We start from the raw sequence: 55,203 nt of genomic DNA, 5'->3' as shown, positions 1-55,203 counted from the left end.
ATCCAGCCGGCGTGGGCGAGGGCGTCGGACCGGGCACTGGCGTATTCGTCGCCGAGCAGGTCGGCGGCGATCTGGGGGAGCAGGCCGGCCGGCACGAACTCGGTGAGGCCGATCGCGACCGCGCCGAGGGCCAGCGCGAGCAGCGCCGGCCAGCGTTTCTGGTTCATGCGGCGGACTTTAGCAACGCTGTTTCGTTAGTAGTAGTGTGAGCCTGTGCACCTGGCTTTCCTGCGGGACTACCACGAGGCGCTGGTCATCGAGCTGGCCCGGAGCGCGCCGACGATCGAGCGCGGCACGGTCGCCGAGGCGACCGGGCTGACGCCGCAGGCGGTGTCCAAGGTGCTGGCCCGGCTGCTCGGCGAGGGCGTGATCGAGGCTGCCGGGGTGCGGCGGCCGGCGCTCGGCAAACCGGCCGCGGTCTATCGGCTGGTGCCGGGGAGCCGGTGGGCGGTCGGGGCGCACGTGAGCCGGCGGGCGCTGCGGCTGGTCCTGGTCGACCTGGCCGGTGCGGTGCACGCGTCGGCGGTGACCGCGCTGCCGGGGGACTTCACGCCCGCACAGTTGCTGCGGGAGCTGACCGCGGGGGTGGCCGAGCTGTCCGCCGGGCACCCGCTGACCGGGGTGGGGATCGGGATGATCGGGCCGCTCGACCAGGCTCGGGGGACGGTTCGGGACGCGCATCGGCTGCGGCACTGGCACGACGTGCCGCTGGCCTCGCTGGCGGAGGAGGCGCTCGGGCTGCCGGTCGTGGTGGACAAGGACGTGACGGCCGGGGTGACGGCGGAGGCGTGGCGGCGAGGTGCGTCGTTCCGGGACGCGGCGTTGATCATGGTGGAGAGCGGGCTCGGTGCCGGGTTGTGGCTCGGCGGGGCGGTCCATCGGGGGACGCATACCAACGCCGGGGAGTTCGGGCACACGGTGGTGCAGCTCGGCGGGCCGCTGTGCGTGTGCGGGCGGCGCGGCTGCCTGGAGGCGGTGCACGATCGGGCCACGGATCCGGCGGCGGCCGCGGCGGTGCTCGGCACCGGGGTGGTGAATCTGTTGCAGACCCTGGATCTGGGGCATGTCGTGCTGGCCGGGGCGGATCTGCTGCGGCACGGGGAGATCTATCGGGCGGCGGTCGCGGAGGCGGTGCGGACCCAGGTGCCGCGAGCCGACTGGCTGACCGTCGAGGTGAGTCTGACCGGGCTGGGCACCGACGCGATCGCGGCGGGGGCGGCCATGCAGGTGCTGAACGCGCGGTACGGGCTTCCGGCCCCGTCCGTAAGGTGACGGGATGCGACTGGTCAAATTCACCCATGCCTGTGTCCGGATCGAGGACGGGGACCGGCGGCTGCTGATCGATCCGGGAGTCTGGACCGAGCCGGAGGCGTTCGACGGGGTCACCGACATCCTGGTCACCCACGAGCACGACGACCACGTCGACGTGGCGCGGATCGCCCAGGTGGCGGCCGGTCGGCCGGTCCGGCTGTTCGCGCCGGAGCCGGTCCGTCAGCTCGCGGAGAAGGCCGGGCTGGCGATCACCGTGGTCGCGACGGGCGACGAGTTCAGCGCCGGTGGGTTCTCGGTGGCGGCGGTCGGCGGCCGGCATGCGGAGATCATCGACGGGCTGCCGGGCTGTGCCAATCTCGGGTACGTGATCGAGGGGATCTATCACCCCGGTGACTCGTACTTCGTGCCCGACCGGCGGGTGACGACCCTGCTCGTGCCGGCCGCGGCGCCGTGGGGACGGCACCGCGAGGCCATCGAGATGACCCGGGCGATCGCGCCGGAGCGGACCTTCCCGATCCACGACCGGGCACTGTCGACGGATGTCGGGTTCGCCAACTTCGACGGCTGGATGGCGGACGAGGACACCGAGTACGCCCGGATCCCCCTCGGCGAGGCCGTCACCTTCTGATCTCGGCGGAGTGAGAATTCGTCCCTCTGGAATGTCTCGGTTCGGCTGGTTACCTTCCGGTAACCGCGGAGACTCATCGATGGCGGTGAGTGGCAACGCGCGCTGAATCGCTGGAGGACGGACATGTCCGTACGGAAGAGGATTGCTGTTGCGATAATTGCCGCGACCATTGTCGGCGTTGGTTTCGGCGGGCCGGCGGCGCAGGCCGCCGCCTCGCGTGGGGTGACGATTCCCGCATTCTACGACCCGCCGGCGGCGCTGCCGGCGGACAATGGCGCACTGATTCGCAGCGAGCCGTTACCGCTGGCATTGTCGCTGCCCGGCATCGATTCTCCGCTGCCGGGCCGGGCGACCCGGATCATGTATCGGTCCACCGACTCGACCGGCGCGCCGGTCGCGGTGACCGGCGCCTACCTGGAGCCGGCCGCGCCCTGGCTCGGGCTCGGCCCGCGGCCGCTGGTGGTCCTCGCGCCCGGCACGATGGGGCAGGGCGACCAGTGCTCCACCTCGCTCGCCCTGCAACGCGGCCTGATCCTCGGGGCGGACGACGGGCAGACCACGGTGTCGATCGGCTACGAGATCCTGGCCATCTACCGGATGCTCGTCAAGGGCATCGCGGTCGTGCAGACCGACTATCCGGGACTGGGCGCGACGGATCGGCTGCACACCTACGTCAACCGGGTGGACGAGGGGCACGCGGTGCTGGACGCGGCGCGGGCCGCCAAGGCGCTGCCGGACACCTCGCTCACCGCGAGATCCGCGGTCGGATTCTACGGATACAGCCAGGGCGGCGGCGCGGTCGCCTCGGCGGCGGAATTGCAGGCGGAATACGCGCCGGACGTGCGGTTGAAAGCTACCTACGCCGGTGCTCCGCCGGCTGACCTGGCCGATGTCACCGCGTCGATCGACGGGACGGAATTGGTCGGCGCGCTGGGCTGGTCGGTGAGCGGATTCATGCAGTCGGAGCCGAGCCTGAAAACGGTCGCGGACAAATACCTGAGCGATTCCGGACGCGCAGCGCTCGCCGATCTTTCGACGATGTGTGTGGGTGACGCGATTGTCGGATACGCCGGCAAACACAGTTCCTCGTGGACGACCACCGGACAATCTCTCGCGGCCGTCATCAAGGCCGAACCGGCCCTGCGTTCCTTCATCGACGCGCAGCGGATCGGCGCCCGGAAACCCGCCGGGATCGTCCGGGTGGCCACCGGGGTGAACGACAACCTGGTCGCGCACGGGCAGGCCCGGACGATGGCCGCGGACTGGTGCAAGCTCGGCGGCGACGTGGTCTACGCCCCGATCAACCTGCCCGCCACCGGCAGCCCGCTGGTCAACCACCTGGCGCCGCTGCTGACCGACCAGGGCGACGCGATCGACTGGCTCGGCTACCGGCTGGCCGGCCTGCCCGCGCTCTCCACCTGCGCGATCCTGCCGATGCAGCAGTAGCCCGCCGATCATCCCGGCCGGCCTGGGACATTTCTCCCGGGCCGGCCGGGACATCGTCTCGGGACGCCCGGGACATCGGGCCGGAATCCTGACGTCAATCATGCGAGACGGAGGGAGAAAGCCATGACAACGATCGACCGGCTGATCCGGGCCGGCGGCGTCGCGCTGTGCGCCGGGGGTGTGCTCAGCGCATTCGCCACCGTGGGTCACGACTTCGTGGACCAGAAGACGGTCAACCCGGCACTGACCGCGATCGGGACCGTCGGCATCGCCGGTGGTCTGCTTCTGCTGCTCGGGCTCCCGGCGTGGTACGCCGTGCAGGCCCGGGCCGCCGGCCGGTTCGGCGCGGTGTCGTTCGTGCTGCTCTACCTGGGTGTCGCCGGTCTGCAGGTAGCGTCGCAGCCGGTCTACGACTACCTGGCCCCGGCGCTCTACGGCCGGCCCGGCAATGCCGCCCTGGCCGCCGACGGCGCCCTCGAGGAGGTCGCCACCGCGTACCTGGTCTATGTGCTGGTCATGCTGGTCGCGCTCAATCTCGGGTTCCTGCTGTTCGGCATCGCGATGGCCCGCGCCCGGGTCTTTCCCCGGACGCTGTCCTGGACGATCGCGGTGGCGCCTCTCGCGATCCTGTTCCTGTCCACGGTGGAGTCCTGGATGATCGCGCTGCTGCTGACCGTGGTCGCCGGCTGCGGACTGCTGATGGCCACCGGGCGGGTGCACCTCGGCGCGGACGAGCAACCGGCGACGATCGGTGGTGCCGTGCACACGCCGGAAGCCGCACACTGAGGACAGCGACCCGCTCGGGAGCGGAACAGGAGGGTCGCGATGCGGATCGTCCCCGCCCGGACGGCGTTGCTCACGCTGGCGGCCCTCGGCCTCGCCGCCTACACCGCCGCGCTGCCCTCGGCCTACCGCCGGGCCGGCTCGCTGGATCCGTCGCTGGTGGACAACCCGGCGGCGATGCGGGCCGGCCTGGCCGCGTGGGGCCTGACGACCAGCGCCTACGCGACCGCCTGGGTCGGTGGGCTCACCGTCGTCGCGGCGGTTTTCCTCGGCGTCGGCGTCCTGATCGTGCTGCGCCGCCCGGGCGACCGGACTGCGCTGCTGGTCGCCGGAGTGCTGATCGCCTTCGGGACGATCTGGCCGAACACCGTGCCGGCCCCGGACTGGCCACCGGTGCCGGCCGCGGCCGGGGAGGCACTGGACATCGTGGCCTTCGTCGGCTTCTTCGGCCTGCTCTTCTACTTCCCGGACGGGCGGTTCGTGCCGCGCTGGACCGGCTGGCTGTTCGCCGTGCTGGCCGCGCACGTGGTGGTGAGCGAGACCCTGCTGGCCTTCGGCATCCGCATCCCGGAGGTCGTCGACCTGCTGCTCGTACTCGCCTGGGTGGCCGGTGGGGTCGGCGCGCAGGTGTACCGGTACCGGCGGGTCTCCACCCGGGCGCAGCGGCAGCAGACGAAGTGGGTGGCCGCCGCCCTCGCCGTGGCGATCGGCGGTTTCGCGGTCGTGGCGCTGCTCGGGCACCTCGCGGTCCTCCGGTCGCCGCGCGGGACGGTGCTCTACGCGGCGCTCACCATGTTCACCCTCGGGGCGCTCTTCTGCCTGGTTCCGCTCGCCCTCGCCCGGGCGGTGCTGCGGCACCGGCTGTGGGATCTCGACCCGGTGCTGAACCGGGCGATCGTCTACGGCGGGCTGACCGTGGTGCTGACCGCCGTCTACGCGGGCGTGGTGGCGTGGACCGGGCGGACGGTGGACGTGCTCGGCGCGGTGGTGGTGGCGGTCCTGGTCGAACCGGTGCGGCGCCGGTTGCAGGCCGGGGCCAACCGGATCGTCTACGGGCAGCGTGACGATCCGTACGTGGCGCTGACCGTGCTCGCCCGGCGGCTGGCGGACAACGCCGAGCCCGAGGAGGTGCTGCCGCTGCTGGCCCGCTCGGCGCGGGTGGCGATCCGGTCGCCGTACGTCGCGATCGTCGCCCCCGGCGGTGCGACCCTGGCGTCGAGCGGCACCCCGGCGCCGGACCCGGTCACCCTGCCGCTCACCCACGGCGGTGAGCGGCTCGGCGCACTCCTGGTCGCGCCGCGGGCGCCGGGCGAGACGTTCGACGCCCGCGATCGCCGGCTGCTGGACGACCTGGCCCGGCAGGCCGCCGCGGCGATGCAGACGGTCCGGTTGCGCCGCCGGGCCGAGGACCTCGCCGCCCAGTTGCAGACCTCCCGGGAGCGGTTGGTGGCCGCCCGCGAGGAGGAGCGCCGCCGGGTGCGCAGGGAGCTGCACGACGGGCTGGGCCCGGCCCTGGCCGCCCAGGCGTTGCAGGTGGAGGCCGCGCACGATCTGGTGCGCCGCCGGCCGGAGCAGGCCGAGTCGCTGCTGGCCGAGGTGCTCGCCCGCGGCGCCGACGCGGTGGCCGAGGTGCGGCGCATCGCCCGCGGCCTGCGGCCACCGGCGCTGGACGAGCTCGGGCTGGCCGGCGCGGTCCGGCAGGCCGCGGCCGACCTGGCGCCTTCGGTACGCGTCGCCGTCGTCACCACCGACGTGCCGGTCCTGCCCGCCGCGGTCGAGGTGGCCGCCTACGCGATCGTCCGCGAGGCCCTCACCAACGTCGTACGCCATGCCGCCGCCCGCCACGCCGAGGTGCACCTGACCACCGCCGGCCCGCTGCTCATGGTCGAGATCCTCGACGACGGCCGTGGCCTGACCGGCGCCCCGCCCGGCGTCGGCCGCACGTCGATGCGCGAGCGGGCGCAGGAGCTCGGCGGCCGGTGCACGGTCACGACCCGCCCCGGGGGCGGCGTCCACGTGGCGGTCTGCCTGCCACTGATCCCGGAGGCTGCCGATGGACCCGATTAGCGTCCTGGTCGCCGACGACCACGAGCCGTTCCGAGCCGGCCTGCGCGCCGTGTTCGCGCTGGCCGACGACATCGTCCTGGTCGGCGAGGCGCCGGACGGGCGCGGCGCGGTCGAGGCGGCGCTGCGGCTGCAACCCGATGTGGTGCTGATGGACCTGAAGATGCCGGGCCTGGACGGCATCGAGGCCACCCGGCAGATCACCACGGCCGCCCCGCACATCGGCGTCGTGGTCCTGACCATGCTGGAGGACGACGACTCGGTCTTCGCCGCGCTGCGGGCCGGTGCCCGCGGTTACGTGCTCAAGGGCGCGCTGCGGGCGCAGCTGGTCCGTGCGATCCGGGCGGCCGCCGACGGCGAGGCGCTCTTCGGCCCGGCCGTCGCCCGCCGGATCGCCGACTACTTCGCCCGCGAGCCGGCCCGGCCGCTCGCCGCGTTTCCCCAGCTGACCCAGCGGGAGCGGGACGTGCTGGCGCTGGTCGCCCAGCACCGGACCAACGTGGAGATCGCCCGGCAGCTCGACCTGTCGCCGAAGACGGTCGGCAACCACGTCTCCACCATCTTCGCCAAGCTCCAGGTGGCCGGCCGCGCCGAGGCGATCATTCAGGCGCGCGAGGCGGGCCTGGGGAGGTGACTACTCTCGGGGCATGGCGACCTTCGTCCTGATTCATGGCGCCGGCGACGTCGGGTGGTATTGGCACCTGGTGGAGGCCGAGTTGCGGGCGCACGGCCACCGGACGGTGGCGCCGGACCTGCCCTGCGACGACGACACGGCGGGCCTGGCGGATTATGCGGATGCGGTGGTCGCGGCAGCCGGCGACCACCGGGACCTGATCGTTGTCGGACAGTCGCTCGGCGGGTTCGTCGCGCCGCTGGTCGCCGCCCGGCTGCCGGTCGATCAGCTCGTCCTGGTCGCCCCGATGATCCCGGCGCCGGGCGAGGCGCCCGCCGACCACTGGACGAACACGGGGTACGAGCCGGCCGGCGAGTTCGACGACCTGTTCTATCAGGACGTCGCGCCGGACCTGGTCGCGGAGGCGACGAAGCGCGGCCGCCGCCAGTCCGAGACCCGGCTGGGCGAGCCGTCCCCGCTGCGCGCCTGGCCGGACGTACCCACCCGGGTCCTGCTCTGCCGCGACGACCGGCTGCTGCCGCCGGACTTCGTGCGCCGGGTCGCCCGGGAGCGGCTCGGCGTCACGCCCGACGAGATCGATGGCGGTCACACGCCGGCGCTGAGCCACCCGCGCGAGCTGGCCGCCTACCTGATGTCATAGGACTCCCCGGGTCGCGGCGCGGCCGGATGGAGCGCGGAGACGATCTGCCGGAGTGCGTCGAGGGCAGCCGCGAAAGAGTGTTCCGGCGGCGTCGCGTAACCCACCACCAGACCGTCGCGAGTCGGCATCGCGCTCTCCGGATGCCGATAGGGTGACAGCCCGTCGACCGCCAGACCGAGACCGCGGGCCGCGGCCAAGGCCCGCTTCTCCTCACCGTCCGCCATTTCCAGTACGGCATGCAGCCCCGCCGCGATCCCGGTCACCCGCACCCCCGGTTCGACCGCCGCCACCAGCTGGTCCCGCCGCCGCCGATAGCTCTGCCGCATCCGGCGCACGTGCCGGTCATAGGCCCCGCAGGCCAGGAAGTCGGCGAGGGTCAGCTGATCGAGGGCACTCGACCAGAACTCCCGCGGCCCCTTCACCGCCAGCACCGGGTCGACCAGCCGGCCGGGCAGCACCATCCAGCCCAGCCGCAGCGCCGGGGATAGGCTCTTGCTCGCCGATCCGAGGTAGACCACCCGCTCCGGGTCGAGGGCTTGCAGCGCGCCGATCGGCTGCCGGTCATAACGGAACTCGCCGTCGTAGTCGTCCTCCAGGATCAGCCCGCCGGTGTCCCGGGCCCAGTCGACGACCGCGGCCCGCCGCGACGCGTGCAACGGCCCGCCGGTCGGGAACTGATGGGCCGGCGTGAGCAGCACCGCCCCGGCCCCGCCCAGGTCGGCGACCCGCGCGCCGTGCTCGTCGAGGTCCAGCGCAACGGTCCGTTTGCCGGCCCCGGCGAGCAGCTCGCGGTGGAACGGCAGGCCGTACGACTCCACCGCGACGGTCTCCGGCAGCACCGCGCTGAGCAGCCGCAACGCGTGCGCGAACCCGGCGCAGACCACGATGTGGCCCGGATCGGCGCGTACCGCCCGGGCGCGGCTCAGGTAATCCGCGAGCGCCTGGCGCAACTCCACCCGCCCGCGCGGGTCGCCGACCCCGAACGCCTCGCTGGGCGCCGCGGTCAGCGCCCGCCGCGCCGAGGCCAGCCACGCCGTGCGCGGGAACGCGGACGCGTCCGGTGTGCTCGGTTTCAGGTCGTGCACCGGGCGGCGCTCCGAGCGCGCCGCGGGCCGGTCCGCCACCGGCGCCGCCGCGGTCCGCGCCGCGACCCGTGTTCCGGAGCCCTGCCGGGCGGTCAGCCACCCCTCCGCGACCAGCTCGGCATAGGACTCGGCCACCGTGTTGCGGGCGACGCCGAGGTCGGCGGCGAGCACCCGGTAGGACGGCAGGCGGGTGCCGGGCGCCAGCCGCCCGGACCGGATCGCCTCCCGCAGCGCCCGGATCAGCCGGGCCCGCCGACCACCGGCGCCGGTCAGCTCCAGGTGCAGATCGTCACCGGAATTGACCCATGATTCCGTCACGGAATTGAACCCTACAGCGGGTCATTCGCGCTCCTAGCGTGGAGGCATGACAGCACAGCGCATGAACTTCTTCGCCGCCGCCCCCACGATCTTCAAGGCCGTCCTGGCCCTGGACACCGCGGCCAAGCAGGGCCTCGACCCGGCCCTGGTGGAGCTCGTCCAGATCCGCGCCTCGCAGATCAACCGGTGCGCCTACTGCCTGGAGTACCACACCACCGACGCCCGCAAGGCCGGCGAGGACGAGCAGCGGATCCACCAGCTCAGCGCCTGGGAGGAGTCGCTGCTCTACAGCGCCGCGGAGCGGGCCGCGCTGGCCCTGACCGAGGCGGTCACCCTGCTGCCCGGTGGCGTCTCGGACGAGATCTTCGACGAGGCGGCCCGGCACTTCGACGAGGAGCAGCTCGCCCACCTGCTCGCGGTGATCTTCACGGTCAACACCTGGAACCGGATGAACGTCACCACCCGCAAGACCCCCGGCACCCGATGACCGGGGTCCGGGGCTGGGCAGCGGTTCTCGCGGTCACCCTGGGCGTGTTCGCCCTGATGACCTCGGAGCTGCTGCCCGTCGGGCTGCTCACCCCGGTGGCGTCGGCGCTGCACGTCGGCGAGGGCGCCGCCGGCCTGATGGTGACCGTTCCCGGGCTGGTCGCCGGGATCTCCGCGCCGCTGATCACCGTCGCTCTCGGCCGGATCGACCGCCGGATCGTCCTGGCGGTGCTGGTCGGCCTGGTCGGCGTGGCGAACCTGGCCGCCGCGTCCGCCACCGGCCTCGGCACCGTGCTGGTCGCCCGGTTCCTGATCGGTGTCGCCGTCGGCGGTTTCTGGTCGCTCGCCGCGGGGATCGCCATGCGGCTGGTGCCGGCCCGCCACGTCGCCCGGGCCACCGCGGTGATCTTCGCCGGCACCGAGGCGGCCACCGTGTTCGGCGTGCCGACCGGCACGCTTCTCGGTGACCTGGCCGGGTGGCGGAGCGCGTTCGCGGCCGTCGGCGTGCTCGGATTGGTCGCGCTGGGCTGCATCGTCGTGCTGATCCCGCCGCTGCCGGCCGAGGGTTCGATCGGCCTGGCCGTGCTGCCCGGCGTGCTACGGGGCAGCGCGGGGTTGCGGGCCGGGCTGGCCATCACGTTCCTGATCATCACCGGGCACTTCGTGGCGTACACGTTCGTCCGGCCGATCCTGGTGGAGCGGGGTGTCGGCGGAGATGCCGTCGGTCCTCTGCTGCTGCTCTTCGGCGTGGCCGGGCTGGCCGGCAATTTCCTGGCCGGCGCTCTGGTCACCCGGTGGCCGCGGGGCACGGTGCTGGGCATCGCGGGTGGGCTGACGGCCGCGATGATCGGGGCGACCGGCCCGGTGCCGGCGCCCGCGCTGCTGATCCTCTGGGGGCTGGCGTACGGCGCGGTTCCGGTCACCTTGCAGACCTGGATCCTGCGGTCCGCACCGGATGCCGCCGACGCGGCCGGCTCGCTGTTCGTGGCGGTGTTCAACCTGTCGATCGCGGTCGGCGCGTTGCTCGGCGGCCTCGCCGTGGAGGCGGTGGCGACCAGCGCGGTGTTGTGGATCGGCGGTGGTCTCACGGCCCTCACCGGCGTGGTCCTGGCCGGCCGGCGGCCGGTCGGCGCCCCGGTGCCGAGTTCGGTGTGACGGCCGGGCCCTGATGCTGAGGCGATGGCGAGCGCGACCTCGGTGGCCGCAGCCCCGCGATCAGCGCACAGCAGGCGGGTCCAGCTGGCTCCGGGCAGGTTCGACCCGGAGCATCCGCACGCGGCCTACGCCTGCGCCACCAGTTCCTGCCCGGCAGCCGGACGCTGCGGCTGACCGGCGAGACCGACCTCGCCAACGGCCCGGGCAGCACGAGCTGCTCGACCTGGTCCGCGTCGCCGGGTCACCGGATCGGCGGGGCGTCATCCCGCCAGGCGCCGGGACAGCCCGGACAGGACACCGGCCGGGACGAGAGCCGGCCCGGTGGTCACGCCTGCGGGAGATGGAACAGGCTGTCGAGGTTGCAGATGGTCAGGACCTGGCGGACGTTGCGATGCGCGTGGCTGATCTCCAGGCGGCTGCCCCGGTGCTCGGCGGTGGTGCGGCACTGGAGCAGCGCCAGCAGACCGGCGGAGCCCAGGAACGTGACGCCGCTCAGGTCCAGCACGACGCGGTGGCCGCCGTCGCGCGGGACCAGTTTGGACACCTCGCGTACGAACTCGTCGGAGTTCTCCATGTCGACCTCACCGGCCACGGCGACGACCGTGGTCATCTCGGTCTGCCCCTGGAGCTGGACGACCAGCCCGGGCATCGATTCGACAGCGTCGATGGTCATCAGTGCCTCCCCAGCCTGATCGCTTCGTCTGACCCGCCTGCGGCTGCGGGGCGAGTGCCGAGAAGACGACCGTGATGGCCGGGGACCCGACGTGGTGCAACAGGCCCACGCTACTCCGGTGCCCGGACGGATCCCAGGCCTCCGTTCGAGCGCCGGCGCCAGCGCCAGGGTTCCAGCAGGAGCAGGCCGATCAGGAACGCGCCGGTGAAGCCGGCGAAGAAGGCCGCCGACGTCCGCCACGTCCGGACATCGTCGACCGGATAGATCTGGGTCCGGCTGCCGGTGTCGCGGGCGGCGAGCGTGTCACCCACCGCGGCTCCCGGCGGCAGCCCGTCGGCCAGCTCCATGTCCCGCCGGACGGTCCTGCCGTCATCGCCGCGGAAGTCGCCGAACCAGCCGCACCGCTGCCGCGGCGGCTCCCGGCGATCGCAGCTCATCGGCTCGGTCAGCGTGAACGTGCCGGTGACGCCGCCCCCGTGCGCGGCCCGCCAGTCCGGCGCCAGCATCGTGGCCGTGCCGACCGACCCGATGGCGCCGATCACCACGAAGGCGATCGCCGCGATCCGCAGGCGAGTCCGTGCGGACATCATCGGCTCAACGCTCCCGCCAGCTGATCCAGCCCCAGCGACCCGATCTCCATCGCCCGGCGGTGGAACGCCCGCCGGTCCGGCGTACGACCTGCCAGCCACACCCGCTCACCGACCTTGTAGGTCAGCGCCTGCCCCGGCCGGCCCAGGTAACGGGCGAGCTCCCCGGCCGCGTACGGACCCTGGTGACAGCGGTCGCGCAGCAGCCGCAGAGCCGCGTCCGGGGTCCACGTCGGGTGCAGGTGCAGGCCGATGTCGAGGACGACCCGCGCGGCCCGCAGCAGCTGCGAGGTCAGGTATCCGAACCGGGCGCCCGGCCGGTCGTAGAGCCCGAGTTCGTCCATGAACCGCTCGGCGTACAGCGCCCATCCCTCCTGGCAGCCGGAGAGCCCGCCGAGCAGGTTGAGCCGCTGCCCGAGCCCGCCTCGGCAGGCCTCGGAGCCGATCTGGAGGTGGTGGCCGGGAACGCCCTCGTGGTAGGCGATGCTGTAGGCGTACCAGGTGGGGAAGCTGGTCTGCCCCTCCGGCAGCAGCCACCAGACGCGGCCGGGCCGGGTCAGATCCCGTGACGGTCCGGTGTACGCGGTGCCGCCCGACACGGTCACCCGGGACTCGATGCGCCGCAGCGGCGCGGGGATGTCGAAGTGCACGCCGTCCAGCCGCTCGGTGGTGGCCTCCAGCAGCTCCTGGAGCCACGCGCCGAACGCGTCCCGGCTGTGCAGGGTGCCCGGCGCGTCCGGGCGGTCGAGCCGCTCGCGTACCTCGGGCACGGTCCCGCCCAGCGCTTTCGCCTCCGCGACCAGCTCCGCCTCGATCGCGGTGAACTCGTCCCAGCCCCAGTCGTAGAGCTCGCGCAGATCCGGCTCGCTGCCGAGGAAGGTGCGCACCCAGAGCGCGTACCGTTCCGGCCCGAAAGCCTCGTCGTCACGGGTCCGCGGCGCCAGGTCCGCGGTCAGCGTCGCGGCGAATTGACGGTACGCCTCCCGCGCGCCCGCGGCCGCCGCCAGCAACGAGCCCCGCTGCCGCCCGTCGCCATAGCGCTCCACCAGCGCGAGATCGTCGTCGCCCCAGTTGCGGCAGCGCTCGACAACGAGCTCGACCTGGCGCCGCGTCGGCAGGTGACCACGCGACGCCGCCAGCCGGAGACTCTCCGCGTACCCCGCCAGGGCGGCCGGGATCGCCGCCTGGCGTGCCGCGACCCGGGCCCAGCCCGCCTCGTCCACCGCGTCCCGGCCGGGCACCGCGGCCTGGACCGCCTGCCGGATGAGCTGGAGCGGCCCGGTGGCCGCCGCGTGCAGCTCCCGCAGATCCTCCCCGGCCTCGTGGAGGTCGAGCCGGGTCCGCAGCCGCTCGGTGAGGTGGGCGTGCAACGGATCCGTCGCGGGCCGGGCCGACAGCTCCCGCAGCGCCCGGGCGGCGAGATCGGCGCGGGCCCGGTGGCCGTCCGGGCTGTAGTCGGTGAGCCCCTCGACGTCCTGCTCGCCGCCCTCCACGATGGCGATGCACGGGTCGAGCCGGGCGACGTCGCGCAGCAGCCCGTCGGCGAAGTCCTCGATCGTCACAGCGTCGCCGCCAGCTTCCGCAGCTCGGCGGAGGCGTTCGCGAGCAGCGGGTTGCCGTGACCGGGAAGGATCGCCCTGATGTCCATCGCCGCCAGCTTCTTCACCGACTTGGCGGCCAGTGGCGCGTCGGTCGTGTACTGCGGGTCGGAGCCGGTGAGCGCACCGCCGGTGGTCCGCAGCGCGTCGCCGGAGACGAGCACCCCGGTCGACGGGTCGAACACCGAGATGTGCCCGGGCGTGTGCCCCGGCGTGTCGATGATCTGGAGGCCGAACACCTCGTCGCCCTGCTTCACGCCCTTGACCGTCGTGGCCGTCCCGATCGCGTCCAGGTCCAGCAGGCCGGCGTAGAAGGACGCTTTCACCAGCTTGGACACCGCGGCCAGGCCGCCCACGTGGTCGTCGTGCCGGTGGGTGAGGATCACGTGCTTGACGGCCGCCCAGCTCTGCTCGGCGGCCTTGAGCCCGTCCTCGATGGACGCCTCGAAACCGGGCGTGCCGAGGTCGACGACGGCCACCTCCCGGTCGCGGACCAGCAGGTAGGCGGAGACGTAGGACATGTCGACCTGTTTCCAGCCACCGATGCCGGCGGGGCTGGGCGGCGGGATCGACGGCGCGGCGGGGGACGCGGCCCCGGACGGGGAACCGGGCGGGTCGCCGGCACAGCCGGCCACCGTGCTCAGCACGGCCACCCCGAGCACGCCGGCGCCGGCCGAGAAGAACAGTCCACGCCGGGTCAGTCTGCCATCGATCACGCCGCATTCTCGCAGGGCGCGGGCGCCGGCGGGGGACGCGCTCAGGGCAGGCCGGCGGGACGGGCCAGGTGGAAGCCCTGCCCGTTGGCGACCCCGAGGTCGCGGAGCCGGGCCAGCTCGGCGGGCGACTCGATGCCCTCGGCGATCAGGGCGGCCCCGATCTGGGCGGCGAAGTCGTTGAGGCATCGGGCCAGGGCCGCCTTGACCAGATCGGTGTCGATGTCCCGGACCAGGCTGATGTCCAGTTTGATCAGGTCGGGGCGAAGGCGCAGGATGTGCTGGAGGCTGGCGAACCCGGCGCCGGCGTCGTCGACGCTGAGCCGGATGCCGGTCCGGCGCAGCACGTCCAGCGCGTCGGTCAGCAGGTCGTAGTCGCCGACCTGGGCGTGCTCGGTGACCTCGACGGTCAGCCCGGGGCCGGCGTGGGCGAGCAGGGCGTCCAGGATCTCGCCGTCGAGCAGCGCCTCGGGGGAGAGGTTGACGGCCAGGAAGGTTCCGGGCGGCAGGTCGGTCAGCCGGCCGAGGGACTGCCGCAGGGTCAGGAGCTCCAGCTCGACGCCGAGACCGCACAGCGCGGCGGCGGCGAACGCGCGATCCGGGGCCGGGAACAGGCCCGGGTCGAACCGGGCGAGCGCCTCGTAGCCGATCGTCGCGCCGTCCCGCAGCCGGACGATCGGCTGGAAGACGGTCCGGGCCGCGCGGCGATCCAGCACCGACCGGACCGCGGCGCGTGCCGTGGCGACGCTGTGCCGCCGGACAGCGAGCGGGCCGCTCATGTTCTCGCTGATCAGGTCGGCGATCAGGCCGAGATAGCGGACCGCCTGCTGATCCAGGGACGGGTCCGGGTGCCGGCTGGCGCAGCAGAGCATGCCGGCGGTGGTGCCGTCCGGGGAGCGCCACGGCACGCTCGCGTAGGAGCCGATGCCGAGGTCCCGGGTCCCGTCCAGGTCCCGGGTGACCGGGTGGCGGCGGACGTCCTGGACGATCTCCGGCAGCGTGCCCGCCAGCACCCGGACGCAGAACGAGCCGAGCAGGTCGCTGCCCGGGCCGAGCGGGACGCTCCGCGTGCCGATCGTGCCGGTCGCGGCCCAGATGGTCAGCTCGCCCGAGCCGAAGGCCGACACCCACGCCGCCTCGACACCGAGGTGTTCTCGCACCTTGTCGAGCAGCCGGTCGACCTCGGCCAGCTCACCGGTCGCATCCGCGGAGACTGCCTGCATGGCTGTGACCGTCGGCAGACCGATCGGTGACCTGAGGGAAACCTCAGACCGCCGTGCTCGCCGGCGAGTCCCCTCGCCGGCGAGACACGGCGGCCGGTCAGTCGGTCAAGATGCCGTCGCCCGTGGCGACCGGGATCGGGTCGCTGAAGTCGGCGGGATAGACCAGCACCTGCCACCGGACATGCTCGTCGCCCTCGGCCAGGCTGTCGGCGACGGTCGGGATCACGACGTCCAGCGACGTGGTGCCCGACGCGATCTCCATGAAGCCCTCCAGGCCGGTGCCGGACAGCGGCCGGGACGGCTCCGGGTCCTGGCCGCTCATCCCGGTGAACCACTCCGGGTCGACGTCGGTCGTGGACAGCTCCGGCTCACTCGCCGGTTTCTGCGGCCTGAGCAGCAGGTAAAGGGTGCTGTCGGCGGGCGCGGACAGGTGCAGCGTCCAGGCCAGCGGCGAGCCCTCCCGGGCGGTGGCGACCGCCGGGGTGACCGTGAAGTCCGGCATCGGGTCGTCGTTGACGGCCAGCACCCCGCCCACGTAGTCGCCGACCACCGTGTTGCCGATCGCCTTCGCGGTCACCGGGTAACGCCGGTCCTCGCCGTACGTGGTGTTGCCGGTCACCGAGATCGGCACCTCGATCGTGGTGCGGCCCGGCTTCAGGCCGACCACCCAGGACTTGGTCGCCGCCGCCGGGTCGCCCAGGAACAGCCGCACCTTGGCCGCGCGCGGCCCGTGCGAGCGCACCTGGATCCGGTAGGTCCTGGTCCCCGAGTCACCCTCGTCCACGGTCAGGTCGCTGACGTCCACCCGGTCGAGCGCGGCCGGTCGCGGCGCCGGGGTGCCGGGCCGCCAGCCCCAGGCGTCGATCAGCCAGGCCGGTCCGTCCCCACCCGGCGTGATTTCAAGAGCTCTTACGGTACGCACACCGCGCGGCAGTGGCAGCCGCACCTCCTGACCCCAGTACGAGGACGTCCACGCGCTCCCCGGCACGCCGGTGACGGTGGCCGTGCCCAGCTCGGCCCGGCGGCCGTGGTCGTCGGTGACCGCGACCCGGAACGGCGTGGCGGGCGCGTTCGGCGGCACGACCAGCCGCAGCGCCAGCGACTCGGCGCCGGTCACCGGCACCGGCTTGGCCGGGCGCAGCGTGGCGGTCGCGCCGCCGTCGAGCTTGACCGCCTGCCGGTCCGGCTCGGGACCGCTGAACCGGACGAAGTGCGGGGACGGTCCCCAGAACGAGTCGGTGGTCAGGCAGACCTTCGCCGGATCGTCGGAGACCTGGTCACAGAGCTGCGCGTGGGAGACCGACAGTCCCGGGCCGGGGATCACCACGGGCGTGCGGTTGGCGCCGATGGCGTGGGTGAGCACCCGGGCCGGTCCGGCCGACGGCGCCCGGACGCCGGAGCCGTCCAGCAGCGGGCGGGCCCGGTCGTCACCGGCGACGAACAGCCGGGCCGCGGTGGCGATGTAGGTGGCTCCGGCGTCCTGCTGCTGGTTCGGGGTGAGGCGGGTGGGCGCCGCTTCGGGCGTACACAAAGGGTCTGGCTCTTCGCTCCAGAAATCGTCGAACGCCGGGCCGGAAGCCTGCCCCGGGGTCCACTCGGTGTTGAAGTAGTTGTGGTTGGCGCCGACCACGTAGAGCGCGCTGTGCAGCGCCCGGCCGGAGCTGACCTGGCGGGTCGCGTCCACGTATTGCTGACCCTGGAGGTCGCCGACGTCACCGTCGCAGCCGGGCAGGATCGTCGCCGACGGCACGTCGGGCTGCGGGTTCTGGCCGAAGATGGTCGGCCCGATCAGCAGCAGCCCGCGGATCGTCCAGCGCACCGCGCCGCGGTAGTCGTCGGCGGACGGTGGGGTGAGGCTGTCCAGCGCGGCCCGGCTGACGCCCTCGCCGCCACGGGAGTGGCCCATCAGGAACACCCTCGACAGGTCGGCGCGCGGCACGGCCCGGACGATCGCCGGCGCGGTGGCGCGTTTGCCGCCGGACCAGTCGGCCCAGTGCGCGAGGTGCATCCGGACCAGCGTCGAGCGGGCCTGCGCGCCGTAGTCGGGCACCGCGTTGTCCTGGGCGCTGATCGCGTTCGCCGAGATCGACACGGTGACGTAGCCCTGCGAGGCGAGCAGCTCCTGGGCCTGCCGGTAACCGCGGTAGCTGGGCACCGCCTCGGAGCCGGCCGGACAGGGCCACTCGGCGCTGATCGAGCCGAAGTCGTCGCCGGAGAAGCAGGTCCAGTGCCGCCCGTGCAGGAACAGCGCGAGCGGGCGCTTGCCGGGCGCGTTCGTCGGCCCGACCACCACGGCCTGCATCTCGATCGGCGTCGGGTAACCGGTCAGGTGGACACCCGGCAGCGTGTACTCGCCGCTCGTGGTCGAGTAGGGCCCCTTGACGCCGGGGTCGATCGGGTTGGCCGGCGCGGCCGGCAGCGTGGCCGGGGTGCGGGGTGCCAGGCGTTTCGTGCGCTGGGGCGCCGCGGCGTCGACCCGCCGGCCGCCGATGCGGACCTGGAGGTCGCTCAGCGCGCCCGGTGCGCCGTCGAGGGTGAACGTGTGCAGGTCGGCGCCGCTCGTGGCGCGGCCGAGCAGGCGGTCCCCGGACCAGAACTCGACGGCGGCGTCACCCGGCGGGATCGGCCGGTCGCTGGTCCAGGTCAGGCCCTGCTTGCCGAGCGACCAGCCGGGCGGGAGCGAGCGGACCGCGGGGGCCGGTGGGTCCGCGGAAGCGGGTGTCGCGGAGACTCCGAGCAGCAGCGTGCTCGCCGCCAGCGCGGCGGCCATGATTCTTCGCATGCGGCCCGTTCTACTCGACGCGTGCAAATGCCTCGATCGAGCGGAACGGGCCGCCGTGCGCGGATCAGCAGGTGGGCTCGCCGGACTGGGCCGGCAGGCTGACCGCGTTCCACGCGGCCTTGACCGCGTTGAAATTGGTGCAGCTGCCCGGGTACAGGTTCTTGGCCGCCTGCAGCGTCCAGACCCGGTACTTCGCGTACGACGAGCTGGACGTCTTCAGCAGCATGGCGTTGTACATGATCTTGATAGCGGTCTGCACGCCCACACCGGTCACCGACGAGCCGTTGCAGGTCGGGCTGGACGGCTGGCCGTTGCCGCTGCTGCCCTGCGCCAGCAGGTAGAACCAGTGGTTGCCGGGCCCGGCCGCGGCGTGCACCTCCTGGCTCGGCGTGCTGCTGGAGTAGCAGTTGCTGTCACCGGCGAGCGACGGGTTGTACATGTACCGGATCGGCCCGCTGCCGACCAGGTTGACCTCCTCGCCGACCTGGTAGTCGGCCGGGTCGTTCGGGTTCGCCGCGTACGCCTCGGTCGCCGCGCCGAACGTGTCCGCGACGAACTCCTGGGTGCCGCCGCGCGAGATGCCGCCCGGCGTCCGGTCGTCGATGCCGTGGCCCAGCTCGTGCCCGACGACGTCCAGCGACGAGATCCACTTACCCGCGGTGTTCTTGCCGATCTGCACCTGGGTGCCGTCGTAGTAGGCGTTCTGCTGGTTCAGCCCGACCCGGATCGGCCACGCGCCGCCGGAGCCGTTCTGGGCGTTGCGGCCCAGCCACGCCGACAGCATCGACACCTGCCGCTGTGCCACGTAGAGCGCGTCCACGCAGCCGGTCTCCCGGTTGGTGCCGACACCGTTGCCCCACACGTTGTCCGAGCCGGTGAAGGTCCTCCGGCCGGACGCGTCCTGGCAGCTCAGGTTGGTGACCGAGGGGTCCTTCATCGAGTACGTCGAGCCGGACAGCGTGGTGTTCAGCGACACCGTGCCGTTGATCCAGCCGGTCCCGGTGCCGGTCACCTCGGTGACGTGCTCCTCGGTGGACAGCACCTTGCCGCTGACCGCGTCCACGTCCACGGTCAGCCGGCTGGCGCCCTTCGCCCCGGTGCCGTTGACCGTCGTCTCGTAGGCCAGCGCCGGCGCCCGTCCCTCGGTCGCGACGACGATCAACCGCGTCGCTTCGACGCCGGACACGCTCTTGAGCTGCTGCTTCGCGGTCGCGACCGCGGACTTTTCAGAGATTTTCGGTACGGTGGACAGCTCGCCGATCGGGCTGCTCTGCGCCACCGACGTGTACCGGGTCTGCCCGGCATTGTCGGTGACCACCACGAGGTCGCCGCCCTTGACCTGAAGTCCCTTGTACGTCCGGTCGTAGGCGGCGTAGGTGAGGCCCTGCGACCGGATGACCTGGCTGCGCCGGAAGGCGTCGTGGCTGCCGGCCTGGAGCGCGGCCGGGCGGGCGGCGACCACCGCGTCGGCCTGCGCGACCGGGTCCACCGTGGGGGTGGGCGCCTGTGCGGCCGCGGGGCCGGAGACCGCGACCAGGGCGGTGGCCGCGGCGGTGCCGGCGGCCAGCGCTATACCGAGGGGGATTCGTGACATCTGCGCACTCCCTTCCCGCCCGGGGGTGTCGGGCGGGCTCGAGTTCCGGTGCGGCGGGGTGGCCGCGACCGGTGAGACAGGAGTGACGCTATTCACAGATATCGATTTACGGAAGGGGGGAACCCCTCGCCGTCGTCATGAGCCGCGAGAAACGACCCCGCCTGACAGCCGGAGGCCGACCCGGTAGAACGAGCGGATGAGACCTGAAGAGACCTCCGCGGCGGTGAAGCCGGCCGTCGTCGCCATGGGGGCGGCGTTCGGCGACGACCCGTCGTTCGCGGCATGTGCCGAGCGGTTCGGGTTCGGCACTGACCGGTGGCCGCTCTATTTCGGCGGACGAGCCGGGGTGCTCGGGGCGGTGCCGGCCGAGGTGGTGGGGGCCGCCTGCGGCTTCTTCGGTCCGGAGCTGGTCGGTCCGGCCTGGGCCGCCGCGTCCCGAACGGGCCGGCTGGGTGAGCTGGTCCAGGCCGATGTCGGCCTCTGCGCGCGGTGGGCGGAGCGACATCTCACGGGACTCGACCGGGCGGCGGACCTGACCACCCGGGTGGTGGAGGCGGCGGACGCGTCGGGGCGGGTGCTCTTCGCCGCCTGGCGGGCGCAGCCCGAGCCGGACGACCGTCCGTCCACCCGGCTGGCACTGAACCTGCTCCGGTTGCGGGAGCACCGTGGGTCCTCGCACCTCGGTGCCGTGATCGCGGAAGGGCTCACCCCGGTGGCCGCGATCCTCGCCGGCCCCGGTGCACGCAAGGCGCGGGCCAACGGCTGGCGTGGGCCCTATCCGGAGCCGTCGCCGGAGGACGTGGCCCGGCTGGCCGCGGCTGAGCGTCGTACCGAACTGCTCGCCGGGCAGGCCTATGCGGTGCTCGACCGCGAGCAGCGGGTCGAGCTGGTGACGCTGCTCGACGGCGCGTACCGGCGATGGCGGGGATCGGGCTCGGCGTGAACGGACCCTGCCGCCCGGTTACCTTGGTGCGATGGCGTGGTGGGACCGGATGTTCGGGCGGCAACGCGCCACCCCTGGCTTCTACGGCGTGTGCGGCGAGTGCCGGCACGATTGGCGCGAGCACCATCCCGTCCAGGGCTGCGGTGAGTGCGGATACGAGCGCGAACACGACGAGCCCGGCGCTCCCGGCGCGGTGTGTGCCGCTCGCGCGCCCGGGCCCACCTTCCCGTGACGGTGCGGCGAGGTGAACCCACCGCGGATCACTACGTCAGGCTGGTGAGCACGTCCTTCATGACTGCCGTCAACGCCGGCAGCTGTTGTTGCAGCGGGTGCAGTTTGTCGAACGTCCGGGCGGCTTCCACGCCGGGCCTGAATCCGACGGAGACGCAGGCGTTGCCGGAGCGTGCGGTGAGGTACAGCACCGGCTCCCGATAGAGAGCGACCGCTCCATCCGCGAGGTCCGGGATCTCGGCGTTGTCGACTCCACCACCCAGTTGGCCGGCCGCCTGCTTCTCCGACTCGAACCAGGCCGTTGCCTCCGCCGTGCCGGCCTCCCCGCCGAAAATCTTGAGGTCGGCCGAGATGCCCGGGAGCGGCTGGCTGGCGACGGCGTATTCGCATGTCGCCTGTTCGAACGACGCGCCCGGAATCACCTTGTCGAGCATCGCTCGCTCCCCGGGTGCGACACGGCTGGCAACCCGTGTGCCCGTCGGTGCCGCCCCATAGGGAGGAGCTGTCAGCTCGCGGCAACCCGGCAGAAATCCCTGCCAACGTCGAGCCGGCTCCTGGCTGACGGCCGATGAATCCGCCGCACCTGCCTCGTTCGAGCAGCCGGCCACCACCATGATCAGCAGGCTCGCGACCCCTGCCCAGCGTGATCCCGAACGCCCGTGCGTCTCCATCCATCGACAGCATGCGAACCCTACGGCACTCGATCTTGAACTGGTGCCGGGGCCCGGGCTCGGTCGGGCAGACTGGCGACATGGCCGACGGTGGTGTTGTGCGTGAATTCCACGCGGACGAGGGCTGGGGAGTCATCGATGGACCGGCCGTTCCGGGCGGGTGCTGGGTGCATTTCTCGGCAATCGCGACAGGTGGCTTCAGGCAGCTCGCAGCGGGCCGGCACGTATGGTTCCGGGCCGAGGCCGCCGAGCAGGACGGGTTCGGCTTCCGGGCGGTGAAGGTCTGGACGGAGGACGTCGAGCCGGCTGGTCCGCCGAGCTTGAGGCCCTCGCCCGGAGGTGCCTACCGGAGTCGATTGACTCTCGCGTTCGACGAGCCGGAAGAGGCCGGTGACTGAACGGCAACCGATCCCCATGGTGGAGGAACGGGCCGTGAGCGGTTCTCGGCCGGTCGGTGGGTATAGACCGATCACGACGGACGGCTTCAGGGAGCGTGATCATGGCCGATACGGCGATCGTGACCGGCGGCGGTGCGGGGTTGGGGCGAGAGATCGCGCTGGGGCTGGCCCGCGGCGGCTACGGCGTTGTGGTGGCCGACATCGACGAGCAGGCCGCGCGGGCATGTGCGAACGTGGTCGAGGCGCACGGGGTGCCCGCTCGTGCGTTGCGTGCCAACGTGCGGGAGCGTCATGACATGGACCGCATCGTGGCGGCCGCGCAGGCGCTCGGCGGCCCCCACGTGCTCGTCAACAACGCCGGTGGCTGGACCCCGCGGCGGCAGTATCCGGAGGCGACGGCTTCCGAGTGGGCCGCGACGATCGACCTGAACCTCGTCGCGCCGATGATGCTCAGCCAGCTCGTTCTCGATCCCATGCGGGCACAGGGCCGGGGCGCGATAGTCAACATCTCCTCGAGTGGTGGAGTCGGTTTCCAGTCCTACGGTTCGCCCGAGTACGGTGCGGCCAAGGCCGGCCTGATCCGATTCACCTCCACGTTGGGCGGCTTGGCGGGCACCGACGGGATCCGGGTGATGTGCGTGGCACCGGACTGGATCGGGCTGAGCCGGGCGCACGACCAATGGCAGCGCATGGGCGCCGCCGAACGCGCGGCCTCTCGCCCACTGATTCCCCCGGCTGAGGTGGTCGCCGTCGTGCTGGACCTCGTTCAGCGGGGAACCGGCGGAACGGTGGTGGAGATGCCGGGTGGCGATCGGCCGCGCCGGCTACCCGGCGAACCGGACGAGGCCCAGGCTCAGGACGCTTCGGGCGTACCGTAAATCGGCGGTCGAAAGCCGAGCGACCCGGTCGCGGACGTCGAGTGTCGCCATCGCGCGGGTTGCGGTGAGCTCTCCGGCCGTGGCGGCCCTGGGTTATCCGGGGTGTCCTGGGGACGGCGCGCAGGGCGAGGTCGACGGTGGCGTGCAGGTCGCCCTCGTCGACGGCCCGGGTGAGCCGGCCGACGAACCGCTTCATGACCGGCGCGGAGATCTACGTGGACGGCGGCGCCAGCCAGATCTGAGGCGGTCCGCCGGTGACGCGGAAGGCCGGATCGTGGGGAGGTCAACGTTGACTCGATGACCGGTCGTGCCCATCAGCACGCCGCCGGCGGCCACAACGGCGGTCACCTGCAGAAGGAGCCGCCCGGCGGCGAGCGCGAGGCGGGACCTCAGGACTTCCGCAGTTCTTCCAGCGAGGCGCCGCTCAGGACCCGTGCCACGTTGGCCGCGTGGTCGTCGGCCACGAGTTTGCGCGCCAGGTCCTCCAGGCCGGCGAACTCACCGAAGCGGCTCTGCAGGAAAAGTGTCATCGAACGGACCAGCCCCTCCTCGCAGCCCTCTTGCCGGCCTTCTTGTCGGCCCTCTTCGCGGCCGAGGTTCAGGTTCTCCTCGGCGATCTCGCGGCCGACCTCGGTTTCCGCCAGGTTGAATCGCATGCCTCTACTCCTCAGTGCTGTGACGATGTGACGGGCGATGTCCTCTGCTGCGAGCAGGCTCATCTCGGTCTGGACCAGGCGTTGCTCCGGGTCGGTCTGCGCGGCGATCCGGTCGGCCACCCGCTCGACGACGTCGGGCGGGCGCCTGGTCGACCACAGGGCGAGCGGGGCCAGCGGGGTCCGCAGCACTTCCTCCGGGTCGAGGTCCTCCGGGACGTTGACCACCCGGTAGTCCAGGCTCAGGCAATCGCGCTGGAAGGAGCCCGGGTAGCCGCCACCGTCGGGCCAGATCACGGTCTGGTGGATCCGGTGTTTCGACTCGTCGTACTTGTCGGCCAGCCCGACCCAGTAGCCGACCATCCGGACCTGGAAGTCGGCGGTGCGCTGGACCTGGACCTCGATGTGGTGAATGTCGACGATGCCGTCCGTTGCCAGAGCGGCGAACACCTTGTCCATGTGCATGCTGCGTTTGCGGTTTATTTCGGTCGGGCCGTCGACGATCACGACCGCCTCGTCGACCTCGACTCCGCACAGCAGGCGCAACGTGTCTTTCGGATTGGCTTCCAGCAAGGCCTTGAACAGGCCGTCGTAGTCCCGGACGGCTTCGCGTGGTCGCGGCACGCGTGAGGTGCCGGACCGTTTCCCCGTTTTCCGCCCGCTTCCGGCGGTGGTAGGTGGCATGCGACAACTGTACGCGGAGCAGGTGACTAGCGACAAGGGGCCGTAAGGGGTACGAGGCGCGTCTTTGCCCGCACACAAGGAACGCGGGTTGATCAGGGACTCTGATCAACCCGCGTTGAGGATCGGTCGCCTAGATGTCGACCAGGTTGGCGAGGGTGCCGGTGAGCTGCTCGCGGAGGCGTTGGAGCTGGGCGATGGAACTGTCCACCTCCAGGATCTGACCGCGCAGCCGCTCCCGGGCGGTCGGGCACGCGGTCAGCTCGCCGTCCTCGGTGAAGCACGGGAGGACCTGCGCCGCGGCTTGCAGAGTGAGTCCGATGTCGAGGAGGAGCCGGATGCGGCGCACCTCCTCGACGGCGCAGTCGGTGAAGTCGCGGTAACCGTTGTCGAGGCGGCGCGAGGACAGCAGGCCCAGCCGGTCGTAGTGGCGCAGCGCCCGGGCACTCACGCCGCTGCGGTGAGACAGCTCATTGATCAGCATGATCCACCCTTGACCTTGACACTTATGTCAGACCTTAGCGTTCCGGCCATGCCGATGAACATCTTGGTGCGGGCGCCCGACGACCCGCGGCAGCGGTTGATGGCCCTGTCCACCCTGGTCAACACGGTCGGGATGGGTCTCTTCCTCTCCGCCGGAACGATCTTCCTGATCCGCTCGGCCGGGCTGACCCCGGCCGAGGCGGGCGCCGGGCTGACCGCCGGCTCGCTGATCGGCTTCGGCGCCGGCGTGGTCGTCGGCGACCAGGCGGACCGGCGCGGCGCGCGGGAGGTCGTCATCGCCGCCATGCTGGTGGAGGCGGTGGCCAGCGTCGGACTGCTGCTCGTGCACTCCGTGTGGGCGCTGGTGCTGGTGGCGGCGGTCGCCGCGGTCGGCCGGGCCGGGTCGGGGAGCGCCCGCGGGGCGATGATCGGGGTGCTGGCCGAGGAGGGCCGGGGTGCCGCCCTGCGCACCTACCTGAGGGCGGTCACCAACGTCGGCCTCGCCATCGGCATGCTCGGCGCGGCCGCGGTCCTGGCCATCGACAGCCGCGCGGCGTACGTCGGCCTGATCCTCACCGACGCGGTGACGTTCCTGCTCGCCGCGGCCGTGCTCACCCGGCTGCCGCACCTCCCGCCGACCCGGTCCGCCGCGGCCGCGCCGGACGAGCGGCGCTGGCTGGCACTGCGGGACCGGCGCTATCTGGGTTTCGTCGCGGCGTCGTCGGTCGCCAGCCTCCAGTACTGGGTGCTGGTCCAGGCGCTTCCGGTGTGGATCGTGCTGCGGACCGCGGCGCCCCGGTCGACGGCCGCGCTCGTCCTGTTCGTCGCCGCGGTCACCGTGGCGCTCACCCAGATTCCGGCGACCCGGTCGATCGACGGCCCACGGACGGCGGCCCGGTTGCTGGCCCGGTCCGGGCCGCTGTTCCTGGTGGCGTGGGTCCTGATGGCGGCGGCGTCGGCGCCACCCGCGTGGGCCGCCGTGGCGCTGCTGCTGGTGGCGGTGCTGGTGCACTCGCTGGCCGAGGTGTGGCAGGCGGCCGGGACGTTCGAGCTGTCGTTCGCGCTCGCCCGGCCGGAGGCGCAGGGCCAGTATCAGGGAGTGATCGGACTCGGTCACGGCTTCGTCGAGGCGATCGCGCCGGTCATCGTCATCGCGCTGTGCGTCGACGGCGGCGCCCCCGGCTGGATCGCGCTCGCGCTGGTCGTGACCGTGGCGGGTTACCTGTGCACGCTCATCGAGCGGGGTGCGGTCCGGCGGTTCGTGCCGCCCAGCCGGGCGCCGAGTCCGAACCGGTAGCGGATCCGGCGAGTTGACCTGGCTCCGCCCGGCGCCGAGCTGACCAGTCCACGCCGTGAGCACGCCCGGGATCGGACGGGGGGCGTGCTCACGGCGTACCGAAAACGGCTCTTGATCTCCGGTCGCCTAGCATGGCCCGGGTGACTGAACCCGAAGCGGGACCCGCTCTGGCTCGGGCCGAGGCTGCCCTGCGGCTGCTGTCCGGAGAGCCGGTCGCCGTGGACGTCGCCGTCAAACGGCTGGGCCGGGGCGGCGGTGTCTATGCGTGGTGGGCCGCTCCGTCGGTCTTTCCGGACCTGCCGGGCATGGTGAACGAGCACGTCCCGTCGCTGCGGCTGCTGTATCTCGGCCGGGCGACCACCCTGCGGGGCCGGATCCTGCGCAACCATCTGCGGCGGTCGGGCAACTCGACGCTGCGCCGCACGCTGGCCGGGCTGCTGGTGTCCGAGGGCTACCGGACGACCTGGACCGATCGGGTCGTGCTGCTGCCCGAGGACGAGGGCCGGCTGACCGCCTGGATGCACGCGAATCTGAGGCTGACCTGGGCCCAGGACGCGGAGCCGGCCTCGGTCGAAGCGACCCTCGTCCGGCGCCTGCACCCACCGCTGAACGTCAGCGGCGTCGACCCGGAACACGTCCAGCCGGCCGTGGTCGCCGCCAAGAACCGCTACAACGCCTCGGCCGGCCCGGACACGATCTGACGCCCCTGGGGGACCGGTCAGTCCGGCGTGATCGGCGGGCAAGTGGGCAGCTCGGTCGCGGTGACGCTGGTCCCCGGGCCGAACGGCCGGGTGATGTCGTAGCTGAAGCACACCGGGGCCTCGCCGCCGTCGAGCTCGGTCCGCACGGTCCAGCGATCGGGCATCCGTCGCACGTCCCAGACCGGGCCGCCGACCGCGTCATGGATCTCGTCGTCGGTCAGCGACCCGTCGGCGGCGGCCCGGGTCAGCGCAGCCTGCGCCTCGATGCCCCGGGTGCGAGCCATGTCCCGTTCCACCTCGGCGGTCTTGCGGGCATGCGCCGGGAGAGCGACTGCGAACAGCCAGACGACCCCGCCGGCGAACAGGAGAACGCCCAGCACGGCGAGCGCGGCAACCGCGCCGAGTGCCCAGCCGCCGAGGCGGAGCAGCCGGCGCCCGGAACGAGTCGACTCCGTCACACGACCTTCTTAGCCGGCGGTCGGCGGAGCAGGCGTTCGTGGAGGGCGGCCGGGGGAAGCGGGCTCAACGACCGGGCGGCGAGCCAGGCGGCGCCGGCGGCCGGATCCCGGCTGGTGCTCGGGTGCTCGCCGCGGGAGCGCAAGGTGGCGACCACGCCGTCGCGGACCGGGGTGTCGCAGGCCAGCAGGCCGCCGCCGAGGACGACCGGGCCCGCGGCGCCGAGCTCGTCGAGGGTGCGGACCAGGTGGGTGACAGCCTCGTCGACGATCGCGGCGGCGTGCGGGTCACCGGCCCGGGCCGCGGCGCAGACCAGGGGGGCGAGCGCGCCGATCTGCTCCCACGGCAGCGCCTGCGCCCAATAGACCATGTCGTCGGCGGTGGCGACCCCGGCGCGGGCGGCGATCTGCCCGGCCAGCGGGGACGTCCAGTCGCGGACCGCGACCCGGACCGCCTGGAGGCCGAGCCACCGGCCGGAGCCCTCGTCGCCGAGCAGCCAGCCCAGGCCGTCGGCGGTACGCACCACGGCATCCGCCCGCACCGCCGCGGCGATCGCCCCGGTCCCGGCGATCAGCACGGCCCCGGCCTCGGCGGGGCTGCCGGCCGCGAACGCGGTCACCACGTCCCCGACCACGGTGACCGGCCCGGTCACCCCGAGCGCGGCCAGCGCCGGGGCGAACTGGGTGGCGGTCGCGGGCCCGGCGATGCCGAGCGTCGCCGCGCCGACCAGCGCGGGGGAGTGCTCGCCCAGCGCCTCCCGGACGGCGGCCGCGACGGCCGCGGCGGCGTTGCCGGCGCCGGCGGTCAGCGGGTTGCCGGGGCCGGAACGCCCCCGTCCGACGATCCGGCCGCCGGTCGTCGCGACCACGGCGGTCGACGCGGTGCCGCCCGCGTCCACGCCCACCACCAGTTTCATGCCGGAGATCGAAACATAGGAAAGGGTTGTTGACTAGAGCGCTCGGCGGTCGTAATTTTCATCAACAACAGCAGGCGATGAAAAGGATGACCAACGTGACGGGTGAAAGCGGCGGACTGCTCGGCCGGCTCCGGATCGAGGGGCCGGGCATGCCGGAGGCCCTGGCGCGGATTGCCGAGACGATCCTCGACGATCCGGAGACGGCGGCGCACGCCAGCATCATCGACCTGGCCGAGCGCTCCGGCACGTCGACCGCGACGGTGACCCGGTTCAGCCGCACCCTGGGTTTCAAGGGGTATGCGAACCTGCGGGTCGCGATCGCCACCGAGACCGGCCGCGCCGAGCAGGCCCGCTGGGAGACCGACATCAGCGGCGACATCGCCCCGGGCGACCCGCTCACCAACGTGCTCAGCGTGGTCACCGCGGCCGACACCCGCGCCATCCAGGACACCGCGGCCGGGCTCGACATGGCCTCCGTGGAGCGGGTCGCCGCCGCGATCGCCGGCGCCGGCCGGGTGGAGATCTTCGGGCTGGGCAGCAGCGGGACGAGCGCCCGGGAGATGGCGTTCCGCCTGGAGCGGATCCGGGTGCCGATCTGGCACCGGGCCGACTCGCACACCGCGCTGACCAACGCCGCGCTGCTGCTGCCCGGTGACGTGGCGATCGGCCTGTCGCACTCCGGCCGCACCCGCGAGGTGATCGAGACCCTGGCCGAGGCCGCCGACCACGGCGCGCTGACCGTCGCGCTGACCAGCCACAGCCGGTCGCCGCTGGCCGAGGTCGCCGACGTCGTCTTCACCACGTCGGTGCAGGAGACCACGTTCCGCCTGGCCGCCCTCTCCGCCCTGCACTCCCAGCTGCTGATCCTCGACATGATCTATGTCGCGGTCGCCCAGCGCACCTACGAACGGACCGCCGAGGCGTTCGAGGTGACCGGTCGCGCCGTCGACGCCCACCGGCTTCCCGAGAAGAGCCCGACCCGCAACCGGGGCCGGGCGAAGAACTGAATGTCGCCACACCCCTTCCTGAGGAGAATTTTGATGCGCAGACGTCGGTACATCGGAACAGTTGCACTCTGTACCGCGACGCTTTTGACCCTGGCCGCCTGCGGTGGCGGCGGCACCTCGTCGGGCGGTGACGACGGCTCGCCCAAGACGGTTCCGAACACCCGGGGCGAGGGCAAGACGCTCACCGTCTGGATCATGGACGGCGACTACACCGAGGCCACCGTCAAGGCCATCAACGACCAGTTCACCCAGGCCACCGGCGCGCAGGTGGACGTGCAGATCCAGCAGTGGGAGGGGATCACCACCAAGATTAGTACGGCGCTCTCCACCTCCGGGACCCCGGACGTGCTGGACCTGGGCAACACCCAGGTGCCGGGCTTCGCCGCCAACGGCGGGCTGCTCGACCTCACGCCGTACAGGGACGATCTGAGGCAGGGCCGCAACTGGCTCGCCGGCCTCGAGGAGCCGGCCACCGTCGACAAGGCGCTGTACGCGGTGCCCGGGTTCGCCGGCGCCCGCGCGGTCATCTACAACAAGAAGACCTGGGCCGCCGCCGGGGTCACCACGGCGCCCACCACGTACGCCGAGCTGACCGCCGCCCTGGACAAGGTCAAGGCGAAGAACTCGGCCGCCGACTTCTCCCCGTTCTACATGCCGGGGCAGTACTGGTTCGCCGGCCTGCAGTTCATGTGGGACGCCGGCGGCGACATCGCCACCAGCGAGGGCGGCACCTGGAAGGGCGGCTTCTCCACCCCGGCCGGGCAGAAGGGCCTGAACGACTTCAAGACGTTCCAGAACACGTACTCCAGCAAGGCGTCGCAGGCGATCGACACCATCACCCCGGACCAGAACCAGGTGTTCGCCGACGGCAAGACCTCGGCCATCCTGTCGACGACCGGCTCGCTGGGCCTGATCCAGAAGGCCAACCCCAAGATCAAACCCGAGGACCTGGGTACGTTCCCCCTGCCCGGCCTGTCCGGCAAGGCGCAGCCCGTGATGCTCGGCGGTTCCGACTGGGGCATCGCCACCAAGAGTGACACCCAGGAACTGGCCCTGCAGTGGGTGAAGATCGCCGCCAGCCCGGCCGTGCAGGACAAGAACGTCTTCGGCAACGACGGCTGGATCCCGAACAGCACCGAGGGCATCCAGGCCGCCCAGCCCAGCCTCGACGAGCAGAAGAAGGGCTTCTTCACCGCCGCCCTGAACTCCAAGGCCACCCCGGCCGCCGCGCAGTGGCCCACCCTGGAGGGCGACAAGAGCATCAACCAGGTGTTCTCCGCGATCGCCTCCGGCGCCAAGTCGCCCGCCGACGCCGGCAAGGAGTTCGACTCGCACCTGGAGACCACCCTCAACGGCGGCAAGTGACCGTCGTGCCCGTCACCACCACGGTTCGTGATGCGGCCGGCGCCCCGCCGGCCGCATCGGCCCCGCCCGGCCCGGGGTCCCGCCGCCGGCGCACCCGCGCGCCGCTGTGGCTGCTGAGCCCCGCGGGCCTGGTGCTCGCCGTCGTGACGCTCGCGCCGATCGGCTTCCTGCTGTTCACCTCGTTCACCGACTACAACCAGCGGACGCTGTTCACCGGCACGTACCACTACGTCGGCATCGACCAGTACACCGAGCTGCTGGCCGACAGCGCGTTCTGGATGTCGCTGGTCCGCACGGTGCTGTTCACCGCGGCCATGGTGGCCGGCAGCGTGCTGATCGGGATGGGCGTCTCGCACCTGCTCACCCGGCTCGGCCGGGCGATGCGGTACGCGGTCACCGTGGTGCTCATCGTGGCCTGGGCGATGCCGAACGTGGCCTCGTCCCTGGTCTGGAACTGGCTCTTCCAGCCCGGGTACGGCGTGGTCAACTGGTTCCTCGACCAGCTCCGCGTCTTCGGGGACACCACCGACCTGAACTGGGCACAGGACCCGGCTCGTGCGTACGCGAGCATCTGGCTCCTGATCGTCTGGCAGGCGGTGCCGTTCATCGCGCTGACCGTGAACGCCGCTGAGACGCAGGTGCCGCAGGAGTACAAGGAGGCGGCGCGGCTCGACGGCGCCACCGAGCTCGCGGTCTACCGGATCGTCACGCTCAACCACATCCGGCCGACCCTGCTGCTGGTCACCATCCTGTCGGTGATCTGGGACTACAACGTCTTCAACCAGATCTGGCTGATCTCCCGGGGCGGTCCCGGCGACGCCACCTCGACGCTCGGCGTCTACACCTACAAGACGGCGTTCGTCGGCTTCCACATCGGACAGGGCGCGGCCATCTCGGTCGTCACCACGCTGCTGCTGCTCGGGCTGACCGCCGTCTACATCCGCCGCCTGCTGCGATCGGGGGAGGACCTCTGATGCCACGCCGACGCCGGCTGGTCAACACCATCGCGGTGCTCTTCTGCCTCGTGTGGATCTTCCCGGTCTACTGGATGGTCAACACGGCGTTCAAGCCGCGCCCCGAAGTCATGACCGCCACCCCGCACTTCGTGCCTGAACACCCGACCCTGAGCAACTTCGTCACCGCGGTCACCCAGGACCAGTTCCTCGTCAACCTGCGCAACAGCGTGATCGTGGTGGCCTGCACCGTGGCCTTCTCGATCGTGCTGGGCATCTTCGCGGCCGCGGCGCTGTCCCGGTTCCGGTTCGGCGGCCGGCGCACCATCATGGTCGTCATCCTGGCCGTGCAGATGCTGCCCGGCACCGCGCTGCTGATCCCGATGTTCGTCATGTTCAACGGCCTCGACCTGCTCGGGACGTACCTGGCGCTGGTCCTGGCCTACGTCGCGACGGTGCTGCCGTTCTCGATCTGGGTGATGCGCGGGTTCTTCGTGGCCATCCCGGTGGAGATCGAGGAGGCCGCGCACATCGACGGGGCCACCACCTGGGGCGTGCTCACCCGGGTGCTGTTCCCGCTGGTCGCCCCGGGCGTCATCGCGACCGGCATCTTCTCGTTCATCGCCGCCTGGAACGACTACCTGTTCGCCTACACGTTCATGCAGGACCAGAGCCGCTACACGCTGCCGGTGTGGCTGGCCTCGTTCACCAACCCGTACACCGGCACCGACTTCGGCGGGCAGATGGCCGCCTCGGTCCTGTTCTCCCTGCCGGTCATCGTCTTCTTCCTGATCATCCAGCGCAACCTCGTCGCCGGGATGTCCGCCGGCGCCGTGAAGGGCTAGGTTCCACCTTGTTGATCCCGCGCCCGCTCTCCATCGAGGCATGCGACGGAGAGCTAGTCCTGGACCACGACACCACCGTTTCCGCTCCTGACCAGCTCGGCGGCGTCCTCGCCTGGCTGCAGCAGGCGCTGCGCCCCGCTACGGGCCTACCGCTATGTGCTGATAAATCGGGCAACGTACTTCTTTATCTGTCCGACGATCTTGGCCCCGAGGCCTACCGGCTGCAAGTCACCGCGAACCAGGTGACCATCGAAGGGGGGACCGCGGCCGGCGTCTTCTACGGCTGCCAGGCCCTGCTCCAGCTGCTGCCACCGGAGATCTACCGGCGCTCGCACGTGGCCGGGCAGCGCTGGGCGATTCCGGCCGTGCGGATCGTGGACGAGCCGCGGTTCGGCTGGCGGGGGGCGATGCTCGACGTCGCCCGGCACTTCATGCCCAAGCACGACGTGCTGCGCTTCATCGACCTGATGGCGCTGCACCGGCTCAACACGCTGCACTGGCACCTGACCGACGACCAGGGCTGGCGGCTGGAGATCAAGCGGTATCCGCGGCTCACCGAGGTCGGCGCGTGGCGACGGGAGAGCCAGGTCGGTGCGGTGCGTACCGCGCCCGGCGACGGCCGGCCGCACGGCGGGTTCTACACCCAGGAGGACGTCCGGGAGATCGTCGCCTACGCGGCGGAGCGCTTCATCACCGTGGTGCCGGAGATCGAGAGTCCGGGGCACGTGCGGGCCGCCCTGGCCGCTTACCCGGAGCTGGGGGTGACCGGACGGCCCGTCGAGGTCTGGACGCGCTGGGGCATCAGCACCGACGTGCTCAACGCCGAGGAGTCCACGGTCGACTTCTTCACCGGCGTGCTGGACGAGGTCATGGAGCTGTTCCCGTCCCGCTGGATCGGCGTCGGCGGCGACGAGTGCCCGCGCGACCAGTGGCGGGCCGACGAGCGTACCGGCCGGCGGATGGCCGAGCTCGGCCTGACCGGCGCGGAGCAGCTTCAGTCCTGGTTCATCGGGCGGCTCGACGCCCACCTGACCGCGGCCGGCCGGCGGCTGTTCGGCTGGGACGAGATCCTCGAGGGCGACCTCGGGCCGTCCGCCACCGTCGCGTCCTGGCGCGGCATGACCGGCGCGGTCGCCGCCGCCCGCCGCGGTCACGACGTGGTCGCCTGCCCCGACGACCTGGTCTACCTCGATTACCGCCAGTCCGAGTCGCCGGACGAGCCGATCCCGGTCGCCATCCCGCTGACCCTGCGCGACGTCTACGCGTTCGAGCCGGTCCCCGCCCAGCTCACCCCGGAGCAGGCCCGGCACGTGCTCGGCGGCCAGGCCAACATCTGGACCGAGCACGCCGACTCGCCGCGCGCCGTCGACTACCTCGCCTTCCCGCGCCTGTGCGCGGTGGCCGAGGTGCTCTGGACCACCGGCGAGCGGGACTTCGCCGAGTTCGAGGCCCGCCTTGACCGGCACCTGGCCCGCCTCGACGCGCTCGGGGTCGAGTACCGCCGCGCCGACGGACCGCTGCCCTGGCAGAAGCGGCCCGGCGTACCCGGCCGCCCGCAGACCCGCCAGCAGCGCACCGTGCACATCGCCCACCTCGTCGCGAACATCAGCCAGACGTGAGGACCCCATGTCGCAGCAAGCCTTCGCTCGTGACCGGCGGGCACTGCTCGTCGGCGCCTCCAGCGCCTTCACCGCGTTCCTGACCGGCGCGATGCTGCCCAGCCCGAGCTGGGCGGCGTCACCGGCCTGGATGCGCGGCGCGAGCACCACCGCCGTCCGCAAGGCCTTCGACTTCCTCGACACCAAGTTCGACGAGTACGGCGCCGGTGACGCGTTGCGGGTTCCGCGCAGTTACACCGGTGGCTTCTTCGAGACCTTCATCAGTTCTTTTCTGTACGACGACGCACTGATCATCATGGCCTGGCTGGCGCGGGGGACCGCCGAGGACGTCCGGCGCGCCACCGTGCTCGGTGACACGCTGCTCCACGTCCAGCGGCACGACCCGATCGGGGACGGGCGTACCCGGGCCTCCTACCAGGCGGACAGTCTGGAGATCGGCTCACCGGCGGCGTACACCGGCAACCAGGCCTGGGTGGGTATGGCGCTCGTCCACCTGTACGCGCACACCGGGAAGCGCCGGTTCCTGACCGGGGCCCTGCGGGAGGCGGCCTGGATCCAGGAACACACCTGGGACGGCGTCCGCGCGCCGTACGGCTACACCGGTGGCCGGTCCGCCGCCGACCAGCCGCTCACCTTCAAGGCGACCGAGCACAACATCGACGTCGGCGCGTTCTTCGCGATGCTCGCCCGGCTCACCGGCGACCGCGTGTGGCGGGCCCGGGCCCGGGCGGCGTTCGGCTTCGTCGCCGCCATGCGGGACCGGGCGGGCGGCCACCTGTGGACCGGCACCGACCCGGACGGTGTCACCACCAACCGCAACCCGATCCCGGAGGACGTGCAGACCTGGGCGTACCTGGCCACGCTGGACGATCGGTACCGCCGGTCGGTGACGTGGGTGCTGGACCAGCTGGCCGCGCGGGACGCGGGGATCTCCGGGGTGAGCTTCAGCAACACCGACGTCAGCAAGGTGTGGCTGGAGGGCACGGCGCACACGGCGCTGGCCCTGCGGGTCCGGGAGGCCAAGGGCGACGATCTGCTCGCGCGGCGGCAACTATGGAACATCCAGCAGGCGCAGGCCACCACGCCGGTGGGAGACGGGCGTGGCATCCCGGCGGCGTCCAGCGACGGCCTCGACACCGGGTTCGGCGACCTCTATTACGCCAGCCCGCACACCGGCGCCACGGCCTGGTTCCTGCTCGCCGCCCTCACCAGCAATCCGTTCCGGCTGTAGTGAGGGGAACGGTCCTATCGCAGTTCGAGCTGGACGCCTTCGTGGCGGAGGTAACCGACCAGATCGTCGAAGGTGACGGCGGGGCGTAAGGTCATCCGGTCGTAACCCGGCACCAGATGGGTGCGAGCGACCTCGGCGTCGTGCCAGATCAGCCGGAAACCGGGGGTGGCGCCGCCGTCCCCGGTGGCCGCGTTCTCGTGCAGCCAGAACAGATCGCCGCCGAACGAGCCGCCCGGCCCGTTGATCGCCTCGCCGAGCGCGCAGTAGAAGGCGTCGACATCGGTGATGTGCCGGCCGTCCAGGTGGTAGACGGTCCCCGCGGGCTTGTCCGGAGTGCGGATGCGGTGCATCGCGGCGGCGTTGATCCACAGCCGGCGGTCGCCGCGGCCGAGCGCGGCCCACCGGTTGCGCTCGGCCGGACCACCGGCCCGCCACATGTCGAAGATCGGGCGGTCACCGGCGGCCAGCGGCTCGGGGATCCGCGCGTCGAGCTCGACGTCGACCAGGCCGTCGCCGAGCGTGGACGGGCGGGTGGACAGGACGGTGCCGAACACCCGATGCTCCCAGGACATCTCGTGCACCGTGCCGTCGACCCGGACGTGCGCCAACTCGGCCCTGATCAGCCCGCTGAGCCCGGGACGGCAGCCCCGCAGGGTGACCGGCGGACCCGGCGGCCAGACCGCCGGCCGCTCGTGGAACAGCCCGACGATGTCCCGGCACCCGCCGACCGGCGCATCGCCGCTGTGCAAGCGATAACCCGTGACAGCGGGTGCGACGGTGCCGTTCTGGTTGTTCTCGTCGTCGTGCCGATGGCCGTCGAGCTCGACGTCGACGAGACCGGATCCGTCCGCGGCCGGCCGGTGCCCGACGACACGGACGTCGAGCAGCTCCTCCATCGTGTAGGCGCACTCCCGGCACACGGGCGGGCAGGGATCGTGGACGCCGTCGACGATCACGGTGCCCAGCCAGTCCGGCCCGGTGCCGTCGATCGCGGCACGCAGGGCTCCGGACGGGGTGCAGCTCACCAGGGTGTATCGCTCGTAGAGCGGCTCGGCGGGAAAGACGCGATCGGTGAAGAGACCGTCGATCTCGATGCAGTCGGTGAGGGTGGCACCGGACGACTCGTCGAACAGGCGCCACCGCGGCGGGATGGGCACGCGCCGACCTTAACCGACCGGTCACCCCGCCGCCGCTCGCGCCGCGGTCGCCGGTCGTACGGTGAGGAAAGTGATCAGGACGCACAGCAGGTAGAGGCCGACCGCGATCGCGAAGCCGGCGAGGTAGCCGGTGGTCAGCGCCTCCCGCATGGTGTGTCCGCCGGCGGCGGCGTGCCGGGTCGTGGTGGCCGCCACGGTGGCCAGCACGGCCAGCCCGAGCGCGCCGCCGACCTGCCCACCGGCGGTCAGCATCGCCGACCCGATGCCCGCCTCGGAACTGTCGATGCCGCGCACGCCGATGCTGGTGGCGGTGGTGGCGACGATCCCGATCCCGGCGCCGGTGACCACCGACGCCGGGATCAGCACGGTGAAGATGCTGGAGTCCGGTGTGAGCAGGCACAGCCACCCGGTGCCGGCCGCCGCGACCAGCAGGCCGGCCGACAGCGCGGCACGTTCCGGGAGGCGGCTCAGCAGACGGGGGCCGATGCCGCCCGCCCCGAGGCCGGAGCCGACGGCGAACGGCAGATACATCAGGCCGGTCCGCAGTGCCGAATACCCCAGGACGTCCTGCATGTAGAGGGTCAGGAAGAAGTACGTGGTGAACATGCCGGCGGACTGGATGAAGGTGACGACGTTCGCACCGACCCGGCCGGGGTCGGTGAGCACCTCGCGCGGGATCATCGGCGCCGGGCTGGTCCGCTGCGCGATCACGAACAGGATCAGCAGGACGACCGCACCGGCGAGGCACGCGGTCACGATGGCGTCACTCCAGCCGTGCTCACCGACCCGGTTCACGCCGAAGATCAGCGCGCCGACCCCGAGCGTGCCGGCGAGCGCGCCCGGGATGTCGATCCGGATCCGTTCCAGCGCGGGCTCCACCAGCCGGCCGACGCCCAGCAGGATGGCGAGCACGATCGGGACGTTGACGAACAGCACCCAGCGCCAGCCGACGTAGGTGGTCAGCACCCCGCCGGCGAGCAGGCCCAGCACCGCCGCGAGCGCGGTCGCGGCGCCGTACAGGCCGAGCGCCTTGGACCGCGCCCTGCCCTCGGGGAACGTGCTGACCAGCAGCGACAGCGCGCCGGGCGTGGCCAGTGCGGCGCCGATGCCCTGCACGGCACGGCAGGCGATCAGCGTGGCGCCGTCGGTGGCGAGCCCGCCGGCCAGCGAGGCCGCGCCGAAGAGCACCAGCCCCACCCGGAACACGCTCTTGCGGCCGTAACGGTCGCCGGCGCGCCCGGCGACGAGCATCAGTCCACCGAAGGTCAGCGCGTAGGAATTGATCACCCAGTTCAGGTTCGAGAGGGTGATGTGCAGCGAGTTCTGGATGCTCGGCAGGGCGACGATCATGATCGTGCCGTCCAGCACGACGATGAACCGGGCCAGGGCGATGACGAAGGTGGCGACGCCGAGCCCGCGGCCGGCGACGTCGTGCGACTGCTCCTGCTGGTACATGGGGCGCTTCCCTTCGGAGATGTTGGCGACACCAACAAACTGGTAGGGTGTGCGGATGCCGATCGACCATCCGCCGAGCCGCAGTCCCGCCCGCATCGAGGACCGTCCGACCTGGCTGGTCAGCCGGCTCTACGCGCGGTCGTCCGCACTGCTCGCCGCGGGGTTCGAGGCGCACGGCGAGGGCCTGCGCAGCTATCACTACCGGCTGCTGGCCGCGCTGGAGGAGTGGGGCCCGGCGAGCCAGGCCGACCTGGGCCGGGCGGCCGGGATCGACCGCAGCGACGTCACGGCGGCGCTGTCCGAGCTCGAGTCACGCCGGCTCGTCGAGCGGTCGGCCGACCCCGGCCACGGACGTCGCAAGATCGTCACCATCACCCCGGCCGGGGTGGCGCGGCTCCTGGAGCTCGACGGCGTCATCGACGAGGTGCAGGAGCGGGTGCTGCGGCCCCTCACGGCCGCCCAGCGCCGCCAGTTCGTCGCCCTGATGGCGAGACTTCTCGCCGGTGGGGACGAGCGGGCGGGCTGATCCGGCACGAGGGGTCAGGTGCTGTGCGTCGTCACCGGGCGGACGGGTGGGAGCGCGGAGGGCCGGTCCGGGTCGCCGGTGGGGACCAGGCGGGTCACCGCGGCCGGCATGGCGCCCACCGTGAAGGCGTGCACGGCCGGCCCGACGGACGCGGTGAGGAAGGACGCCACGCCCGGCACCTCGGCGGGGAGGGTCACGGCGTGCTGCCCCGGGTCGAGCAGGGCGTCGAGCAGGCGCATCGAGGTGCTCTTCGGCTCGGGTGGGGTGAGCGACGTGGCCCACCAGGCCTCGGCCACCACGCGCACCGGCTTCCGCAGAGTGAGCCGCAGGGTTCTGGCTGGCGCGTCGTAGCCGACCACTTCGCCGGCTCCGGTGGTGGACGTGACGCCCTCGACCTGGGCGGCGATGAGACCGGGAATCCCGGCGAGTCCCTGCACGAAGGTGACCCGGTCGTTGACCTTGGCGATCTCCTCGCGCAGGTGCTGTTTGGTGTGCGGCGGGACCATGCCGCCGAAGACGACCACGTCGACGGCGGCGGCGTCGTAGTCGGTCAGCACGTCGTCGAACTGGTTGGTCGCATCCGCGTGGAAGCCCTTGCCGCGCAGGATGCCGGCGGTTTCGAGGATCACGGTCGGGCTCCGGCCGATGATCAGGATCCGGTCGGGTCTGCTGTTGGCTGCGGTGGTCACGGGTGGCCTCCCCGATGCCGATAATGTTGGTGTGGCCAACATAGCAATTGTTGGCTGCACCAACAAGAGGGACCGCGGGCCGGCTTGCGGCGGGCGGCGGCTTCCGGTGCCGCCTGTTTCGGTACGCCGATGGGCGGGACGGCTGCTCCGGGCGTACCCGAAATGATCGTCGTCGTTATGATCTTGCGATCGGCGGCGCGGCTGCCACGCGTGCGATTGTCCGGAAGGGTGTTGACGATGGGCTCTGCTGCCCGCGGGAGGATCCCCCGCACCGTGCCGGCACTGCTCGCTGCCTCGCTGGTGCTCGTCGCCTGCAGAGCCCCGGATGCGACCCCCGCGACGGCGGGCCCCTCCGCCCCGGCCGTCGTCTCCGCGACGGCCGCGACGGCGTCGGCCGTGCCGTCCGCGGTGCCGTCGGCCACCCCCTCCGTCGCGCCGGTCAGGCCGTCGATCAGCAAGGCGGGGCTCGCCTACTTCTTCACCGTCGCACTCCGGTCGCAGTACGGAACGGACGCCGACGTCGCCACCATGTGGGTCCAGCCCGAGGTCACCGTGCGGGTTCACGGCGGCACCAAGCGGAGCAGGAGCTGCCTGAACAAGGTGGTCGCCGACTTCAACGCGCTGACCGCGACGACGGATCTGACGCTGACCGGCGGTACGCCCGACATCGAATTCTACTTCGCACCCGTGACGAAGTTCCGTTCCATCGAGCCGCACTACGTCCCGGGCAACGACGGCTTCTTCTACGTGCACTGGTCGAGCGGGTTCGAGATGACCAGCGGCACCGTCATGATCCGTTCCACCGGCATCGGGGAGAGGGCCCGCTGTCACCTGATCCGCGCGGAACTGACCCGGGCGATGGGGATGGCCAACAACTCCGGCAAGTATCCGGACAGCATCTTCTACGGCCGGTACTCGACGCCGACGCGGTACTCGTCGCTGGACAAGGAGGTCATCCGGCTGCTGTACAGCGGAGCGGTGCACCCCGGCGACGACAAGAAGTCGATCACGCGAGCGGTGACCGTCAGGTGATTCCGCTTCAGGGCCTCACAGCCGGGACCTCAGCACGTCGACCTCGCAGCCGGGCGCGAACGGGTCGAAGCCGTGCGCGATCAGCCAGCGGATGATCAGCAGGCTTCGCAGCGACCACCAGGCGCGGATCACGTCGCGGTCGGCGTCGGCACCGTAGCCGGCGAGCACGTCGTCGAGGTGCTCCTCGTGGCCGTGCGTGAAGGTGGCCAGGTCGGCCAGAGCGTCACCCTGACCGGCCTCGGACCAGTCGATGATGCCGGTGACCTGGTCGCCGTCGACGAAGACGTGCGCGATCTGCAGGTCGCCGTGGGTGAACGCCGGCGTCCACGGCCGGAGCGCGGCCTCGGCGATGCGCCGGTTGCGGTCGACGAGATCGGCGGGCAGGAGGCCGCTCGTCACCAGCGCCGCGCACTCCTCGGCGAGCAACGCCGTCAGGGTGTCGATGCTGCGGCCGGCCTGGCCGAGCCAGGGTGGCGGCGGCGCGTCGTGCAGTTTCCGGATGGCCGCGCCCGCCGCGGCCCAGGCCGCGGGCGACCCGGTCGACGGCGCGCCGAGGCGCCCCAGCGTCGTCCCGGGCACGGCGGTGATCGCGAGCACGGGCGGCCGGCGCCACAGCACCCGCGGGACCGGCACCGGCGCGAGCGCCATCGCCGCGACCTCGGCGTCGATGCGCGCCTGATCGGTGTCCACCTTGAGGAAGACGTCACCGACCCGCAGCGTCGCCCGTTCGGCGTGGGCGACGACGACCTCGATCCCCTCCACGACAGTCAGCTGATCTGGATCGCTTCGATCGGCTCGCCGATCTCCCGTTCGAGCTGGGCGACGACGGCGGCGACGAAGCGCGTGGCCTCGTCCTCCGGCATCGGCCCCTCGAACGACACCTGCCACCCGACCGGCTCGCCGGAGAACTCGACCACGGTGTCGCCGCACCTCAACCGGTGATGCCCCCAGCCCGGCGCGGCCTCGCAGGTCCAGCCGGCCGGCGTCAGCACCTCGGCGAGCCGATCCCGATGGACGGAGGGCCACCCGTGGTCGTCCCGGTTCCGGACGAGAAACTCGATCATGCCGATCATGATGCCAAGCACATCGTCACCGGTCTGCGCATTATCAGCGGCGCCCACAGTCGATACTGGGTCATGGCTGCTCGCTATCCGGACCGCTGCTGGCTGAGCCCGCACGTCCGCGTCGGGCCGTCGGCCATCGAGGGCCAGGGGTTGTTCGCGCTCGCCGATCTCGCCGAGGGGGAGACCGTTCTGCGGCTGGGTGGGCAAGAGATCGACGACGCGGGGCTGGCCGCGCTCACCCCGCCCTACAGCAGCCTCACCGTCGAGGACGGGGTGCACCTGCTGATCGACCCCGGACACCCGGTTCGCTATGGCAACCACTCCTGCGACCCGAACCTCTGGCACGCCGACGCGGTCACCGTCGTCGCCCGCCGGGCCGTCACCGCGGGCGAGGAACTGACGATCGACTATGCCACCCACACCGGCGCGGAGACCTGGGCCATGCCGTGCCGGTGCGGGAGCCCGGCCTGCCGGGGGACCGTCACCGGCCGGGATTGGCGACTGCCCGGGCTGCGGCTCGCCTACGGCACCCACTGGAGCCCGGCCCTGCTCAAACGCATCGACCACCTCAGCCGGTGAGAGCGGTCCCGCCCTCACCGGCTGAGGTGGGTCAGCACTGCCCGTCGGCGAGCACGTAGTAGTTCGGGCCGGTCTGGCGCAGGGTGTGGGTGGTGAAGGTGTTCCACAGTCCCATCGCCTGGCCGGAGCCGTTGGCGAACGTGTTGCCGCCGGACTGGGTGGCCCGCCCCGCGGTGGTGTGGGCATAGTTGCTGGCCGTGAAGCATGGCTGGGCGGTCGGCGTCGCGGACGGGGTCGGCGAGGCCGACGGGGCCGGCGACGGGGACGAGGCGCCGCCCGCGAGCCCCCACGACTGGGCGATGTAGTACGACGAGCAGATCGACGCCAGATAATAGGACCCGGTCGCCCCGCACTGGTTCTCGGCGCTGCCCGGCGCCACCGGCGTGCCGTGCGCGATCCCCTGCACCCGATACAGCGACACCGCGGCCTTCCCGGCGCCGTCGTGGTAATACTCGACCGTGGTCGACCCCGGCAGCGTCGCGCTCGACGACGCGGTCTGCGAGACGCCCCACACGTTTGTCCACTGGTCCCGCAGCTCGGTGGCGTTGGCCGGCACGACGGTCGTATCCGAGGTTCCGTACCAGACACCGACCCGCGGCCACGGACCGGTGTAACCCGGGTTTGCGGCGCGGACCAGGTCACCCCACTGCTTCGGTGTCTTGCTCTGCGCCTGATATTGGCAGACCGTCCCGCAGTTGTACGGCAGGCCGGCGATCACCGCGCCACCGGCGAAGACGTCCGGGTACGCGGCCAGCATCACCGCGGTCATCGCGCCACCGGCGGACAGCCCGGTGACGTAGACCCGCTTCGCGTCCGAGCCGTACGTCGTAATCGCGTAGTCGACCATCTGCTTGATCGACAGCGCCTCGCCCTGGCCTCGCGCGATGTCGCCCGCGGTGAACCAGTTGAAGCAGGACAGCGAGTTGTTCGACGAGGTCTGCTCGGGGAAGACCACCGTCGCCTGGTAGAGGTCGGCGTACTTGGGCCAGCCGGAGTGGCTGTAATAGTCGGAGGCGCTCTGCGTGCACCCGTGCAGGGCCACGACCAGCGGCCGGCCGGTGGCCAGCCCGGCCGGGACGTACGAGTACATGCGCAACGCGCCCGGGTTGCTGCCGAACGAGCCGACCTGGGTCAGGGTGGCGGCCGCGTTCGCGGGGGAGAACGGGGACATGGCGAGGCCGGCGACGGCCAGCACCGCGGCGAGCAGTGCGAGCCACAACCTACGGGGATTCATGACGCGGACGTTACGTTCCTGTTAATCCCCAGCCCATGTGGAGGCCCGCCACAACGGGGTATCGGAAAGTGTTGATGACTGAGGGTGAATGTGTTCGGCGAACCTCGGCGCAGGGTGCACCATGTCAAAGGACGAAGGGAGGCCGATGCCCGGCCGCGTTGCTGTCGAGCGCGCCGAGATGCGGTCCCATGATCTCGGCGAGGTGCACGAACTGCTGTGCCGGCGCTACGTCGACCACCGGCCCCGGATTCTCGGCCGGCCGGACGAGTTCCTGTTCAGCTCGGCGTCGGCGTGGGCCGGCGGGCTGACCGTGGACCACCTGTTCTACGGCGCCACGATGGCGATCACGGCGGACCCGTTCGACACGGTCGTGGTGGTCAGCATGCTCGACGGCCGGCTCGACGTGACCGCCGGCGACGCGCACCACCGGATCGGGCGCGGCGGCACGCTGATGTACCTGCCCGGCGTCCCGCTCGACGTGCGGATGGACCGGATGAGGTACCAGGTGCTCCAGTTCCCGCTCACGGCGGCCGTGCAGGCCGCGAGCCGGTCCGGGATCCACCCGTCCGACGTCCGGTTCGACGGGATGGCACCGATCTCGCCCGCGGCGAACCGGCACTGGCTGGCCACGATGGCCTACGTGTCCCGGCTGTTCGCCGGTCCGGAGCCGGCCGCCGAGCACCCGCTGGTGCTGGCCGCGGCCCTCGAGGCGGCCTCGGCGGCCACCGTCGCCACCTTCCCGAACACGACGATGACCATGGATTACGCCGGCGGTCCCGGGCGGATCGGGCCGGCCTCGCTGCGGCGCGCGGTGGCCTACATCGACGCGCACGCGGGCCAGCCGATCACGCTGGAGCAGATCGCGGCGGCCGCGGGCGTGTCGGTGCGCGGCCTGCAAGCGGTGTTCCGCCGGCACCGGGACACCACCCCGATGGCCTACCTGCGCCGGGTCCGGATGGAGGGGGCGCACCGGGACCTGGTCGCCGGGGACCCGGCCCGCGGCGACACGGTCGCCGGGATCGCCCGTCGCTGGGGTTTCGCGGCGCCGGGGCGGTTCGCCGTGGAATACCGTGCGCTGTTCGGGCGCGCTCCCCGTCGTACGTTAAGTGATTGACAAAGCCCGCAACGGGCCTCGTACCGGAGGCGCCGGTGGATACGCAACTTTCTGCCCGGCCATGGCCGGCCGCCGCCACGGCCGGCCACCCGCTCAGCCGTGCACCTGTACGGAACCCGCGTCCAGCGGCTGCGGATCGGCGATGTCGAGGTCGTAGTCACCGGCCGGGCGGTTGTCGTAGAGGGTTCCGGCTCCCGGGTGGTCGCCGGCCGAGAGGGGCCAGACCACCAGGCGCAACCGGTCCGGGTCGTCGTAGCCGTACGCCACGAAGCCGTATCCGGCCTCGCCGTTCACCGTACCGACGCCCTTGACCGCAGCCTTGCCGTCCGGTGTGACGACCAGCCATTCGAGGGCGGTGGACGCCAGGTCGAACCGGCCGTTCTGCAGTCGGGCGGCCACCTTGCCACCGCCGGGAACCGGGCCGCTGTCGCCGGGCTTGTACTTCGGGTTGAGCGTGACGTGCAACCGGTCGGTGAGCGCCGGTTCGGCGGTGAGTGCCCCGGCCGGTGAGTTCAGCCAGCCGCCGGTGGTGATGAAGCCGCCGTCCGGGTCGTAGACGACGATCATCGTGTGATCGGTCCCGCTGTCGCTGTCGTCGTCGGTGATGGTCACCGCGATCGTGTCCATCCCGGCGTGCGCGTAGGTGTGCGCTCGGTCGCAGCTGTCCCCCGTGGCCGGGTACCGGTCCTCGGTGCCGTCGTCCCAGCGCACCACACAGGTCTGTGTGTCGTTGCTGCCCGGATCGGTGTAAGGCGCGGTGAGCTGGACGGGGCTGCTGGTGCGGTGCGTGGACCATGGCTCGGGCGTCAGGCCTGCCTCCGCGGCGCGCGGTGCGAAGTCGGGTAGCGGGCGCCGGATCCGGGGACCGACATTGCGGACCTCGGCCGACAACTCGTCGCTGACCGGCATGTTGACGCCGTCGTCGGCGGTCAGGGTGACCGTGAAGGTGCCGTCGTCGTTGCAGGTGAAGGTCGTGGACGTGCCGTCCGGGTTGCTGAAGGTGCAGGACGTGCCCGGGTCGACCGGTCCGTTCGCCGCGTAGCTCCAGTGCACCACCGGCGGGCCCTGCGCGTCGTCGGCCCTTCCTTCGAGGTGTATCTCGGCGCCCTCGTAGCCGATCAGGTCCTCGCCCGCATACACCTCCGGCGGCGTGTCCCGGCCGGGCTCGTCCGCGATCGGCCCGTCCACCACGGTCACCCAGAACTTGTCCCCGTCGATCACCCGGTTGGCGAGGTAGAAGTTCTGGAGGCGGGTGCCGCCCTTGCTGTTCTCTCCGAGCGGCACGTGCCCGACCGCGGTCCTGGCCCGGCCGATCTCGTTGGCGCCTTGGTAGGTGGACTGGTACGGGTACTCGTCGCAGGAGTCGTTCGGGACGGCCGGGTCCTTGACGAAGTTGCCGCAGCTCGCCTGGTAGTTCTTGGCCTTGCGGTCCTTGTCCGCCATGCGCTGCAGCGGCTGCGGGTCGAGTCCGATATGCCGGGCGCCGTAGTGGTCCGGCGTGGTCAGTTGGGCCTCCTCGACAAACTCGGCGTGCCGCCGGTGGTCGGAGGTGGCGGCCTTACTGAGCACCAGTTCGGGCTGGACCTCGTCGAAGACGCAACCGCCGTCCGACGGGGTCTCCGGTAGTTCCCGTTCGCACCGGTGCTTGTAGTCGAGTTCGGTCCAGGCCTTGGTGTTGCCGGTCTCCAGGTGCAGGAAGTTCAGGTCGGTGTCGGCGGAGGTGTACGTCCGCTCGTCGGCCAGCCCGGTGCTGCTCATGTCCCAGGAACCGCGCAGCCACATTCCGCGTTCCAGCCGGATCAGGCGTTTCACCTCGGGGATGCTCTCGGTGCAGCCAAGACTGCACCAGCCCTGCGCGTTCAGGTAGGTGCTCATCACCGCGAGGCCGCTCACGTCGGCGACGTACATCTGGATGTTGTGGGTCCACGTCCGCTGCTTGTTGGACAGCTCCTCCCACTCCCAGTAGTTGAGCAGGACCTCGCCCACCACCTGGTTCGACGGGCGCTGGTAGACGTAGAACAGGTAGGTGTCGACGTGGCACTCGCGCATGCGCAGGTGGGTCTCCAGCTGGTCGATCTTGCACCAGCGCGGGACCGGCCCGTTGCCGAGGTTCCAGTCGGCGGCGGCGAGCGCGGTGATACCCGGGGACGCGGCGGCCGGCGGCGAGGCCGGTACCGCGCCGGGCACCCGGCGGACGCATCCGACCTTTTCCTCCCCGTTCGCCGGCCGGGCCAGGACCTCGTCGCAGTCCGCGAAGGTGCCACGGGCCGGTGCGGTCCGCTCCGCCGGCATGACGATCTCGGCGGGCCGCCGCTCCCGCAGGGCTTCGAGGTCGGGTGTACCGGTGACGACGGCCGTGCCGCCGGTCGGTGCCGGGTCGTCCGCTCGGGCCGCGACCGGCGTGAGTGTCACGGCCATCACCGCCGCGATGACCACGAACAGACGTCTTATCCGACGATTCATGTAAATCCCCCCGCGCAACGCAACAATCGAAGACTGTCACTGGACGCGGTGATGATCGCGTTGTGTCCCCGGGGCGGCAAGACCGCGCACGATCCGCGCGGGAACGGTCACGTCCGCACAAATGGCGGTTCGATCCATTCCTTCACCCGGCGTGGCTCGACGTCGTCCACCGACGGCCACAGCCGGATCCGCCAGTGGTCGCCGGGGTTCGTCGAGCCGGGCCAGCCGTAGGCGACGAACCCCCGGCCGGTGATCTCCACGCAGTACCGGTCCGGCGGTACCGCGCATCGCAGCTGCGCCGAGGTCGGCGAATTCAGCAGCAGCAGGCCCTCGGGGTCGATCGAGAGGGCCGCCTCGTACCCCAGTTGCCAGTCCGCGAGGTCGCCGGCTGGCCGGGCGGTCAGCACCTCGACCCGGATCGGCATGGCGACGTTGGCCTGGTGCGGTGACAGCACCAGCACGCTCTGCCCGTCGCCGGCGACGCCCTCGCCGGCCGCCGCCCGATCGAAGAGCACGTCGTCCGGTACGCCGTCGCCCCGGCCGCCGCGGATCACGAACTGGCCGTACCACATCGCCATCTCCAGGTCGTACGCCGCAAGCGCCGTCATCCGCCCATGCTGGCACACCCCATTCCGCCCTGAGTCCAAGGGAGACGACCGTCGCCGACTAAGGCGCGGCGGCCTGGGAGCGACCGCCGCGCCGGAACGCCGGACCGTCAGGCGCTGCACGTGACCGATGGCCACGTCCAGTTGCCGTTGGTCTGGATCGTCACGCCGAAGTTGTTGCCGCTGCCGTTGGGTTTGGCGACGAGCGTCTGCGCGTTCGGGTAACTGGCCGTGATGTTCCAGGTCGCGATGACCTTGGCCGGTGACGGGATGTTCAGCGTGACGGTCCAGGCGGACGAGCCGGTGACGGCCACGTTGAGGTTGTAGCGGTCGCTCCAGGACGAGCCGGCCGAGAGCGTGGCGGTGCAGGATCCGCTCGGCGGGGGAGTGGTGCTCCCGCCGCCGCCGGTGGGCGCGACGGCCCGGCCGGTCTGCGGAGAGATCATGCCGGCGCACAGGCCCCGGCTGGCCAGGCCCTGAGCGATGCGCGGGATGGCGGCGACCGTGTTGGCCGGCCAGTCGTGCATCAGGATGATCTGGCCGTTGGTGAGCCGGCCGGCGGCCGCCACGATCGCGTCGGTGCTGGCGTTGTTCCAGTCCTGCGAGTCGACGTCCCAGATGATCTCGGTGAGGCCGTACTTCTGCTCCACCGTCTTGAGCGTCGCGTTCGTCTCCCCGTAGGGCGGGCGGAACAGTTTCGGCGTCCCGCCGCCCGCGTTCGCGATCGCCGTCTGCGTCCGGGAGATCTCCGAGTCGATGGTGGCCTGGCTCTGCTGAGTCAGGTGCGGGTGGGTGTAGCTGTGGTTGCCCACCCACATGCCCGCGTCCACCTGCGCCCGGACCAGCGCGGGGTTCGCCGCGGCGTACTGACCCTCGTTGAACATGGTGGCCCGCAGCCCGTTGTTCTTCAGCGCGGTCAGCAGGTTCTGCGTGTTCCCGGCGGTCGGGCCGTCGTCGAAGGTGAGCCCCACATAACCGTTGCAGGTGGCGGCCTGCGCCGTCGTGGTCAGGCCGACGGCCACGGCACCGGTGGCGGCAGCCGTCAGCGCGACCAGTCCCGCGATCAAGCTTCGCATGTCAAGACCCTTCTTTGCGTACGAAGGTCAGCTCGCGCTGCACGAGACTGTCGGCCAGGTCCACGTTCCGTTGGTCTGGATCGTCACACCGAAGTTGTTGCCGCTGCCGTTCGGTTTGGCGACCATCTGCTGTGCGGTCGGCCAGGTCGCCGTGGTGTTCCAGGTGGAGATGATCTTCTCGGGGGACGGCACGTTCATGGTGACGGTCCAGTTGCTGGAGCCGGAGACCGCGACGTTCAGGTTGTACCGGTCGCTCCACTGCTGCCCGGCCGACAGGGTCGCGGTGCAGCCGCCGTTACCGCCGGTCGGCGGGGAGGTGGTGGTGCCGGTGGTCGGGTTCGTGGTGCCGCCCACCGTGATGTTCGAGCTGCCGCTGCTCTGGTAGCCCTCGGTGGCCAGGATCTGGTAGTTGAACGTGCCCAGGTTCATGCCCTTCGAGGCCCAGGCGTCGAAGTGGTTGCCGGCGCTGATGGTGCCGCCGGTGCGCTTCGACTGCCGCACGCTCCAGTACTGGTAGAACGTCGCGGTGCCCTGGATCGACGGCTGGTTGACCCGCTGCGTGCGGTAGATGTCGTAGGTGCCGCCGTCACTGGTCACCGTGCCCATGAACGTGCCGGTGGGCCGGTAGGTGCCCCAGTTGTCGACGATGTAGTACTCGATCAGCGGGCTGGTGGTCCAGCCGTACAGCGTCAGGTACGCATTCCCGTTCGGGTTGAACGACCCGGAGTAGCTGACCGACCGGCGGGCGCCGGTGGCCCAGCCCTTGCCGGCCACGAAGTTGTTGATGCCGCTCCACTGGGTGCTGTACTGACCACCGTTTCCCATGGTCATGCTGACGTTGCCGCTGTCCTTCCAGAACGAGTAGTAGTAGCCGTTGTTCGTGCCGGTCTGGTTCGTGGTGATGGTGGTGTCCGCGTGGGCCGTGCCGGCCAGCATCGTGCTGGCCGCGGCGACCACCACGGCGCAGGCGGCGCCGAAGAGCAGTCTGATCCGGCCGCGGCGTGCGGGTGTTGCGGGAGCGTCGGACATTTCGGATTCCTTAGGGGAGGCCTGGGCGGGGACTCCAGGCGGGTTATCGACGGTGGGCGATCCCTGTCGACAGCGTGAGTATTGGCTCGCGCGTACACGAGTGTCAACAACTTCCGGAAATATATCGGTACTAAAGACGGGCTCTCGGGGCGAATCCTAGACGACTTAGCAGCTCACAGCGGTTTCCGGTGTCGACATTCGAAACGGCCCCTCGTAACAAACGAGAAGTTGCGAAGGCTAGTACCGAAAGTTTCGGAAATTCGATCCACCGATCGGTTGATCGGCGCGTCCATCCCGGACGGCCCGCGCGGTAGCCACCGAGTCGATTCGGGACACCGGCCCCCGGCGGCAGGCTGATGGGCATGGCGATCATCGAGGTAGACGGCCTCATCAAGCGCTACGGCGAGCACACCGCGGTCGACGGGGTCGGCTTCGCCGTCGAGCCCGGCGAGATCTTCGGCATCCTGGGCCCCAACGGGGCCGGCAAGACCACCACCGTGGAGTGCGTCGAGGGCCTGCGCAGGGCCGACGGCGGCACCATCACGGTGTGCGGCATCGACGCGCAGCACGACGGCGACCGGCTGCGCCAGGTGCTCGGCGCCCAGCTGCAGCAGAGCGAGCTGCCCGACAAGCTGACGGTCGGCGAGGCGATGGAGCTGTACAGCTCGTTCTATCGCGAGCCGGCCGACTGGCGGGAGCTGATCGACACCCTCGACCTGACCGGCAAGCTCGGCGCGCAGTTCCGCAAGCTGTCCGGCGGCCAGAAACAGCGGCTGTCGATCGCGCTCGCCCTGGTCGGCAACCCGCAGGTGGCCGTGCTCGACGAGGTCACCACCGGCCTCGACCCGCAGGCCCGCCGCGACGCCTGGGAGCTGATCGAGCGGATCCGGGCGCGAGGCGTGACCATCCTGCTGGTCACCCACTTCATGGAGGAGGCCGAGCGGCTCTGCGACCGGCTCGCGGTGATCGACGCCGGCCGGCTGGTCGCCGTGGACACCCCGGCCGGGCTGATCGCCCGGGTCGACGACCGGCGGCGGATCCGGTTCCGGCCGTCCGCGCCGCTGGACCACGCCCTGCTCACCGCGCTGCCCGAGGTCGTCTCGGTGCAACGGGCCGGCCACCAGCTGGTGGTGACCGGCACCGGCAACGTGCTGCTCGCCGTCACCGGCGTGCTGGCCCGGGAACAGATCACCGCCGGTGACCTGCGGGTCGAGCAGACCACTCTCGACGACGCGTTCGTCGCACTCACCGGCCGCTGAGGGGAATCCGACATGTCCGCACTGACCAGACTCACCGTCACCGAGACCAAGCTGTTCCTTCGCGAGCCGATCGTGGTGTTCTTCGCGGTCACCTTCGCCCCGCTGCTGCTGACCATCCTCGGCCTGGTGCCGTCGATGCGCGAGCCGGTCGCCGAGCTCGGCGGCCTGCGGATGATCGACGTGTACCTGCCGATCATCGTGGCCATGGGCATCGCCCTGTTCGCCCTCAGCGGCCTGTCCCAACTGTTCGCCTCCTATCGGGAGAAGGGCGTGCTGCGCCGGCTGCGGACCACCCCGGTCCAGCCGGTTGTCATGATCGGGGCGCAACTGCTGATGGCCACCGTCTTCTCGGTGCTCACCATGCTCGTGATGCTGGCCATCGGGCGGCTGGCCTTCGACGTTTCGCTGCCCGGCCAGGTGGCCGCCTACCTGCTCACCTATCTGCTGGTGGCCCTCGCCCTGTTCGCGATCGGCCTGCTGGTCGCCGCAGTGGCGCCGACCGCCCGCAGCGCCGGCGCCATCGGCTCCCTGGTCTTCTTCCCGCTGATGTTCTTCGCCGGGCTGTGGCTGCCCCGCGCCACCATGAACGACATTTTGCGTACGATCAGCGACGTGACCCCACTCGGCGCGGGCGTGCAGGCTCTGCAGGACGCCACCGCCGGCCATTGGCCGCAGCCGCTGCACCTGATCGTCCTGCTGGGGTGGACGGTCGTCGCCGGTGGACTCGCCGCCCGCTGGTTCCGCTGGGAGTGACTCCGGTGAGCATCGAGGCGGAGCTGCGCGAGGAGTTCGACCGCTGGGAGACCCGGCAGAACCTCGCCTTCCGGCTGGCGCCGTACTTCCTGCTGGCGGTCAGCGTGATCATCACGCTGCTGCAGCAGCCGGCCCGGCTCGCGACCGTCCTCGTGCTCTCGGCGTCGGCGGCGCTCTGGCTGCTCTGGTTCCACACGTTGCACCCGCGGTGGCACGGCAACCCCGGGCTGATGGGCTTCTACTACACCGGGCTGGTGGCGCTCACCGCCGGCCTGGTGGCCATCGCCCCCTGGTACGGCTTCTTCGCGTTCGTCGGCTACCCGCAGGCCGTCCATTACCTGACCGGCCGCTGGCGCTACGTCGGCGCGGCGGCCACCGCGACCGTCTCGGCGGCGGCCTTCCTGGGCGGGCTGGCGAACATCCGTGCCGACAACCTGTGGCTGGCCTGGCTGGCCGTCGGGGCGATCTCCGCGATGCTGGCCGGCGCCATCTTCTACTTCAACGAGATGACCAGCCACCGCCACGACATGCAGCGACAGGCGCTGGTCGCCCTGCACGAGGCCAACGCCAAACTGGAGGCCGCGCTCACCGAGAACGCCGGGCTGCAGGCCCAGCTGATGGTGCAGGCCAGGGAGGCCGGGGTGCTCGACGAGCGGCAGCGGATGGCCCGGGAGATCCACGACACCCTCGCGCAGGGACTGGCCGGGATCCTGACCCAGTTGCAGGCCGCGAAGCAGATCCTGGATCGGCCGGACAGCGTGCGGGAGCACCTGACGACGGCGATCGACCTGGCCCGGGACAGTCTCACCGAGGCGCGGCAGACCGTGCACGCGGTGCAGCCGGCGGCGCTGGCCGAGGCCCGGTTGCCGGAGGCGATCAGCGAGGTGGCGCGGCGCTGGTCCGAGGTCAGCAGGATCGCCGCGGTGCTGACCACCACCGGCGATCCGCGGCCGATGCACGCGGATGTCGAGGTGACGCTACTGCGGGTGGCCCAGGAGGCGCTGGCGAACGTGGCGAAGCACGCGCAGGCCGGGAGGGTTGGACTCACCCTCTCCTACATGGCGGATCTGGTCACGCTGGACGTGGTGGACGACGGGGTCGGCTTCGACCCGGATCGGCGGACGCGCGCCACCAGCGCCGGGGGATACGGGCTGGCCGGGATGCGGCAGCGGGTGCAGCGCCTGGCCGGCCGCCTGGACATCGAGTCCGAGCCCGGCGGCGGCACCGCGATCTCGGCCAGCGTTCCTGCCATTCCCGTTGGAGGCACGGAGTGATCTCTTTGTTGATCGTCGATGACCACCCGGTGGTCCGCAACGGCCTGCGCGGCATGTTCAGCGCCGACCCGCGCTTCGAGGTCCTCGGCGAAGCCGGTGACGGCGCCGAAGCGGTGACTGCCGCCGAACACCTGCGCCCCGACGTCATCCTGATGGACCTGCGCATGCCGAACACCGACGGCGTCTCCGCGATCCGCGAGCTGACCCGCCGCGGCCTGCCCGCCCGCGTGCTGGTCCTGACCACGTACGACACCGACAGCGACGTGCTGCCCGCGATCGAGGCCGGCGCCACCGGCTATCTGCTCAAGGACGCCCCGGAGGACGAACTCTTCCGCGCCGTCGAAGCCGCCGCCCGCGGTCACGCCGTCCTGTCCCCGGCTGTGGCCACTCGCCTGCTGGGCCAGATGCGCCAGCCCGCCGCCGAGCCCCTCTCCCAGCGCGAACTCGAAGTCCTCGACCTGGTCGCCCAGGGCCGGACCAACCGCGAGGCCGCCAAACAGTTGTTCATCAGCGAGGCCACGGTGAAAACCCATCTGATCCACATCTACGCCAAACTCGAGGTCGGCGACCGCGCCGCCGCCGTCGCGACCGCCTTCACCCGGGGTTACCTCAAACCGCGGCCGTAGCGGATCATGATGGTCGTGAATGATTGGCGCACCGAGCTTCCCGCCCTCGTCCGTGCCGCCCTCCCCGCGCATGTGGCGGACGCCTTCGACCGGCTGCCGCTGCGGCCGGCGATCCAGCTCCGGACCGCGCTGCCGGGCGATCCGGTGGCCGGGCAGCTCGGCGGCGAGGCGCCGTTGCCGGTCGGCCAGGAGTGGCCGCTGCTGCCCGGCGGCGAACCGATGACCTTCGTGGCCGGCCTGGACTGCGCCGCCCTGAGCGCCTACGACGCCGACGTGCAGCTGCCCGAGGACGGCACACTTCTGTTCTTCCTGCCGGAGCTGGAGAGTGTGGACTGGACCGCATCGTCCGGACCTACCGCGGATACGGCTCGGATCATCAGGTCGGCGGCTACTCCGACGCCTTCCAGGCCGCGCTGGAGGTCAGCGCCGCGTACCGTACCTATCCGGTCGCGGCCGGCACCCACGGATACGAGGACCCGGCCTTCCTCGACGAGGCCCGGCAGTGGGTCACCCTGTTCCAGCTCGACGAGGACGACAACGCCCGGATGATCTGGGGCGACGGCGGCCTGGCGATGTGGGCGATCCGCCGCACCGACCTGGCCGCCCGCGATTTCACCGCCGCCTACTTCACCATCGACAGCCACTGAGGACGAGTCCGAGGATGGAGGCGAACGTGCGGCCCATCGGCATGACGTTACAGATCCCGGTCGGCGACATCGGAACCGGCCGCCGCTTCTATGCCACCTTGTTCGGCCGGGACCCGGATTTCGCGCCGCACGACGACTTCCTGGAGTGGCGTGTCCTGCCCGGGGCCGAATTGTGGTGGCAGGTGGTGGCGATGCCCGGAGCGTTCCGGCCCCTGACCACCCGCGTCCGGCTCCGCGTCGACGACGTGCACGCCGCCGTGCGGCGGGCCGAGTCCGAACTGGGCGTGTCCGTCGCACCGGTAACCACGTTGCCCGGAGTCGTGCGCTTCACCGACTTCGACGACCCGTGGGGCAACCATCTCGGCTTCTACGAGGACATCGTGCCCAGCGACGAGCAGCCGGAGCCGGGCGGCAGCGCTCACGACGACCGGCTGTTCGAGACGGACGACGGGCCGCGGGGCTGATCGCCGGCTGTCCGGGCCAGCAGCTGGTGCAGTTTCGCGGCGCGGGACGGGTGGTGATGCGACATCCAGGCGACGCGGCCGGCCAGGTGGGCGGCGAAATCCGGGTGGTTGTCGCGGTTCGCGGCGGCGAGCCCGTGTACCGCGGCGTTGTGCAGGATGGCCCGCAGGGTGTCGTAGTCCTTGCGGGACGCGGCCGGGTGGGCGTTGACGACGAGGCCGGTCAGCGACTGCCGCTGCGACTGCCGCCGGACCCGGGTCTTGCCGGGGTGGATCCGGAAGCCCTCCTCGCCGGTGATCTGCCCGGCCAGGGTGACCAGCCGGGCGATGCCGGTGCTGTCGAGCGTGCCGGAGAAGGCCAGGTCGTCGGCGTAGCGACCGTAGGTCAGGCCGAACCGGCCGGCGAGTCCACTCAGGCGCCGGTCCAGCCGGAACGCGCACAGGTTGGCGAGCGCGGGCGAGGTCGGCGCCCCCTGCGGCAGGTGCGGCTGCCGCAGCAGCGCGGCGAGGTGCGGATCGGGGGCGGCGCGCAGGACGCGGGCGGGTGTCCGGGTGGTGGTCAGGGCGGTGAGCGCGTGGGCGACCGGCTCGGGATAGCCGATGCCACGGAACAGTCCGTAGATCCGGGCCGCGGTGATGCTGGAGAAGAACGCGCGCAGGTCCAGGCTGATCAGCACGGCCTGACCGGCGTGCGCCCGGGCGAAGGTGTGTGTGCCCCGGCCGGGCACGAAACCGTGGACGCTGTCATGGACGGGCACCCTGGAGAGGATCCGGTCGAGCAGCCGGCGTTGCATCGTGCGGAGGCGGGGTTTCGGCGCCTCGATCAAACGGTGCGGCAGCCAGGCGTACCGGAAATGGCGCAGTTTCTCGTCGCGGGCCTGACGGTTGATCTCGCGGCGGTCGGCGAACCAGTCGAGGGCGTCGCCGTCAACGCCCAGGAAGGCGGCGAGCTCCGCGAGGTCGTTGATGGGCGGGGCGCCCCACCGCATCCGGACGACCCGGGTCGGCGTCATCAGGCGACGGCGCACCCTCGTCCGCGGGATGCCGCCCCGGTTGGTCAGGAACCGGCAGAGCTCCCGAGGGCGGTCCGCGGGCGCGCGGGGATAGGCCCGCAGGACGGCGTCGACCAGGCGGCGTGCCCACCGGGCGCG

At 71.7% G+C, this 55,203-nt stretch carries 56 protein-coding genes and 1 pseudogene (2 of these 57 running past the window's edge); 32 read left to right on the top strand and 25 right to left on the bottom strand.

All coding sequences use genetic code 11. The features are described 5' to 3' along the window. Positions 1–167, bottom strand: partial view of an MFS transporter gene (locus Aiant_RS45270; protein ID WP_189334246.1) — the beginning only. It extends 1,069 nt beyond the left edge of the window; the window shows 167 of its 1,236 coding nt (coding positions 1–167); the start codon lies at positions 165–167; its stop codon lies off the left edge, out of view. A 46-nt stretch (positions 168–213) separates the two neighbouring features. On the opposite strand from Aiant_RS45270, the gene Aiant_RS45265 reads away from it, so the two are divergent. The 7 genes from Aiant_RS45265 to Aiant_RS45235 all read left to right on the top strand — a co-directional run bounded on the left by Aiant_RS45265 (position 214) and on the right by Aiant_RS45235 (position 7,467). Continuing rightward, positions 214–1,272, top strand: a complete 1,059-nt coding sequence (locus Aiant_RS45265; RefSeq protein ID WP_189334247.1) for an ROK family transcriptional regulator — start codon at positions 214–216, stop codon at positions 1,270–1,272. Between the two features lie 4 nt (positions 1,273–1,276). After that, entirely contained in the window at positions 1,277–1,900 is a 624-nt protein-coding gene (locus tag Aiant_RS45260) for an MBL fold metallo-hydrolase (protein ID WP_189334248.1), read from the top strand. Between the two features lie 222 nt (positions 1,901–2,122). Further along, on the top strand, positions 2,123–3,346 hold the full coding sequence (locus Aiant_RS45255) for a lipase family protein (protein WP_229830903.1): 1,224 nt from the start codon (positions 2,123–2,125) through the stop codon (positions 3,344–3,346). Positions 3,347–3,469: 123 nt separating this feature from the next. Then, complete coding sequence (locus Aiant_RS45250; protein ID WP_189334250.1) at positions 3,470–4,132, top strand: hypothetical protein; 663 nt, start codon at positions 3,470–3,472, stop codon at positions 4,130–4,132. A 39-nt stretch (positions 4,133–4,171) separates the two neighbouring features. Beyond that, positions 4,172–6,196, top strand: a complete 2,025-nt coding sequence (locus Aiant_RS45245) for a GAF domain-containing sensor histidine kinase (RefSeq protein ID WP_189334251.1) — start codon at positions 4,172–4,174, stop codon at positions 6,194–6,196. Beyond that, a complete protein-coding gene (locus tag Aiant_RS45240) occupies positions 6,183–6,827 on the top strand; it encodes a response regulator (RefSeq protein WP_189334252.1) in 645 nt (214 codons plus the stop codon). Before Aiant_RS45245 ends, Aiant_RS45240 begins: the two co-directional genes overlap by 14 nt. Positions 6,828–6,840: 13 nt before the next feature. Continuing rightward, positions 6,841–7,467, top strand: a complete 627-nt coding sequence (locus Aiant_RS45235; protein ID WP_189334253.1) for an alpha/beta fold hydrolase — start codon at positions 6,841–6,843, stop codon at positions 7,465–7,467. On the opposite strand, the gene pdxR is transcribed toward Aiant_RS45235, so the two are convergent. Further along, positions 7,452–8,870 carry a MocR-like pyridoxine biosynthesis transcription factor PdxR gene (gene pdxR, locus Aiant_RS45230; protein ID WP_189334254.1) on the bottom strand — a complete coding sequence of 473 codons (1,419 nt, stop codon included), beginning with the start codon at positions 8,868–8,870 and terminating at the stop codon, positions 7,452–7,454. The genes Aiant_RS45235 and pdxR overlap by 16 nt on opposite strands. 46 nt (positions 8,871–8,916) lie before the next feature. On the opposite strand from pdxR, the gene Aiant_RS45225 reads away from it, so the two are divergent. Next, positions 8,917–9,357 carry a carboxymuconolactone decarboxylase family protein gene (locus Aiant_RS45225; protein WP_212846863.1) on the top strand — a complete coding sequence of 147 codons (441 nt, stop codon included), beginning with the start codon at positions 8,917–8,919 and terminating at the stop codon, positions 9,355–9,357. Then, positions 9,354–10,511 carry an MFS transporter gene (locus Aiant_RS45220; RefSeq protein WP_189334255.1) on the top strand — a complete coding sequence of 386 codons (1,158 nt, stop codon included), beginning with the start codon at positions 9,354–9,356 and terminating at the stop codon, positions 10,509–10,511. Before Aiant_RS45225 ends, Aiant_RS45220 begins: the two co-directional genes overlap by 4 nt. A gap of 325 nt (positions 10,512–10,836) precedes the next feature. On the opposite strand, the gene Aiant_RS45215 is transcribed toward Aiant_RS45220, so the two are convergent. From Aiant_RS45215 to Aiant_RS45185, 7 genes are all read right to left on the bottom strand, one after another. Then, positions 10,837–11,184, bottom strand: coding sequence for an STAS domain-containing protein (locus tag Aiant_RS45215; protein WP_189334256.1), 348 nt, complete (start codon positions 11,182–11,184; stop codon positions 10,837–10,839). Positions 11,185–11,294: 110 nt separating this feature from the next. Next, the gene (locus Aiant_RS45210; RefSeq protein WP_189334257.1) at positions 11,295–11,774 is read right to left on the bottom strand and encodes a hypothetical protein; all 480 of its coding nucleotides are present in this window, start codon (positions 11,772–11,774) and stop codon (positions 11,295–11,297) included. Beyond that, positions 11,771–13,333: a DUF885 domain-containing protein gene (locus Aiant_RS45205; protein WP_229830906.1), complete on the bottom strand. Its 1,563-nt coding sequence runs from the start codon at positions 13,331–13,333 to the stop codon at positions 11,771–11,773. Before Aiant_RS45205 ends, Aiant_RS45210 begins: the two co-directional genes overlap by 4 nt. Continuing rightward, complete coding sequence (locus tag Aiant_RS45200; protein WP_189334258.1) at positions 13,330–14,085, bottom strand: MBL fold metallo-hydrolase; 756 nt, start codon at positions 14,083–14,085, stop codon at positions 13,330–13,332. Before Aiant_RS45200 ends, Aiant_RS45205 begins: the two co-directional genes overlap by 4 nt. A gap of 41 nt (positions 14,086–14,126) precedes the next feature. After that, entirely contained in the window at positions 14,127–15,305 is a 1,179-nt protein-coding gene (locus Aiant_RS45195; RefSeq protein ID WP_189334259.1) for a sensor domain-containing phosphodiesterase, read from the bottom strand. A gap of 97 nt (positions 15,306–15,402) precedes the next feature. Next, entirely contained in the window at positions 15,403–18,087 is a 2,685-nt protein-coding gene (locus tag Aiant_RS45190; protein ID WP_189334260.1) for an alpha/beta hydrolase family protein, read from the bottom strand. Positions 18,088–18,151: 64 nt separating this feature from the next. Continuing rightward, complete coding sequence (locus Aiant_RS45185) at positions 18,152–19,681, bottom strand: M4 family metallopeptidase (protein WP_189334261.1); 1,530 nt, start codon at positions 19,679–19,681, stop codon at positions 18,152–18,154. Between the two features lie 196 nt (positions 19,682–19,877). On the opposite strand from Aiant_RS45185, the gene Aiant_RS45180 reads away from it, so the two are divergent. Further along, positions 19,878–20,624 carry an SCO6745 family protein gene (locus Aiant_RS45180; protein ID WP_189334262.1) on the top strand — a complete coding sequence of 249 codons (747 nt, stop codon included), beginning with the start codon at positions 19,878–19,880 and terminating at the stop codon, positions 20,622–20,624. A 31-nt stretch (positions 20,625–20,655) separates the two neighbouring features. Further along, positions 20,656–20,856, top strand: a complete 201-nt coding sequence (locus Aiant_RS45175; protein ID WP_189334263.1) for a hypothetical protein — start codon at positions 20,656–20,658, stop codon at positions 20,854–20,856. A gap of 31 nt (positions 20,857–20,887) precedes the next feature. Here Aiant_RS45175 and Aiant_RS45170 read toward each other — a convergent pair whose 3' ends face one another. Next, entirely contained in the window at positions 20,888–21,289 is a 402-nt protein-coding gene (locus Aiant_RS45170; protein ID WP_189334264.1) for a hypothetical protein, read from the bottom strand. Positions 21,290–21,606: 317 nt separating this feature from the next. Between Aiant_RS45170 and Aiant_RS45165 the strand changes: the two genes are divergently transcribed. Both Aiant_RS45165 and Aiant_RS45160 read left to right on the top strand, forming a co-directional pair. Continuing rightward, positions 21,607–21,924: a cold-shock protein gene (locus Aiant_RS45165; RefSeq protein WP_189334265.1), complete on the top strand. Its 318-nt coding sequence runs from the start codon at positions 21,607–21,609 to the stop codon at positions 21,922–21,924. A 101-nt stretch (positions 21,925–22,025) separates the two neighbouring features. Continuing rightward, positions 22,026–22,802 carry an SDR family NAD(P)-dependent oxidoreductase gene (locus tag Aiant_RS45160; protein ID WP_189334266.1) on the top strand — a complete coding sequence of 259 codons (777 nt, stop codon included), beginning with the start codon at positions 22,026–22,028 and terminating at the stop codon, positions 22,800–22,802. 389 nt (positions 22,803–23,191) lie between these two features. On the opposite strand, the gene Aiant_RS45155 is transcribed toward Aiant_RS45160, so the two are convergent. Both Aiant_RS45155 and Aiant_RS45150 read right to left on the bottom strand, forming a co-directional pair. Continuing rightward, entirely contained in the window at positions 23,192–24,139 is a 948-nt protein-coding gene (locus Aiant_RS45155; RefSeq protein ID WP_212846862.1) for an RpnC/YadD family protein, read from the bottom strand. A gap of 130 nt (positions 24,140–24,269) precedes the next feature. Beyond that, positions 24,270–24,620, bottom strand: a complete 351-nt coding sequence (locus Aiant_RS45150; protein WP_189335366.1) for a MerR family transcriptional regulator — start codon at positions 24,618–24,620, stop codon at positions 24,270–24,272. Positions 24,621–24,668: 48 nt separating this feature from the next. Here Aiant_RS45150 and Aiant_RS45145 point away from each other — a divergent pair, with 48 nt between their 5' ends. Both Aiant_RS45145 and Aiant_RS45140 read left to right on the top strand, forming a co-directional pair. Beyond that, positions 24,669–25,916, top strand: a complete 1,248-nt coding sequence (locus tag Aiant_RS45145) for an MFS transporter (RefSeq protein ID WP_189335367.1) — start codon at positions 24,669–24,671, stop codon at positions 25,914–25,916. Between the two features lie 131 nt (positions 25,917–26,047). Beyond that, positions 26,048–26,617: a GIY-YIG nuclease family protein gene (locus tag Aiant_RS45140; RefSeq protein ID WP_189335368.1), complete on the top strand. Its 570-nt coding sequence runs from the start codon at positions 26,048–26,050 to the stop codon at positions 26,615–26,617. Positions 26,618–26,634: 17 nt separating this feature from the next. Here the strand turns inward: Aiant_RS45140 and Aiant_RS45135 are convergent, their stop codons facing one another. Further along, a complete protein-coding gene (locus Aiant_RS45135) occupies positions 26,635–27,075 on the bottom strand; it encodes a hypothetical protein (protein WP_189335369.1) in 441 nt (146 codons plus the stop codon). Further along, positions 27,072–27,989, bottom strand: a complete 918-nt coding sequence (locus Aiant_RS45130; protein WP_189335370.1) for an N-acetylglucosamine kinase — start codon at positions 27,987–27,989, stop codon at positions 27,072–27,074. The genes Aiant_RS45135 and Aiant_RS45130 overlap by 4 nt, the downstream gene beginning before the upstream one ends. An 86-nt stretch (positions 27,990–28,075) precedes the next feature. On the opposite strand from Aiant_RS45130, the gene Aiant_RS45125 reads away from it, so the two are divergent. The 6 genes from Aiant_RS45125 to Aiant_RS45100 are packed head-to-tail and all read left to right on the top strand — an operon-like array spanning position 28,076 to position 35,009. Beyond that, positions 28,076–28,996: a MurR/RpiR family transcriptional regulator gene (locus Aiant_RS45125; RefSeq protein WP_229831199.1), complete on the top strand. Its 921-nt coding sequence runs from the start codon at positions 28,076–28,078 to the stop codon at positions 28,994–28,996. Between the two features lie 33 nt (positions 28,997–29,029). After that, complete coding sequence (locus Aiant_RS45120; RefSeq protein ID WP_189335372.1) at positions 29,030–30,361, top strand: extracellular solute-binding protein; 1,332 nt, start codon at positions 29,030–29,032, stop codon at positions 30,359–30,361. Further along, positions 30,358–31,335 (top strand): carbohydrate ABC transporter permease, encoded by a 978-nt coding sequence (locus tag Aiant_RS45115; protein ID WP_189335373.1) that lies wholly within the window; start codon positions 30,358–30,360, stop codon positions 31,333–31,335. Before Aiant_RS45120 ends, Aiant_RS45115 begins: the two co-directional genes overlap by 4 nt. Then, positions 31,335–32,159 carry a carbohydrate ABC transporter permease gene (locus tag Aiant_RS45110; protein WP_189335374.1) on the top strand — a complete coding sequence of 275 codons (825 nt, stop codon included), beginning with the start codon at positions 31,335–31,337 and terminating at the stop codon, positions 32,157–32,159. Before Aiant_RS45115 ends, Aiant_RS45110 begins: the two co-directional genes overlap by 1 nt. Positions 32,160–32,167: 8 nt before the next feature. After that, the gene (locus Aiant_RS45105) at positions 32,168–33,778 is read left to right on the top strand and encodes a beta-N-acetylhexosaminidase (protein ID WP_189335375.1); all 1,611 of its coding nucleotides are present in this window, start codon (positions 32,168–32,170) and stop codon (positions 33,776–33,778) included. A 7-nt stretch (positions 33,779–33,785) separates the two neighbouring features. Further along, positions 33,786–35,009, top strand: coding sequence for a hypothetical protein (locus Aiant_RS45100; RefSeq protein WP_189335376.1), 1,224 nt, complete (start codon positions 33,786–33,788; stop codon positions 35,007–35,009). 14 nt (positions 35,010–35,023) lie between these two features. Here Aiant_RS45100 and Aiant_RS45095 read toward each other — a convergent pair whose 3' ends face one another. Both Aiant_RS45095 and Aiant_RS45090 read right to left on the bottom strand, forming a co-directional pair. Then, positions 35,024–36,166 carry a barstar family protein gene (locus Aiant_RS45095; RefSeq protein WP_189335377.1) on the bottom strand — a complete coding sequence of 381 codons (1,143 nt, stop codon included), beginning with the start codon at positions 36,164–36,166 and terminating at the stop codon, positions 35,024–35,026. Between the two features lie 21 nt (positions 36,167–36,187). Next, positions 36,188–37,621 (bottom strand): MFS transporter, encoded by a 1,434-nt coding sequence (locus Aiant_RS45090; RefSeq protein ID WP_189335378.1) that lies wholly within the window; start codon positions 37,619–37,621, stop codon positions 36,188–36,190. Positions 37,622–37,676: 55 nt separating this feature from the next. On the opposite strand from Aiant_RS45090, the gene Aiant_RS45085 reads away from it, so the two are divergent. Next, positions 37,677–38,147, top strand: a complete 471-nt coding sequence (locus Aiant_RS45085; protein WP_189335379.1) for a MarR family winged helix-turn-helix transcriptional regulator — start codon at positions 37,677–37,679, stop codon at positions 38,145–38,147. 14 nt (positions 38,148–38,161) lie between these two features. Here the strand turns inward: Aiant_RS45085 and Aiant_RS45080 are convergent, their stop codons facing one another. Next, the gene (locus Aiant_RS45080; protein WP_189335380.1) at positions 38,162–38,836 is read right to left on the bottom strand and encodes a hypothetical protein; all 675 of its coding nucleotides are present in this window, start codon (positions 38,834–38,836) and stop codon (positions 38,162–38,164) included. Positions 38,837–39,073: 237 nt separating this feature from the next. Here Aiant_RS45080 and Aiant_RS45075 point away from each other — a divergent pair, with 237 nt between their 5' ends. Continuing rightward, the gene (locus tag Aiant_RS45075) at positions 39,074–39,868 is read left to right on the top strand and encodes a DUF2927 domain-containing protein (RefSeq protein WP_189335381.1); all 795 of its coding nucleotides are present in this window, start codon (positions 39,074–39,076) and stop codon (positions 39,866–39,868) included. A gap of 15 nt (positions 39,869–39,883) precedes the next feature. Here the strand turns inward: Aiant_RS45075 and Aiant_RS45070 are convergent, their stop codons facing one another. Beyond that, the gene (locus Aiant_RS45070; RefSeq protein WP_189335382.1) at positions 39,884–40,630 is read right to left on the bottom strand and encodes a phosphotransferase family protein; all 747 of its coding nucleotides are present in this window, start codon (positions 40,628–40,630) and stop codon (positions 39,884–39,886) included. Between the two features lie 5 nt (positions 40,631–40,635). Continuing rightward, entirely contained in the window at positions 40,636–40,932 is a 297-nt protein-coding gene (locus Aiant_RS45065; protein ID WP_189335383.1) for a hypothetical protein, read from the bottom strand. Positions 40,933–41,004: 72 nt separating this feature from the next. Between Aiant_RS45065 and Aiant_RS45060 the strand changes: the two genes are divergently transcribed. Next, positions 41,005–41,511, top strand: a complete 507-nt coding sequence (locus tag Aiant_RS45060) for an SET domain-containing protein (RefSeq protein ID WP_189335384.1) — start codon at positions 41,005–41,007, stop codon at positions 41,509–41,511. Positions 41,512–41,542: 31 nt separating this feature from the next. Here the strand turns inward: Aiant_RS45060 and Aiant_RS45055 are convergent, their stop codons facing one another. Continuing rightward, positions 41,543–42,745 carry an extracellular catalytic domain type 1 short-chain-length polyhydroxyalkanoate depolymerase gene (locus Aiant_RS45055; RefSeq protein ID WP_189335385.1) on the bottom strand — a complete coding sequence of 401 codons (1,203 nt, stop codon included), beginning with the start codon at positions 42,743–42,745 and terminating at the stop codon, positions 41,543–41,545. Positions 42,746–42,890: 145 nt separating this feature from the next. Between Aiant_RS45055 and Aiant_RS45050 the strand changes: the two genes are divergently transcribed. Next, positions 42,891–43,859, top strand: coding sequence for a helix-turn-helix transcriptional regulator (locus Aiant_RS45050; RefSeq protein WP_189335386.1), 969 nt, complete (start codon positions 42,891–42,893; stop codon positions 43,857–43,859). 93 nt (positions 43,860–43,952) lie between these two features. Here Aiant_RS45050 and Aiant_RS45045 read toward each other — a convergent pair whose 3' ends face one another. The 4 genes from Aiant_RS45045 to Aiant_RS45030 all read right to left on the bottom strand — a co-directional run bounded on the left by Aiant_RS45045 (position 43,953) and on the right by Aiant_RS45030 (position 49,032). Next, a complete protein-coding gene (locus tag Aiant_RS45045) occupies positions 43,953–46,322 on the bottom strand; it encodes a NucA/NucB deoxyribonuclease domain-containing protein (protein ID WP_189335387.1) in 2,370 nt (789 codons plus the stop codon). A gap of 107 nt (positions 46,323–46,429) precedes the next feature. Next, the gene (locus Aiant_RS45040) at positions 46,430–46,930 is read right to left on the bottom strand and encodes a hypothetical protein (protein WP_189335388.1); all 501 of its coding nucleotides are present in this window, start codon (positions 46,928–46,930) and stop codon (positions 46,430–46,432) included. Between the two features lie 107 nt (positions 46,931–47,037). Further along, entirely contained in the window at positions 47,038–48,003 is a 966-nt protein-coding gene (locus Aiant_RS45035) for a polysaccharide deacetylase family protein (RefSeq protein WP_189335389.1), read from the bottom strand. A 27-nt stretch (positions 48,004–48,030) separates the two neighbouring features. Beyond that, entirely contained in the window at positions 48,031–49,032 is a 1,002-nt protein-coding gene (locus Aiant_RS45030; protein ID WP_229831202.1) for a glycoside hydrolase family 11 protein, read from the bottom strand. 362 nt (positions 49,033–49,394) lie between these two features. Here Aiant_RS45030 and Aiant_RS45025 point away from each other — a divergent pair, with 362 nt between their 5' ends. The 7 genes and pseudogenes from Aiant_RS45025 (at position 49,395) to Aiant_RS45000 (ending at position 54,055) form a co-directional block, all read left to right on the top strand. Beyond that, entirely contained in the window at positions 49,395–50,291 is an 897-nt protein-coding gene (locus tag Aiant_RS45025) for an ABC transporter ATP-binding protein (protein ID WP_189335390.1), read from the top strand. A gap of 12 nt (positions 50,292–50,303) precedes the next feature. Then, positions 50,304–51,044, top strand: coding sequence for an ABC transporter permease (locus Aiant_RS45020; RefSeq protein WP_189335391.1), 741 nt, complete (start codon positions 50,304–50,306; stop codon positions 51,042–51,044). 5 nt (positions 51,045–51,049) lie between these two features. After that, the gene (locus tag Aiant_RS45015; RefSeq protein WP_189335392.1) at positions 51,050–52,318 is read left to right on the top strand and encodes a sensor histidine kinase; all 1,269 of its coding nucleotides are present in this window, start codon (positions 51,050–51,052) and stop codon (positions 52,316–52,318) included. Beyond that, entirely contained in the window at positions 52,315–52,944 is a 630-nt protein-coding gene (locus tag Aiant_RS45010) for a response regulator (protein ID WP_189335393.1), read from the top strand. The genes Aiant_RS45015 and Aiant_RS45010 overlap by 4 nt, the downstream gene beginning before the upstream one ends. Before the next feature lie 6 nt (positions 52,945–52,950). Continuing rightward, positions 52,951–53,229 (top strand): annotated as a pseudogene (locus tag Aiant_RS47175) (DUF1963 domain-containing protein); the annotation flags it as partial. Beyond that, the gene (locus Aiant_RS45005) at positions 53,136–53,591 is read left to right on the top strand and encodes a DUF1963 domain-containing protein (protein WP_189335394.1); all 456 of its coding nucleotides are present in this window, start codon (positions 53,136–53,138) and stop codon (positions 53,589–53,591) included. The pseudogene Aiant_RS47175 and the gene Aiant_RS45005, both read left to right, overlap by 94 nt. Positions 53,592–53,632: 41 nt before the next feature. Further along, the gene (locus Aiant_RS45000; RefSeq protein WP_189335395.1) at positions 53,633–54,055 is read left to right on the top strand and encodes a VOC family protein; all 423 of its coding nucleotides are present in this window, start codon (positions 53,633–53,635) and stop codon (positions 54,053–54,055) included. Here Aiant_RS45000 and Aiant_RS44995 read toward each other — a convergent pair. Next, positions 54,010–55,203: the 3' portion of a reverse transcriptase family protein gene (locus tag Aiant_RS44995; protein ID WP_189335396.1), read on the bottom strand. The gene runs 63 nt beyond the window's last position; 1,194 of the gene's 1,257 nt are visible here — the last part of the coding sequence; the start codon falls outside the window, past its right edge; the stop codon is at positions 54,010–54,012. The genes Aiant_RS45000 and Aiant_RS44995 overlap by 46 nt on opposite strands.

Source organism: Actinoplanes ianthinogenes, assembly GCF_018324205.1.
Lineage (GTDB): Bacteria > Actinomycetota > Actinomycetes > Mycobacteriales > Micromonosporaceae > Actinoplanes > Actinoplanes ianthinogenes.
Note: the sequence above shows the minus strand (reverse complement) of the source record. Positions and strands in the feature narration are given on the sequence as shown.

Coding starts and splice junctions, on each gene's coding strand:
- Aiant_RS45260 (WP_189334248.1), top strand. CDS start 1,277: ATGCGACTGGTCAAATTCACCCATGCCTGTGTCCGGATCGAGGACGGG.
- Aiant_RS45250 (WP_189334250.1), top strand. CDS start 3,470: ATGACAACGATCGACCGGCTGATCCGGGCCGGCGGCGTCGCGCTGTGC.
- Aiant_RS45245 (WP_189334251.1), top strand. CDS start 4,172: ATGCGGATCGTCCCCGCCCGGACGGCGTTGCTCACGCTGGCGGCCCTC.
- Aiant_RS45240 (WP_189334252.1), top strand. CDS start 6,183: ATGGACCCGATTAGCGTCCTGGTCGCCGACGACCACGAGCCGTTCCGA.
- Aiant_RS45235 (WP_189334253.1), top strand. CDS start 6,841: ATGGCGACCTTCGTCCTGATTCATGGCGCCGGCGACGTCGGGTGGTAT.
- Aiant_RS45225 (WP_212846863.1), top strand. CDS start 8,917: ATGACAGCACAGCGCATGAACTTCTTCGCCGCCGCCCCCACGATCTTC.
- Aiant_RS45220 (WP_189334255.1), top strand. CDS start 9,354: ATGACCGGGGTCCGGGGCTGGGCAGCGGTTCTCGCGGTCACCCTGGGC.
- Aiant_RS45215 (WP_189334256.1), bottom strand. CDS start 11,184: ATGACCATCGACGCTGTCGAATCGATGCCCGGGCTGGTCGTCCAGCTC.
- Aiant_RS45210 (WP_189334257.1), bottom strand. CDS start 11,774: ATGATGTCCGCACGGACTCGCCTGCGGATCGCGGCGATCGCCTTCGTG.
- Aiant_RS45195 (WP_189334259.1), bottom strand. CDS start 15,305: ATGCAGGCAGTCTCCGCGGATGCGACCGGTGAGCTGGCCGAGGTCGAC.
- Aiant_RS45190 (WP_189334260.1), bottom strand. CDS start 18,087: ATGCGAAGAATCATGGCCGCCGCGCTGGCGGCGAGCACGCTGCTGCTC.
- Aiant_RS45185 (WP_189334261.1), bottom strand. CDS start 19,681: ATGTCACGAATCCCCCTCGGTATAGCGCTGGCCGCCGGCACCGCCGCG.
- Aiant_RS45180 (WP_189334262.1), top strand. CDS start 19,878: ATGAGACCTGAAGAGACCTCCGCGGCGGTGAAGCCGGCCGTCGTCGCC.
- Aiant_RS45175 (WP_189334263.1), top strand. CDS start 20,656: ATGGCGTGGTGGGACCGGATGTTCGGGCGGCAACGCGCCACCCCTGGC.
- Aiant_RS45170 (WP_189334264.1), bottom strand. CDS start 21,289: ATGCTCGACAAGGTGATTCCGGGCGCGTCGTTCGAACAGGCGACATGC.
- Aiant_RS45165 (WP_189334265.1), top strand. CDS start 21,607: ATGGCCGACGGTGGTGTTGTGCGTGAATTCCACGCGGACGAGGGCTGG.
- Aiant_RS45160 (WP_189334266.1), top strand. CDS start 22,026: ATGGCCGATACGGCGATCGTGACCGGCGGCGGTGCGGGGTTGGGGCGA.
- Aiant_RS45155 (WP_212846862.1), bottom strand. CDS start 24,139: ATGCCACCTACCACCGCCGGAAGCGGGCGGAAAACGGGGAAACGGTCC.
- Aiant_RS45150 (WP_189335366.1), bottom strand. CDS start 24,620: ATGCTGATCAATGAGCTGTCTCACCGCAGCGGCGTGAGTGCCCGGGCG.
- Aiant_RS45145 (WP_189335367.1), top strand. CDS start 24,669: ATGCCGATGAACATCTTGGTGCGGGCGCCCGACGACCCGCGGCAGCGG.
- Aiant_RS45140 (WP_189335368.1), top strand. CDS start 26,048: ATGGCCCGGGTGACTGAACCCGAAGCGGGACCCGCTCTGGCTCGGGCC.
- Aiant_RS45130 (WP_189335370.1), bottom strand. CDS start 27,989: ATGAAACTGGTGGTGGGCGTGGACGCGGGCGGCACCGCGTCGACCGCC.
- Aiant_RS45125 (WP_229831199.1), top strand. CDS start 28,076: ATGACCAACGTGACGGGTGAAAGCGGCGGACTGCTCGGCCGGCTCCGG.
- Aiant_RS45120 (WP_189335372.1), top strand. CDS start 29,030: ATGCGCAGACGTCGGTACATCGGAACAGTTGCACTCTGTACCGCGACG.
- Aiant_RS45110 (WP_189335374.1), top strand. CDS start 31,335: ATGCCACGCCGACGCCGGCTGGTCAACACCATCGCGGTGCTCTTCTGC.
- Aiant_RS45100 (WP_189335376.1), top strand. CDS start 33,786: ATGTCGCAGCAAGCCTTCGCTCGTGACCGGCGGGCACTGCTCGTCGGC.
- Aiant_RS45090 (WP_189335378.1), bottom strand. CDS start 37,621: ATGTACCAGCAGGAGCAGTCGCACGACGTCGCCGGCCGCGGGCTCGGC.
- Aiant_RS45085 (WP_189335379.1), top strand. CDS start 37,677: ATGCCGATCGACCATCCGCCGAGCCGCAGTCCCGCCCGCATCGAGGAC.
- Aiant_RS45075 (WP_189335381.1), top strand. CDS start 39,074: ATGGGCTCTGCTGCCCGCGGGAGGATCCCCCGCACCGTGCCGGCACTG.
- Aiant_RS45065 (WP_189335383.1), bottom strand. CDS start 40,932: ATGATCGAGTTTCTCGTCCGGAACCGGGACGACCACGGGTGGCCCTCC.
- Aiant_RS45060 (WP_189335384.1), top strand. CDS start 41,005: ATGGCTGCTCGCTATCCGGACCGCTGCTGGCTGAGCCCGCACGTCCGC.
- Aiant_RS45055 (WP_189335385.1), bottom strand. CDS start 42,745: ATGAATCCCCGTAGGTTGTGGCTCGCACTGCTCGCCGCGGTGCTGGCC.
- Aiant_RS45050 (WP_189335386.1), top strand. CDS start 42,891: ATGCCCGGCCGCGTTGCTGTCGAGCGCGCCGAGATGCGGTCCCATGAT.
- Aiant_RS45045 (WP_189335387.1), bottom strand. CDS start 46,322: ATGAATCGTCGGATAAGACGTCTGTTCGTGGTCATCGCGGCGGTGATG.
- Aiant_RS45040 (WP_189335388.1), bottom strand. CDS start 46,930: ATGACGGCGCTTGCGGCGTACGACCTGGAGATGGCGATGTGGTACGGC.
- Aiant_RS45035 (WP_189335389.1), bottom strand. CDS start 48,003: ATGCGAAGCTTGATCGCGGGACTGGTCGCGCTGACGGCTGCCGCCACC.
- Aiant_RS45030 (WP_229831202.1), bottom strand. CDS start 49,032: ATGTCCGACGCTCCCGCAACACCCGCACGCCGCGGCCGGATCAGACTG.
- Aiant_RS45025 (WP_189335390.1), top strand. CDS start 49,395: ATGGCGATCATCGAGGTAGACGGCCTCATCAAGCGCTACGGCGAGCAC.
- Aiant_RS45020 (WP_189335391.1), top strand. CDS start 50,304: ATGTCCGCACTGACCAGACTCACCGTCACCGAGACCAAGCTGTTCCTT.
- Aiant_RS45000 (WP_189335395.1), top strand. CDS start 53,633: ATGACGTTACAGATCCCGGTCGGCGACATCGGAACCGGCCGCCGCTTC.